Raw genomic sequence first — 56269 nt, forward strand, 5'->3', positions numbered from 1 at the left:
GCAGGCGCCAGGACCGGGTCCGGAGACAGGCCCCGGCGCCGTCCCGGGTGGCAGGCGCCAGGACCGGGTCCGGAGACAGGCCCCGGCGCCGTCCCGGGTGGCAGGCGCCAGGACCGGGTCCGGAGACAGGCCCCGGCGCCGTCCCCGGGTGTCAGGCGCCGCGCTTGGACCTCGCCTTGAAGGCCGCCTTGCGCGCGTCCTTCGCCATCTTCTTGTCGCGGTGGAGCCGGCCCATCGCCTCCAGAACGTCCGCCGTGGCCGGGTGGTCGACCCGCCACGCCGCGTCGAAGAATCCGCTGTGGCGCCCCACGAGGCCCTCGACCAGGTCCTGGAGCTCCTCCACATCACCGTCCGCGTCCAGCTGCGCCGCGATGGTGTCGATGGCGAGCCAGAAGATCATGGACTCGGGCGGCGCCGGCACATCCGCGCTGCCCCGCTCCGCGAGCCAGACACGGGCGAGCCCGCCCAGCTCCGGGTCGTCGAGGACCTCACGGACGGCCGGTTCGGCGTCCGCGCCGACCAGCGCGAGGGCCTGCTGACAGTGCAGCCGCCGCAGCGGCGCACCGGCGTCGTTTCCGCGCGCGGCGGTGAGGAGGTCGCGGGCCGCCCCGACAGGGGTGCGCAGGGCGAGCCACCGCACCGTCTCCGCCCGCGCCGACATCTCGGGGTAGTACGCGACCCCGTCGAGCAGCGCGTCCGCGTCCTTGTCCGCGAGGTCTCCCACGGTCGGCGCCGGCACGCCCGCCTCCAGCATCCGGGCCCTGACCCCGTACAGCCCGAGCGGGGTGAGCTTCACCATCCCGTAGCGGGTGACGTCCTCCTCTTCCGCGGCGGACACGGACGGGGCGGACTCCGCGCTCTCCTCGACCATCAGGGCCTCGTCGACCGGCCGGTACTCGACGAGTCCGATCGGCTCCAGCAGCCGGAACTGGTCGTCCAGCCGCATCATCGCGTCGGACACCTGCTCAAGGATGTCGTCGGTGGGCTCCCCCATGTCGTCGGGCACGATCATCGACGCGGCCAGGGCAGGCAGCGGCACCGCCCCTTCCCCCGCCCCGCCCTCCGCGACGGTGAGCAGGTAGAGGTTGCCGAGGACGCCGTCGAGGAACTCGCTCTCCGCCTCGGGGTCCCAGTCCAGCGCCACGAGGTCGATCTCGCCGTCCTCGCCGATGACATCGGTCAGATCGTCCAGCAACGGCGCGATCGCGTCGGCGAACACGGCGTCGAAGGCGTCCTGCCAGAGCGTGAGCACGTCCTGCGGGCTGCCCCCCGTGATCAGGGTGAGGTTGCCGCCCGTGGCGACCGTGCCGTGCTCGGCCCGCTCGTCCTCCGGGTCGACGACCTCGACGAGCCCCGTGTCCACGGCGATCCGCCATGCCTCGCTGGCGTCCGCCGCCCCGTCCTCGTCCGCCGTGAGCCCCAGTGCCGCGGCGGCCGCGGGCAGTTGCTCCTCGATGAGTTCGCCACCCGCCCCGACCCTGGTCTCAGGTCCGGCCCAGCGCGCGATCCGTACCGCCCTCGCCAGCAGCGGCGCGCCGAGCGCGTCCCGCGCAAGCTCCGCGTCCGAGTGCAGCCTCACCGGCGGCAGGGTGGGGCGTGCGGCGGGGCGGTCTCCTGGCATCTGGTGGCTCTCCTCGACTGTGCGCGTACTGGTCTGTGTGGCTCGGTTCGCCTTCGGGCGCTGTGGCCCTGTCGACGGTCGATCGTGCTCGGTCCCTCGCTCCTCGGGGCCTCCGGCCGCGCGGCGGTGGCCGCACATCGATCGCAGCCTCCCTTCCGGCAGCGGCGCGCTCCTTCGGCTCCTCGCGCTCGGGGCGGCCCCCAGCGTAGACGCATTTCGCCCGATGCCATCCGGTTCATGTACTCGTCAACCGCCGTACACCCGGCGCCTCTTGACAAGTGGCGTGCTCTGCCAAGAGATTGACGCGCGTAGATCTTATTGAGCCACCCCCAACCCTCACTCGGAGTTTCCGTCATGCCTTCCATACCGAGACCTGCCGCCGTCGCGGCCGTCGTGGCCACCGCTCTGGCCGCAGGTCTGCTCGCCGGCTCCTCCTCGGCCGCGGCCGACGCCGACGCTGTCGCCGACACCACGGCCGGCGTGCGCGTTCACGACATCCAGGGCACCACCCGTACCTCCCCCCTCGTGGGGCAGCAGGTCAAGGACGTCGAGGGCATCGTCATCGGCGTGCGTACGTACGGCTCCTCCCGCGGTTTCTGGATCCAGGACCCGCAGGCGGACAGCGACCCGGCCACCAGCGAGGGCGTCTTCGTCTTCACCGGCGCCGCGCCGACCGTCGCCGCCGGCGACGCCGTGAAGATCTCGGGCACCGTCGGCGAGTACGTCCCCGGTGGCCTGAACTCCGGCAACCAGTCACTCACCCAGATCTCCAAGCCCACCGTCACGGTGGTCTCGTCCGGCAACGCGCTGCCCGCGCCGGTCGTCATCTCCGCCCGGACGGTGCCCTCGGCGTACGCGCCCGAGGGTGACCCGGCCGCCGCGAACAGCATCAACGCACTGACGCTGAAGCCCGGTTCGTACGCGCTGGACTACTACGAGTCGCTGGAAGGCACCAACGTACAGATCGGCACCTCGCGTGTCGTCGGCGCCACCGACCCGTACCACGAGCTGTGGGTCACGGTGAAGCCGAAGGAGAACGCGACCCGGCGCGGCGGCACGCTCTACGGCTCGTACGCCTCCCAGAACACCGGCCGGCTGCAGATCCAGTCGCTGATCCCGCTCGCCCAGCAGCCCTTCCCGAAGGCGAACGTCGGCGATGTGCTGACCGGCACGACCGAAGGCCCGCTGGACTTCAACCAGTTCGGCGGCTACACGATCACGGCGCGTACCCTCGGTACGGTCACCGACGGCGAGCTGGAGCGCGAGAGCACCCGTGCGCAGCGCCGCGGCGAGCTGGCCGTCGCCACGTACAACGTGGAGAACCTGGACCCGTCCGACCCGCAGGAGAAGTTCGACGCGCTGGCGAAGGCCGTCGTCGACAACCTCGCCTCGCCCGACATCCTCGCCCTGGAGGAGATCCAGGACAACACCGGCGCCAAGAACGACGGTACGGTCGCCGCCGACCAGACGATCAAGAAGTTCACGGACGCGATCGCCGCCGCCGGCGGCCCGGCGTACGCGTTCCGGACGGTCGACCCGGAGAACAACAAGGACGGCGGCGAGCCCGGCGGCAACATCCGCCAGGTGTTCCTCTTCAACCCGGAGAGGGTCTCCTTCACCGACCGTGCGGGCGGCGACGCGACGACCGCGACCGGTGTCGTACGGGAGAAGGGCCACGCCGCCCTGACCCTGTCCCCGGGCCGGATCGACCCGGCGAACACCGCCTGGGAGAGCAGCCGCAAGCCGCTCGCGGGCGAGTTCGTCTTCCGCGGCCGTACGGTCTTCGTCATCGCCAACCACTTCGGTTCGAAGGGCGGCGACGAGGGCCTGACCTCGCACCACCAGCCGCCGGTCCGCTCCTCCGAGGCCAAGCGCCTCCAGCAGGCGCAGGCCGTGAACGCCTTCGTCAAGGGCATCCTGAAGGCGCAGCGGAGCGCCGATGTCGTCGTCCTCGGCGACATCAACGACTTCGAGTTCTCGGCGACGACGAAGGCTCTGACGGACGGCGGCGCGCTGTACCCGGCGGTCAAGTCGCTGCCGCGCAGTGAGCGTTACTCGTACGTCTACCAGGGCAACAGCCAGGTGCTGGACCAGATCCTGACCAGTCCGTCGATCGACGACTTCAGCTACGACAGCGTGCACATCAACGCGGAGTTCGCGGACCAGAACAGCGACCACGACCCGCAGGTGCTGCGTTTCCGCCCGTAGTCCCGTTCCGTTCCGGACCGCTACACGCCCGTGCTCAGGCTGAGCGCGGGCGTGTAGCGCGTCACCCTGCTGCCCACGAGGCCCGGGTAGCGCTGGACGCGCTCCCACAGCTCCGTGCTCGAACCGACGCCGTCGCCGGGGGCTTCGAGCGCCTCCCGGTGGGCCCGCTCGCTCTCCCACTCGGCGTAGTTGAGGACACGGGTGCCGTCCGTGCTGATGTGGAAGTGGGCGGAGATGCCGCCGGGGTGTAGGTGCGGGTCGCTGTCGAGTGCGGTGAACACCGCGTCGACCCAGTCCCGTTGCCGCGCCGGGTCGGGGCCGTCGAAGTCGGCCTCGACGATGACGACACAGCCCGGCGCCGTGCTGTCGCCGGCCGCGCGCCCGCCGCTGCGGTAGGGCACGTACGAGCGGAGTCCGAGCCGCTCGATGCCGGGTACGGCGGCGTCGATCTCGTCGTTCCGCTCGTCCCGGAAGGTGCGGAGGAAGTCCTGGTAGGCGTCCTCGCCGGTCCACTGCGAGTAGTGGAGGAGCGTGGTGCCGTCATTGGACGTGTACACGCTGTACGAGAGCAGGCCGGCGTCGGGCCAGTCGCGGCGTTGCCAGGCGCGTGCGATCGCCTCGACGGCGGCCTGCTGCCGCTCGGGCGTACCGACCTGCCAGGTGCTGACCTTGACGATGCCGACGCCGGGCCGGGTCAGGTCGGGGCGGACGGGCGGACGGCTGACGGACGGTTGCACGGCCATCGGGATCCTCCTGTGAGCGATCATTCGGTCCTTCGATGACCATGCTCGAACTTCAACCTTGGTTGAAGTCAACCGTCTGCGCGTGCCCGTTCAGCCGGACGCACCCACCTCGTTGTTGGGGGCGCCGTCGCCGACGGGCGGGAGGTCACCCCGCTCGACCGGCGGCGCATCGGGCGCCTCCTCGGGGAGGATCCGGTCCAGCTCACGGTCGTCCGCGCGATGAGCGGACCCGGCCGCGGCGCGCAGGGTCGCACGGCCCACAGAGCGGTCGGCGGCGACCCGGACGACATGACCGTCCTCGGCGCGGGCGTACTCGTGGCGGCCGCCGGCCGAGCGGTACCAGGTCGCGTCACCGTCCGCCTCACAGGTGACCGGAGCGTCGCCTGCCGAATCGACCAGCGTGGAGCGGCAGTTGGCCTCGGTGAGGCTGCCGCGGTCGACGACCAGACGGACCTGGCCGCCACCCGGGACCTGAACGTAGGTGCTCTGGAAACCGTCGTCGCCGGACGGGCCGAGGGACTGCTTCGCCAGCTCGAAGCCGGGTACGTCGGTGACGTAGATCAGCTCCATGGCGGACTCCAGACTCCGGGCCCGGGCCTCCAGCGCGGCGCGGTCGGGGGCGGGCCCGTCGCCGGGCCGGTCGGAGGCCCGCTCCGTGCCGCAGGCGGCGAGGACGAGAAGCAGCGGGAGCACGGCGAGACGCACGGTACGGATCATGCGCCCCATCCTGCCTCAACGACGAGCACCCGTACGGTCGTTCGCGTTTCGTGAGAGGTGGCCACTCCTCGCCACTCTTCAGCACTGCTTCCCTTTCATCATAAGGAGAACTAAGTGGACCTTCACCGTTGAGGCGGCAGACACTTCGGACATGACGACACCACCCTCACACCCACGCCCGCGCCCCTTCGGCCGCGCCCTCTGCGCGATGATCACACCCTTCACCGCCACGGGCGAACTGGACCTGGACGGCGCACGGAAGCTCGCCGCACATCTGGTGGCCGAGGGCTGCGACGGTCTCGTGCTGAACGGCACCACCGGCGAGTCCCCCACCACCACCGACGCCGAGAAGACCGCGCTCGTACGGGCCGTGCGCGAGGCCGTCGGTGACCGGGTGAGCATCGTCGCGGGCGTCGGCAGCGCGAGCACCCGGCACACGGTGGAGCTTGCCCGGTCCACCGAGACGGCGGGCGCCGACGGTCTGCTCGTCGTCACGCCGTACTACAGCCGCCCGCCACAGGCTGCCGTCGAGGCGCATTTCCGGCAGGTCGCCGAGGCGACCGGAGTCCCCCTGATGCTGTACGACATCCCCGGCCGTACCGGCACCCGCATCGAGCCGGAGACGATGCTGCGCCTCGCCGGCCACCCCCGGATCGTGGCCGTGAAGGACTGCGCGAACGACCTGCTCGGCAGTGCCAAGGTGATCGCCCGGACCTCGCTGGCCTATTACGCGGGCTCCGAGGAGCTGAATCTGCCGCTGTACGCGCTGGGCGGTGCGGGCTTTGTGAGCACGGTCGCGAATGCCGCCCCGCGCCCGCTGCGGGCGGTGCTCGACGCCTACGACGCGGGCAGGACGGCGGAGGCCGCCGGGCTCAACCAGCGCACGCTCCCGCTCGTCGAGCTGATGATGGCGTCGGGGCTGCCGGGCACCGTGACCGCGAAGGCGCTGCTCGACCGGCTCGGCCTGCCCGCCGGGCCGGTCCGGGAACCGCTGCAGCCCGCCGGCCGTGGGACGGCCGACGGGCTGCTGGCTGCGTACGAGGAGCTGGCCCGGTCCTTCCCCGCTCAGCCGGGCAGGTGAGACATGTCGAGGACCTTGGCATGCTCCAGGACGTCCTCGAGCGGATCGTCGATCTGACCGGTCGAGATCAGTGCCACGGTAGGCGCGTTGTGCGAGTCGGTGTGCGTCTCGTCGGCGTACGCGACGCCCGACGGCTGTGCCACCACCAGCAGCAGCGTCGACGTTCCGAGTGCGGCCCGCCTGATCTTCATGTCGGTTCCTCGCCTTGACTGTTCGTGTGGCTCTGCGTTCACCCGTTTATCCGTAGAACGGGATCAGAAGTTACGCAGAGTCACGCGAACGCGTCAGTTGTGGCTGTGGAGCACCTCGTTGAGACCACCCCAGACCGCGTTGTTCGGGCGGGCCTCGACGGTGCCGGTCACCGAGTTGCGGCGGAAGAGGATGTTCGACGCGCCGGAGAGCTCACGGGCCTTGACGATCTGGCCGTCGGGCATCGTGATGCGCGTACCGGCGGTGATGTAGAGACCGGCCTCGACGACGCACTCGTCGCCGAGCCCGATGCCGACGCCCGCCTCGGCGCCGATCAGGCAGCGCTCGCCGATGGAGATGATGACGTTGCCGCCGCCGGAGAGGGTGCCCATGGTGGAGGCGCCGCCGCCGATGTCGGAACCGTCGCCGACGACGACACCCGCGGAGATCCGGCCCTCGACCATGGAGGTCCCGAGGGTGCCGGCGTTGAAGTTGACGAAGCCCTCGTGCATGACTGTGGTGCCCTCGGCCAGGTGCGCGCCGAGCCGTACGCGGTCGGCGTCGGCGATCCGGACACCCTTGGGGGCGACGTAGTCCGTCATCCGCGGGAACTTGTCGATGGACGTCACCTGGAGGTGCAGACCCTCGGCGCGCGCGTTGAGCCGCACCTTCTCGACGTCGTCCACGGCGACCGGACCGAGCGAGGTCCAGGCGACGTTGGAGAGCAGCCCGAAGAGCCCTTCCAGGTTCTGTCCGTGCGGGCGGACGAGGCGGTGGGAGAGCAGGTGGAGCCGCAGGTAGGCGTCGTGCGCGTCGAGCGGCTTGTCGTCGAGGGAGGCGATGACCGTACGGACGGCGACGATCTCGACCCCACGGCGGGCGTCCACGCCGATGGCCTTGGCGGCCCCCTCGCCGAGGGCGTTCACCGCCTGGTCGGGCGTGAGCCGCTCGGTGCCGGCCGGACCGGGCTCGGCGGTGAGCTCGGGGGCGGGGAACCAGGTGTCGAGAACGCTGCCGTCGCCGGCGATGGTGGCAAGGCCGGCGGCGACGGCGCCGGTGGCGCGAGGTGCAGTGGTGCTGTCGGGCGAGTCAGTCATACGGAGAACCTAACCGGCCGGGGCGGGCCGGTGCGAACCGGTCTCAGGTGCCGGTCGCGAGGCCGTCCGCAGAGTCCCGCCGCCGGCACCGACGGCCCGTCCCCTGTGCGGGCCGTCGGCGCGGTGCGGTTCAGGGCCGCAGACTGTGGTTGTCGACGACGGCGGTCCTGACCAGGGCGCTGACTCGGACCAGGGTGTCCCGCGTGGTGATCCTGCCGTCGAGCTTGCCGCCGGCGAGGTACAGGGTGCGCTGACCCCGGTACTCGTACGTCTCGGGATCGAGCAGCAGTTCCTCCTGCAGGTTGTGGCGTTGTGCAAGGTTGGAGTCCGCCCAGTGGACGGCCGTGACAGGCCGGCCCAGGGCATCCTTGACGGGCTGCTCACGGATCTCCACATGGGGAATGGTGCCGAGCGCCCGGAACAGCGAGCCGCGAACCTTCGGCGGGATGTGGTCGACGTCCGAGAAGACGAGCATGATCCGCTGGTAGTTGGCCCTGTCGGTCCCTCCTTGCAGTCCGTCCTCGATGGGGATCACATTCCGCAGGGCGTGGAACAGCTTCTGCGGATCGTCGGGAAGTCGGGCAACCTTGGCCCGCAGGCTCTTCGGAGTCCCCCAGTTCGCCTTCCCCATCACGGGATCGATCTTCTTGTCGAACAGCGTCCGACGCTGCTTGCCGCTGCCGTACTGCGTCCAGGTCTCGGTTTCGTGCGTCCAGTCCCCGAGGGCCTGTCCGTCCCTCGATTTCTCGGTGGTCGGGTTGAGGTCGTTGACGAAGTTGAGCATTGCCTTCCGCTCCACGGTCTCGCGGTAGATCCACTGCCCGTCCCGCGGCTCGGCGGCCATGCCCTGCTCTCCCCGAGGCCGAAGCGAATCCGCCTCCTGCCCGAGCTGCGTCGACAGCACCGCCGCCGCCGTCACCGCCGCCGCCGCGCCCACCGCCGCGAGCCTCCAGCCGGGACGCCTCCGCCGCCGTCCGGCGATCTCGTCCAGCAGGCGCTGCCGCGCCGGGGTGAGCCGGGCGTGGTCGGGCACCGGGGCATCGGCGCGGAGGTCCCGCACCGCTGTCATCTCATCCATGGCCGGTCACCTCGTGAAGATCGTGTACGAGCGTGGGGTCCGCGCCGCCGAGCGCCTCCCGTACCTTGCGGCGGGCCCGGTTGAGCCGGGAGCGGACCGTGCCCGGCGGGATGGACAGCGCGTCGGCGACTTCCTGGTAGCTGAGGTCGGCCCAGGCGACCAGCAGCAGGACGTGCCGGTCACCGGAGGACAGCGCGGCGAGCGCGGCGGCCAGCGGGCCCGTCGTGGCCTGGGCCGACACCCGGGCGTCCGCGCGGTCGGACCAGGACTCGGCGACCGGGTCGTGGCCGGTCCGGGCCAGCGCCGTCAGGGCCCGGACCTCGGTGCGGCGCTGCTTGCCGATGAGGTTCGCGGCGATGCCGTAGAGCCAGGGCCGGGCGCTCGGCCGTGTGAGGTCGTAGCGCGCACGCGTACGAAAGGCGGCGAGGAAGGTGTCGGCGGTGATGTCGTCGGCCGCGCCGTCGCCGAGCCGCCGTGCGGCGTAGCGGTGGATGTCGGCGGCGTGCCGGTGATAGAGCTCGGCGAAGAGCTCGGGCCGTTCCAGGGACCGGGCGATCACCGATGCGTCCTCGCCGGGTCCGTCGGGTGGGCCGTTCACGCGGTCTCCGTATCTGCTGTCGGTCGGGTACACCCCCTGTTACCCGCAGCCCGCGATCCGGTTCACGGCACGCGCGGCCCCCTCTCCTGCACGAGGACGCGGGAGAGCATCTCGCGTGCGTACTCCTCGTCGTACGGCGTGTCCGTCAGCAGCACCTGGAGGCAGATCCCGTCCATCAGGGCCACCAGCGCCCGTGCCGTCACCGGATCCGTGCGGCGGGCGAGGACTTCGGTGACACCGTCGGTCCACTCGGCCGCGACGGGGCGCAGCGCGGGGCGGCGCAGGGCGGCGAGGTAGAGCTCGTACTCCAGCTCCACACCGGTCCGTTCGCCGCCGAGCCACTCCCCCACGAGCCGGGCGAGCTCCCCGGCGAGATCCCGCCCGGGGTCGGCCAGGGCGCCGGATTCCCGCAGGGTCGCGCCGAATCCCTCGTTCGCCTGCCGGAGCGCGGCGACCAACAGCTCGTCCAGCGAGGCGAAGTGATACGTCGTCGAGCCGAGCGGCACATCGGCCTCGGCCGCGACCGTACGGTGGCTCAGGCCCTCGATACCGGCGCGCGCGACGACGCGGATCGCGGCATCGATGATGCGCTGGCGCCGCTCGGGGTCGTACCGGCGTCCCATCAGTGCGCACCTCCGAGGTTGAGCACGACGACTCCCGCGACGACCAGCGCGATTCCGGCGAGCTTCACCAGGCTCGTGGACTCGTTCATGAAGACCATGCCGATCGCGGCGACGGCCGCGGTCCCGATCCCGGCCCAGATCGCGTACGCGGTGCCGACCGACATGGTCTTGAGCGTCTGCGCCAGCAGCGTGAAGGCGAGCAGATAGCCGGCGACGGTGAACAGCGAGGGCCAGAGCCGGGTGAAGCCTTCGCTGTACTTCATCGCCGTGGTGCCGGCGACCTCGGCCGCGATGGCGGCGGCCAGCAATCCGTATCCCATGTGTACGAGCGTACACAACGATGGGTACGCACGTACATAGCACTGGCATGCCCAGGCCAGCTACCGTGTCGGGGATCGGGTGGGGACGAGAAGCGTGGGAGCAAGGCACATGTCGGACAACATGGGGTGGGGAAGTCAGCCGGGCCAGGGCCCGTACGACGGCGCACCGGGCGGCCCGTACGGAGGGGCGCCCGGCGGACCGGGGCCGTACGGCGGTGGACCCGGCGGCCCCTACGGAGGGGCTCCGGGATGGGGCGGCTGGGCGCCGCCTCCGCCGCCGAAGCCCGGAGTGGTCCCGCTACGGCCGCTCGGCCTCGGCGACATCCTGGGCGGCGTCTTCGCGACGATCGGTGGCTACTGGAAGCAACTCGTCGGCATCGCGGTGACCGTGTACGCCGGCGCAGCGCTGATCGTCGGGCTCGCGCTCGCCCTCGCGTACAGCGCGGTCAGCGACGAGCTGAACCACTTCGTCAACCTTCCCGAAGGGCAGGAACCGACCTGGGAGGACGGCCGTCCGCTGCTCATCGCCTTCCTGTGCGTCTGGGCGCTCGGCGTGCTGGTACTGATCCTGGCGTCGGCGATGGCGCAGGCGACGGTCCCGGCGATTCTCCAGGAAGCCGTGCTGGGCCGCCCGACCACCTTCGGCGCGGTCTGGCGCCGTGCCTGGGCGCGGGTTCCGGCGGTGCTCGGGACGGTGTTCCTCACCGGTCTGATCATGCTGGTCCCGGCCGGTCTGTTCATGGCGGCCTTCGTCGGCCTGATGATCGGGCTGCTCCTCGCGGGCAACGGGCCGCTCATCGTCCCGATCCTCGCCTTCCTCGGCGCCCTGGCCGTCTCCCCGCTGGCCATCTGGCTCTGGGTGAAGTTCACCTTCGCTCCGGCCGTCGCGGTCTTCGAGGGGCAGGGCCCGGTCCGGGCGATGCGCCGCTCCTGGGCACTGGTGACCGGCGGCTGGTGGCGGATCTTCGGCATCTCACTGCTGGCCTATCTGATGGCCCTGGCCGCGGGCCTGGTGATCCAGCAGCTGGTGGAGATGGTGGCCACGGTGCCCGGCATCGTCAGCATGGGCGCCGGCGACGAGCCGACCGTACCGAGCGTCCTCGTCGGGATCGCCGGCTACCTCGCCTTCGCCCTGGTGGCCCAGCTGATCAGCCAGATCATCTCGTCGACGTTCCCGCAGCTGGCGAACGGCCTGCTCTACGTCGACCAGCGCATCCGCAAGGAGAACCTGGGCCCGGCCCTCGCGGAGGCCGCGGGCATGCCGGGACCGCAGCCACCGGCCCCGCCCGTCAGTCCGTGAGCGACCGGGCCCGCCGGGCCCCGAGCACGAGGAACGCGCGAGAAACGGCCATGCCCGCCAGTGTGCCTGGCGGGCATGGCCGTTTCGCGCGTGACGACGCAGGACTCAGACGTTGAAGCCGAGCGCCCTCAGCTGCTCGCGTCCGTCGTCCGTGATCTTGTCGGGGCCCCACGGCGGCATCCAGACCCAGTTGATCTTCAGCTCGCTGACGATGCCGTCGGTCGCGGCCTTCGCCTGGTCCTCGATCACATCGGTCAGCGGGCAGGCCGCGGACGTCAGCGTCATGTCCAGGGTCGCGATGTTCGAGTCGTCGATATGGATGCCGTAGATCAGGCCGAGGTTGACCACGTCGATGCCCAGCTCGGGGTCGACGACGTCGTACAGAGCCTCACGGACCTCCTCCTCGGAGGCCTTGGTGCTCGTCGGCGTCGCGGCCTTGGACGAGAAGGTCTCCTCGTCCGGCCAGTCCTTCTCCGCCGTGGTCTCCGGGTTCTCAGTCATGCGGTCTTCCCTTCGGACAGCGCCTGGGCCGTCGCGTCCTTCCATGCCATCCAGCTCAGGAGGGCGCACTTCACGCGCGCCGGGTACTTCGAGACACCGGCGAACGCCACCGCGTCCTCCAGCACCTCCTCCATCGCGTCGTCCGGCTCGATCTGTCCCTTGGACTGCATCAGCTCGAGGAACGTCGCCTGGATCTTCTGCGCCTCGGCGAGCTCCTTGCCGACGAGCAGCTCGTTCAGCACGGAGGCGGAGGCCTGGCTGATGGAGCAGCCCTGACCCTCGTACGAGACGTCCTCGATGAGCGTGCCGTCGTACTTCACGCGCAGAGTGATCTCGTCGCCGCAGGTGGGGTTGACGTGGTGCACCTCGGCGTCGCCGTCCCGCAAGCCCCGTCCGTGCGGGTGCTTGTAGTGGTCCAGGATGACGTCCTGGTACATCGAATCAAGCTTCACAGAGCGTCCCTCAGTCCCTCATCCGAAGAAGTTACGGACGTGCTCCAGGCCCTCGACCAGAGCGTCCACCTCGGCCGGCGTGGAGTACAGATAGAACGACGCACGCGTGGTCGCAGGAATTCCGTACCGCAGGCAGACCGGCCGCGCGCAGTGGTGCCCGACCCGGACGGCGATGCCCTGCTCGTCGAGGACCTGGCCCACGTCGTGCGGGTGGATGTCGCCGAGGACGAAGGAGATCGCCGCGCCGCGGTCCTCGGCCGTGACCGGGCCGATGATCCGCAGGTCGGGGATTTCCTGAAGGCGCCGGACCGCGTACTCGGTGATCGCGTGCTCATGCTGCGCGATCTTGTCCATGCCGATCGAGGTGAGGTAGTCCACCGCCGCACCGAGGCCGACGGCCTGGGCGATCGGGGGCGTACCGGCCTCGAACTTGTGCGGCGCCGGAGCGTACGTCGACGAGTGCATCGACACGGTCTCGATCATCTCGCCGCCGCCCAGGAACGGCGGGAGGTCCTCCAGCAGCTCCTGACGGCCCCAGAGCACGCCGATACCCGTCGGACCGCACATCTTGTGGCCGGTGAAGGCCACGAAGTCGGCGCCCAGGGCCTGCACGTCCAGCGGCATGTGCGGAGCGGCCTGCGAGGCGTCGACGAGGACGAGCGCGCCGACGTCCTGCGCCCTGCGGACGATCTTGTCGACCGGGTTGACCGTGCCCAGGATGTTGGAGACCAGCGTGAAGGAGACGATCTTCGTCTTCTCGGTGATGATCTCGTCGATGTTGGAGAGGTCGAGACGGCCGTCGTCGGTGAGGCCGAACCACTTCAGCTTCGCGCCGGTGCGCTGCGACAGCAGCTGCCACGGAACGATGTTGGAGTGGTGCTCCATCTCCGTGATGACGATCTCGGTCTCGCGGTCCACGCGGTAGGGCTCGTCGGCCCAGCCCAGCATGTTCGCCACGAGGTTCAGCGACTCCGACGCGTTCTTGGTGAAGATCACCTCGTCGCGGCTCGGTGCGTTGATGAAGCCGGCGACCTTGTCGCGGGCGCCTTCGTACTCCGCCGTGGCCTCCTCGGCGAGGACGTGCACGCCACGGTGGACGTTGGCGTTGTACCGCTCGTAGTAGGCGTTGAGCACGTCGAGCACCTGGCGCGGCTTCTGTGAAGTCGCCGCGTTGTCCAGGTACACGAGCTTCTTACCGTCGTGGACCAGGCGGTCCAGGATCGGGAAGTCCTTGCGGATCGCCTCGGTGTCGAGGAGGCCCGGCAGCTGTGTCACGCGGATACGCCACCCTTCGTGTATGCCTCGTAGCCCTCGGCCTCGAGCTTGTCGGCGAGCTCGGCGCCGCCGGACTCGGCAATGCGGCCGTTCGCGAACACGTGAACGAAGTCGGGCTTGATGTAGCGCAGGATGCGCGTGTAGTGCGTGATCAGCAGGGTGCCGACCTCGCCGGTCCCGCGGACGCGGTTGACGCCCTCGGAGACGGTGCGCAGGGCGTCGACGTCGAGGCCGGAGTCGGTCTCGTCGAGGATCGCGATCTTCGGCTTGAGGAGCTCCAGCTGAAGGATCTCGTGGCGCTTCTTCTCACCGCCGGAGAAGCCCTCGTTGACGTTGCGCTCGGCGAAGGCGGGGTCCATCTGGAGGTGCTCCATCGCCTCCTTGACCTCCTTCACCCAGGTGCGCAGCTTGGGGGCCTCGCCGCGGACGGCGGTGGCGGAGGTGCGCAGGAAGTTGGAGACCGAGACACCCGGGACCTCGACCGGGTACTGCATGGCGAGGAAGACACCGGCGCGGGCACGCTCGTCGACGGACATCTCCAGGACGTCCTCGCCGTCCAGGGTCACGGTGCCACTGGTGATCGTGTACTTGGGGTGGCCCGCGAGAGAGTAGGCGAGGGTCGACTTGCCGGAGCCGTTGGGGCCCATGATGGCGTGGGTCTCGCCCTGCTTCACGGTCAGGTCGACGCCCTTGAGGATCTCGCGGGGGCCGTTCTCGGCCTCGACGGAGACGTGCAGGTCGCGGATTTCAAGCGTTGCCATGGGTGACTCAGGACTCCTGGGTGACGGAGACGAGCACATCGTCCCCTTCGATCTTTACGGGGTACACGGGGACGGGGCGCGTCGCGGGAAGGCCGGACGGCTTGCCGGTTCGGAGGTCGAAGCTGGAGCCGTGCAGCCAGCACTCGATCTGACAGTCCTCCACCTCGCCCTCCGAGAGGGAGACGTTCGCGTGCGAGCAGATGTCGTGGATCGCGAACACCTCGCCCTCGGTCCGGACGACGGAGACCGGCGTGCCGTCGATTTCCACCCGCTTCGGGGTGTCCTCCTCCAGCTCGCTCAGCCCACAGGCTCGGACGAAGGCCATCAGACTGCTGCCTCCAGCTCGGCCTCGATCTTGGCGATGAGGCGATCCTCGACGTCGGGCAGACCGATCTGCTGGACCAGTTCGGCGAAGAAGCCACGGACGACGAGACGGCGCGCCTCGGCCTCCGGGATACCGCGGGCCATCAGGTAGAACAGCTGCTCGTCGTCGAAGCGACCGGTGGCGGACGCGTGGCCGGCACCGGCGATCTCGCCGGTCTCGATCTCCAGGTTCGGCACGGAGTCGACTCGCGCGCCGTCGGTCAGAACCAGGTTGCGGTTCATCTCGTACGTGTCGGTGCCCTCGGCGCTGGCCTCGATGAGGACGTCGCCGATCCAGACGGCGTGCGCGTCCTGGCCCTGCAGCGCGCCCTTGTAGGCAACGTTGGACTTGCAGTGCGGGCTGTTGTGGGTGACCAGGAGACGGTGCTCCTGGTGCTGGCCGGCGTCGGTGAAGTACAGACCGAGCAGCTCGGCCTCACCGCCGGTGCCCGCGTACGTGACGCGCGGGTGGAGGCGTACGAGGTCGCCGCCGAAGGTGACCACGATGGACTTGAACGAGGCGTCCCGCCCGATCAGCGCGTTGTGCTGAGCGACGTGGACCGCCTTGTCGTCCCAGTCCTGGACGGAGACGACGGTCAGCTTGGCGCCGTCACCGAGGACGTAGTCGACGTTGGCTGCGAGGGCCGCTTCACCGGTGTGGTCGATGACGACGACGGCCTCGGCGAAGGCGCCGAGCTCGATGTGCTGGTGACCGAAGGCGGTACCGCCCCCGCCGTGCACCGCGATCCGGATCGGCTCGGTGAGCACGTCCTCCTTGGGGACCGTGACGACCGAGGCCTTCTCGAAGGAGGAGTACGCCTGGGCGGCGATCCGGTCCACGGGGGTGCCGGCCCTGCCGAGCCGTGCGTCGTCGCGTCCGACCGTCTCCACCGTGACGCCCTCGGGGGCGCTGACCTCGACGGTCACGCCGCCGGCGGTGGCGACCGCGGTGCCGTCGTGCAGCCCGGCGAGGCGGTCCAGCGGAGTGAACCGCCACTCCTCCTCACGCCCGTGCGGGACCGGGAAGTCCGCCACGTCGTAGGACGGGGGCGCGCTCATGCGCGTGGCGACGGTGGACTCGGCGGCCACCGCGATCGAGCCGGCGGTGGTGGAGCCCGCCGGGATGTTCTGAGCGTCAGCCATGGCTGTCGTAGTGCTCGCTTTCTCGGATAAGACGGTGCGGATGGGAGGGGACGGTGGCGCTAGCCGACCGCGCCTTCCATCTGGAGCTCGATCAGCCGGTTGAGCTCGAGGGCGTACTCCATGGGCAGCTCCTTCGCGATCGGCTCGACGAAGCCGCGCACGATCATCGCCATCGCCTCGAACTCGGAGAGACCGCGGCTCATCAGGTAGAAGAGCTGGTCCTCGGAGACCTTGGAGACGGTGGCCTCGTGACCCATGGACACGTCGTCCTCGCGGACGTCCACGTACGGGTAGGTGTCGGAGCGGGAGACGGTGTCGACGAGCAGGGCGTCACAGAGCACGTTCGACTTCGATCCGGCCGCGCCCTCGCCGATCTCGACGAGACCGCGGTAGGAGGTACGGCCGCCGCCGCGCGCCACCGACTTGGAGACGATGTTGGACGAGGTGTTCGGCGCCATGTGGACCATCTTGGAGCCGGCGTCCTGGTGCTGCCCCTCGCCCGCGAAGGCGATGGAGAGGGTCTCGCCCTTGGCGTGCTCGCCCATCAGGTAGACGGCCGGGTACTTCATCGTGACCTTGGAGCCGATGTTGCCGTCGATCCACTCCATGGTCGCGCCCTCGTACGCCACGGCGCGCTTGGTGACCAGGTTGTAGACGTTGTTCGACCAGTTCTGGATGGTCGTGTAACGGCAGCGGGCGCCCTTCTTGACGATGATCTCGACCACGGCGCTGTGCAGGGAGTCCGAGGAGTAGATCGGGGCGGTGCAGCCCTCGACGTAGTGGACGTACGCGTCCTCGTCGACGATGATCAGCGTCCGCTCGAACTGGCCCATGTTCTCGGTGTTGATCCGGAAGTAGGCCTGGAGCGGGATCTCGACGTGCACGCCCTTCGGGACGTAGATGAAGGATCCGCCGGACCACACCGCGGTGTTCAGCGAGGCGAACTTGTTGTCGCCCACCGGGATGACGGTGCCGAAGTACTCCTTGAAGAGCTCCGGGTGCTCCTTCAGAGCGGTGTCGGTGTCCAGGAAGATGACGCCCTGCTCCTCCAGGTCCTCACGGATCTGGTGGTAGACGACCTCGGACTCGTACTGGGCCGCGACACCGGCGACGAGGCGCTGCTTCTCCGCCTCGGGGATGCCGAGCTTGTCGTACGTGTTCTTGATGTCCTCCGGGAGGTCCTCCCAGGACTCCGCCTGCTTCTCCGTGGACCGCACGAAGTACTTGATGTTGTCGAAGTCGATGCCGGAGAGGTCGGAGCCCCAGGTCGGCATGGGCTTCTTGTCGAAGAGACGCAGGCCCTTCAGACGCAGCTTCAGCATCCACTCCGGCTCGTTCTTCTTCGCCGAAATGTCACGGACGACGTCCTCGGAGAGACCGCGCTTGGCGGCCGCGCCTGCGGCGTCGGAGTCGGCCCAGCCGTATTCGTACTTGCCCAGGCCTTCGAGCTCAGGGTGGGCAGTCTCCGTGGGGAGAGTCATGCGGGGTTCCTCCCGGCCGTGCTTGCAGATGCTTGCGAACTGGTCTGTTCGGTCTTGTCGGTCTTGCTGGTCTCGCCGGCCCCGTCGTCGGGCCTGTGGCCGGCCTTCGGGATGAAGGTCGTGCACACTCCGTCGCCGTGGGCGATGGTGGCCAGACGCTGCACATGGGTGCCGAGCAGGCGGGAGAAGACCTCGGTCTCCGCCTCGCACAGCTGCGGATACCGCTCGGCGGCGTGGGCGACGGGGCAGTGGTGCTGGCACAGCTGCTCGCCCACCGGTGCGTTACGCGCCGTAGCAGCGTACCCGTCGGCAGTCAACGCCTTGGCGAGGGCCTCCGTGCGCTCCTGCGGGTCTGCGGCCTCCATGGCCGCGCGGTACGCCTCGGCCTGGCTCTCCATCCGGTCCCGGGCGAACGCGGCGACGGCGGCCTCTCCGGCAGCACCGCCACCGGCGGCCCGCTCGATCCAGTGCAGGGCGTCGACGGCGAGCTTGTCGTACGACTGCTCGAAAGCGTCCCGGCCGCAGTCGGTGAGAGCGAACACCTTGGCGGGTCGGCCGCGGGTGCGCGCTCCGTAGACCCGCTGCTCGCGGGCGGCGACGACATCGTCGGAGACGAGTGCGTCGAGGTGGCGGCGAACAGCGGCCTGGGTGAGCCCGAGGCGCCCTGCGAGGTCGGCGACGGTGGACGGCCCGTGGTCCAGGATGGACCGCGCGACCCGGTTGCGCGTGGACCGCTCACCGGTCGCGAGTTCCTCCTGAGGAGCCTCACCGACGTTTTTCACAACGCCATTGTTGCGTAATTCCCGAGAGAGTGACAAGCCGCGTCCCGACCGGTGGACGGTGCCGTGCATCACTTAGGAAAACCTAACCTGACCTGCGAGAATGATCATTCGTTGGATCAGTTCCGGAGTCATCGGGCTGGGTGCCACGTGAAGCCTCCCGCGCTGGTGAGAGGCCTGTGTGCCGCCGGGACGCCCCCACCGCGGACTCTCGCCGGGCCGGGTGGGCACCCCTAGAGCAGACCCTGCGGCACCTCGCCCTGGGGGGTGAGCTTGTCGACCACCTGCGGAAGGGATGCGGCGATCTTGTCGGCGGCCTGCTCGGGCGAGACGCCCGCCTGTTGGGCCACGCGGTCGAGGACCTGGTACGGCACGGCCTGGGCGAGCTCGGCCCCGCTGACGGGCTGGTTCTCACCCTGAGCGATCCAGGACCGCACCTTCGCGGCCAGACCGCCCTCGTTGAGTTCGTTCACCAGCCCCTGCAGCTGGTTGCCTCCGCCCTGACCGCTGTCACCGACCTCGCTGAAGAGCGAGGCGAGCAGCTTGCCCGCCCCGGCCGATTCGTCGCCGAGCAGTCCGCCGAGCAGACGTTCCAGGTTGTTGGCCGCCATGCCTGTCGCCTTTCCGGAGAGCGTTTCCTGAAACGCCTACCCCCGGCGCCCCGGTCCGGGCCGCCGGGGGGCACCGGTTCACTCGCACGTGACTCAGGTCCCGCCGCCCGGTGTACGGGTCACCGTGCGTCCTCGCGACGTCACCGCACGCGCGAGGGCTACCGCGTCGTGGACGGCCGCCCCGCCGAGGTCGTTGTTGAAGTACGCGAAGACGTCCGCCCGGTCGGGCCATGCGTCGGCGATCCGCCCGGCCCAGCTCGCGAGCGCCTGGCGCCCGTACCGCGGAAATGGCTCGGCCAGGCCCTCATGGAACCGTACGTAGCCCCAGTCGGCCGTCCGCCACAGCGGTGTCACCGGCCGGGAGCCCCTGTCCGCCCAGCACAGCGCGGCGGAGCGGTTCTCCAGGACGTCCCGCACCTCGTCGGTCCACCACGAGTCGTGCCGGGGTTCGACGGCCACGCGGACCCGGCGGGGGAAGCACGCGAGCGCGGCGTCCAGCGCCCCCGGGTCGACGCGGAGGGTGGGCGGCAACTGGAGCAGCACCGGTCCCAGCCGCTCCCCCAGCCCTTCGGCATGGTCCATGAGCCGGTGCACCGGCTCCTCGGGGTCGCGCAGCCGTTTGATGTGGGTGAGGTAACGGCTGGCCTTCACCGCCATGACGAACCCCCGAGGGGTCCGCTCGTGCCAGTCGGCGAAGGTCCTGCGCTCGGGCAGCCGGTAGAAGGCGTTGTTGTTCTCGACGGTCGCGAAGTGCCGCGCGTACTCCTCCAGCCAGAGCCGCTGGGGCCGCTCCTCGGGGTAGAGAACGCCGCGCCAGTCCTTGTACTGCCAACCGGAGGTGCCGATGAGCACGGGCATGCGGTGATCATTCCCCGCGGCCGCCCGACTTCTCCGGAAAGGGCGACCCGGCCCCCGGCCGGAGCAGCCCCGGCGGCTCCTTAGACTTCCCCCTATGCAGAACGAGTCCGTCGTCCAGGTGCGCAGCCTGGTCAAGCGGTACGGAGCCAAGACCGCCGTGGACGGGCTCGACCTCGACGTCCGCGTCGGCACGGTGACGGCCGTCCTCGGCCCCAACGGGGCCGGCAAGACCACCACGGTCGAGACGTGCGAGGGCTATCGCCGCGCCGACTCCGGCAGCGTCCGCGTCCTGGGCCTCGACCCGGTCGCCGACGCCGCGCGGCTGCGGCCCCGGATCGGCGTGATGCTCCAGTCCGGCGGGGTCTACTCCGGTGCCCGCGCCGACGAGATGCTCCGCCACATGGCGAAGCTGCACGCCCACCCGCTCGACGTGGACACCCTGATCGAGCGCCTCGGTCTCGGCTCCTGCGGGCGTACGACGTACCGGCGGCTCTCCGGCGGACAGCAGCAGCGGCTCGCGCTCGCCATGGCCGTGGTCGGCCGGCCCGAGCTGGTCTTCCTGGACGAGCCGACCGCGGGGCTCGACCCGCAGGCCCGCCGCTCCACGTGGGACCTGGTGCGCGAGCTGCGTACGGACGGTGTGACCGTCGTGCTCACCACCCACTTCATGGACGAGGCGGAGGAGCTCTCCGACGAGATCGCGATCATCGACGCGGGCCGGGTCGTCACCCAGGGCAGTCCCGAGCAGCTCTGCCGCGGCGGTGCCGAGAACACTCTGCGCTTCACGGGCCGCCCCGGACTCGACCTCGGCTCCCTGCTGAAGGCGCTGCCGGACGGCACGGCCGCGGCGGAACTGACGCCGGGCGCGTACCGGATCAGCGGCACGGTCGGTCCGCAGCTGCTCGCCACCGTCACCTCCTGGTGCGCGCAGCACGGCGTGATGCCGGACGGCATCTCGGTGGAGCGGCACACGCTGGAGGACGTGTTCTTGGAGCTGACGGGGAAGGAGCTGCGGTCGTGACCGCTGAGGCCACCACCGACGTGACGTCGGGAACGTACGCGCCCAGGCCGGGGGCCGCCCCCGTCGGTCGGATGATCGCGGCGCAGGCGGCGCTCGAGACGAAGATGCTGCTCCGCAACGGTGAGCAGCTGCTGCTGACCGTGATCATCCCCTCGCTGCTGCTCGTCCTCTTCTCGACGGTCGACATCGTGACTGTGCCGGTTTCAACTACGGGGGGCGCGGGGCGTGCCGTGGACTTCGTGACGCCCGGCATCCTCGCGCTGGCCGTGATGTCCACCGCGTTCACCGGGCAGGCGATCGCCACCGGCTTCGAGCGCCGGTACGGAGTGCTGAAGCGGCTCGCCGCCTCGCCACTCCCCCGCTGGGCGCTGATGACGGCCAAGACGCTCTCCGTCCTGGTCACCGAGGTGCTGCAGATCGTCCTGCTGACGCTGATCGCCTTCGCGCTGGGCTGGTCGCCGCAGGGCGACCCCGTCTCCGTGCTCCTGCTGCTGGTCGCGGGCACGGCCGCCTTCTCCGGGCTCGGGCTGCTGATGGCCGGCACGCTGAGGGCGGAGGCGACGCTCGCCGCCGCGAATCTGGTGTTCCTGCTGCTGCTGGTGGGCGGCGGGGTGATCGTCCCGTTGGACAAGTTCCCGGACGCGGCGCAGTCGGTCCTCGGCCTGCTGCCGATCTCTGCGCTCTCGGACGGGCTGCGGGACGTGCTCCAGCACGGGGCGGGGATGCCCTGGGGGAATCTCGGGATCCTCGCGGTGTGGGCGGCTGCCGGGCTGGGTGCGGCCGCGAAGTTCTTCCGCTGGGAGTGAGCCGCGGGCTGCGGTGAACCGGCGGCAGGCCGGCACACCGCCACGTGCGTGTCGGGCGCACCGTGCACCGTCCGCGTGCGGCCCACCGCACCGTGCACCGTCCGCGTGCGGCCCACCGCACCGTGCACCGTCCGCGTGCGGCCCACCGCACCGTGCACCGACCGCGCGTGCCGGGGTGAGATGCGGCACGTCGCCGGGGTCGTGCTCGACCGAGCGACGGGATCTTCCGCCGCCGTGCCGCCGCCGGCCTCGGGGCGGCGCAGCGGCTATGGGGCCGCCCCGAACAGGGAGAACGCCGCACGGGTCCGCCGACCGGCGCAGCAGGGGCTCCGACGTCCGTAGCCGTGGCGGTCTGTCCGGACATGCCCACCCACGTGAATCCGTGCACAAGCGGGCCCCCTACGATGGTCGCCGTGCAGACCCCCCTCGCCTACATCGCCCAGCGCTGGACCCCGTCCCCCCGGACCGTCCGGCGCGCCGCGCTCGTCGCCGTCGTGATGAGCGTGGTCATCATCGTCACCGGCGGCGCGGTCCGGCTGACCGGCTCCGGTCTCGGCTGCGACACCTGGCCCAAGTGCACGGACGACAGCCTCTTCGCGACGCCCGCGCAGGGTTTCCACGGTGCGATCGAGTTCGGCAACCGCATGCTGACGTACGTCCTGTGCGCGGCGGTCGGCTGGGCGATCATCGCGGCGCGTTCCACCAAGCCGTGGCGGCGCGGGCTCACCCGGCTCGGCTGGGCGCAGTTCTGGATCGTGATGAGCAACGCCGTCCTCGGCGGGATCACCGTGTGGGCGGGCCTCAACCCGTGGACGGTGGCCGGTCACTTCCTCGCCGCCAACGCGCTGCTGACGGTGGCCACGATCACCTGGATCCGCGCCGGCGAGGGCGACAGCGAGGTGCGGCCGCGGGTCCCCCGCCCGGTGCGGAAGCTCTCGTGGGTGCTGCTGGCAGCCTCCGCGCTGCTGATCGCCGTGGGTACGGCCGTGACGGGCTCCGGCAAGCACGCGGGCGACAGCAGCGATGTGCCGCGGATGCCGTTCGACTGGGTGGACGCCGCGCACGTGCACGCCGCACTGGCCTGGCTGGTGTGCGCGCTCGCCGTGGCGATGTGGCTGGTGCTGCGTGTGGTGGACGCTCCCGACGACACCCGCGCCCGTGCGCGTGACCTGCTGATCGTGGTGCTCGCGCAGGGCGGGATCGGCTACGTGCAGTTCTTCACCGACGTGCCCGAGGTGCTGGTCGGGGCCCATATGCTCGGCTCGTCGCTGATGTGGATCGCGGTGCTGAAGCTGGCCCTGTGCCTGCGGGAGCGGCCGCTCGCCGCACCGGGCCGCCCCAGGCAGGCCGACCAGGAGCTCTCGACGGCCTCGGCGGCCTGATCCACCGGACAGGCGCAGGGCCCGGGCGGGACCGCTCTCGCCTCACCCGTCGAGTGCCTGCACGCCTCACCCGGCGAGTCCGTAGACCCGGCGTGCGTTGCCCGCCGCGATCATCTCGGCGACCCGCTGGGCGTCCGTTCGGCACCAGGCGCCTTCGGCCACCCAGCCGCTGAGCACCCTCCCCAGCGCCTCCCGGAAGATCCGGGCGCCGACCACGTGCAGCTCGGGCAGTCCGCGCGCCCCGCTGGAGAACAGCAGCTTCCCGAACGGTGCGAGCTCGAGGATCTCCGCGAGGACGGACGCGGCCCCGGCCCCGGTGTGGGCGAGGGCGGGTCCGACGTCGGCGTACACATGAGGGAACACGCTCGCCAGATGCGCGGCGTGCCGGTGGTACGGGTAGCCGTGCAGCAGGACGAGATCGGTGCCGAGGCCCGCGGTGGCCGCCGCGAAGCCGTCGAGCAGCAGCGGGTCGTCGGCCCCGACGTGCAGTTGCAGCGGCCGTCCCGATGCCACGGCGATCCAGAGCAGATGGCGCACGAGTACGGGGTCGGTGAGCCGGCCGCCGACCTGGCGTGCTGCCAGCCAGCGCCCCGTCGCGCCCCGCACCTCGCCCGGGCCCGGTGGCTCGGGGGCGAGGGCGAGCCCGCGCCGCACACCGGCGACGGACGTGAAGGCGACGGCCGATCCGGCGGCGCCGTGCACGGCCTCGGCGAGGTTGGCGAGAAAGCCGTCGACGGTGCCCGAGGTGTCGGCGACCTGCTCGGCGAGCAGCTCCAGCCGGACGATCTCATGGGCGTCGGCCGCGCCCGCGGCGGCGATCTCGGGGACTCCGGTGAGGTCTCCGGGCAGCCCGGTCTCCACCAGATAGGCGGAGATTCCGGTGGCCCGCAGCAGCCGCCTCCCGGATTCCAGGACGCCCAGCTCCCGGCGGCGGGCGAGATAGCGCGCGGGCGGGCAGTGCGGTTCGAGACCGAGCAGCGGTGGGCACCAGCGGCGTACGGCGAAGCCGGTCTGGGTGTCGAAGAAGGTGGTGCCGGGCGCGGGCGGCCCGGCGGTCCTGCCCAGGTGGGCCTCGAAGGTGCCGAGGCCCAGCTCCGTGCGGAGGACGCCGTGGCAGTACTGATCCACCAAGGACGGCGTATCGATCATCCGGGGGCTCCCAGCGATGGACGTGCTTCCACACGTCCTAACGGGTGGGCCCCGCGCGAGGTGTTGCCCGATCGGGCGGGCCGGTCGCCTCAGCCGTTCGAGGGACCGCCGACCTGGATGCCCGCCATGCGGGTCCACTCGTACGGGCCGGTGCGGACCTTCAGTGCGAACTCGCCGTCGAACGACTCGTGCAGCGTGATCCCGGACTTCTCGGCGGCGCTGACCGCGATGGCGTGGGTGGGCGCGACGAGGTCGCCCCAGCCGCCGTCCTCACCGACGAGCACGATGCGGGTGCCCATCTGACCGATGTAGGCGAGCTGGCCCTCGGCGCCGCCGTGCGCCTTGGCGAACGCGCCGATCTGCTTGGCGAGCTTCGCCGCCTTGCGCTCGGCGCGGGCGTCGTGCTGGGGCTTGGTCTCGTCGACCTGCTGGGTGTCTGCCATGAACAGGATGCTACTCGCGGGTAGATCGACTGGCGACAGCCGGGCCGCGTGGCCTGGGCCACGCGGTGCCGGACCGCGGGTCCGACAGGATCCGCCGGACAGGCCCCGGGGCCCGATCCACCGGACGGGCTTCAGCGCAGGAACGGGTCCACGGCCACCGCGACGAAGAGCAGTGAGACGTACGTGATGGACCAGTGGAAGAGCCGCATCTCCTTGAGCTTGCCGCCCGTCACGCCCGCCTTCGCGCGGCTCTGCAGCGCGTGCGCCTCCCAGAGCCACCAGCCGCCCGTCACCAGTGCCACCGCGGTGTAGAACCAGCCGGTGTAACCGAGCGGGGTCAGCAGCAGCGAGACGACGACCATCACCCAGCTGTAGACGACGATCTGGCGGGCGACGACCCGGTTCGAGGCGATCACCGGGAGCATGGGCACGCCGACGCGCGCGTAGTCCTCCTTCACCTTCATCGACAGCGGCCAGTAGTGCGGCGGCGTCCAGAAGAAGATGACGAGGAACAGGATGACGGCGGCCCAGGACATCGAGTTGGTGACGGCGGACCAGCCGATGAGCACCGGCATGCAGCCGGCGATCCCGCCCCACACGATGTTCTGCGCGGTGCGCCGCTTCAGCAGCATCGTGTAGACGATGACGTAGAAGAGGAGCGCGCCGAGCGCGAGGGCGGCGGAGAGCCAGTTGACGAGCAGTCCGAACCAGAGCGTGGAGACCACGGCCAGGGTGAGGCCGAAGACCAGGCCCTCACGCGGCGAGACCATGCCGGTGACCAGCGGACGCTGTGAGGTGCGGTCCATCAGGGCGTCGATGTCGCGGTCGATGTACATGTTGAGCGCGTTGGCGCCGCCCGCGGACAGGTAACCGCCGATGCACGTGGCGACGACCAGCCAGAGGTCCGGCACGCCCTGTGCCGCCAGGAACATCACGGGTACCGTGGTGATCAGCAGCAGTTCAATGATCCGCGGCTTCGTCAGCGCCACGAATGCCTTGACGCGGGCCCCGAACGGACGATGGCCCCCCGGGCTGGGAGTCAAGACGACCCCTGAGGGTCGGGACTCGACGGCCGTCACGCACACCCCTGACAGAGAATTCCCAGCAAGCCCCTGGGGGTGCCTCCCATGCCCGAAGGGCTATGGGGGAGTGAATCCCGGTGAAGACTTGCGCGTACCACGCCACTCTAGACGTTGCCCCCACGCCGATCTTCGCGGGGGTGGGGTCGTGTTGAGCAGTGCCGGAGCGCCGTGCGTAATCACCGTCGGGATCGCAGACAAGAGGCGAAGTCGAGCCCGTGCCCGCAGGCTGGTTGATGTGTCCGACTGAAGAGACGTGCACTCGAAAGGACGCGCGTTGCTGCGAGGGTAGGCTCGACAGCGCCCGGTACACCCCTCGTCACCGGGACCATGAACATGTGGAGAGGAGCCCTGACCCAGGGTGAGCACCAAGCCGACCACCACAGACCTCCAGTGGACCGCATTGGACCAGCGGGCCGTGGACACCGTCCGCGTCCTTGCCGCTGACGCCGTACAGAAGGTCGGCAACGGCCATCCGGGAACGGCCATGAGCCTGGCCCCCGCGGCGTACGTCCTCTTCCAGAAGCTGATGCGCCACGACCCCTCCGACGCGGACTGGACCGGCCGTGACCGGTTCGTGCTCTCCGCGGGTCACTCCAGCCTGACCCTCTACATCCAGCTCTACCTCGCCGGGTACGGCCTGGGTCTGGATGACCTCAAGGCCTTCCGCACCTGGGGATCCAAGACCCCGGGCCACCCGGAGTACGGCCACACGGTCGGCGTCGAGACGACGACCGGACCGCTCGGCCAGGGTGTGGCCAACGCCGTGGGCATGGCCATGGCCGCCCGCTACGAGCGCGGTCTGTTCGACCCGGACGCCGCGCCCGGCACCTCCCCGTTCGACCACACCATCTGGGCGATCGCCGGTGACGGCTGCCTCCAGGAGGGCATCTCCCACGAGGCGTCCGCGCTGGCCGGCCACCAGAAGCTCGGCAACCTGGTGCTGCTGTGGGACGACAACCACATCTCGATCGAGGGCGACACCGAGACCGCCGTCTCCGAGGACACGCTCAAGCGGTACGAGGCCTACGGCTGGCACGTCCAGCGCGTGCAGCAGCTGCCGAACGGCGACCTGGACCCGGCCGGTCTGTACGCGGCGCTGAAGGCCGCCCAGGAGGAGACCGAGCGCCCCTCCTTCATCGCCGCCCGCTCGATCATCGCCTGGCCCGCCCCCAACGCGCAGAACACCGAGGCCTCGCACGGCTCGGCGCTCGGCGACGAGGAGGTCGCGGCCACCAAGCGCGTCCTGGGCTTCGACCCGGAGAAGACCTTCGAGGTCACCGACGAGGTCCTCGCGCACACCCGCCAGGCCCTCGACCGCGGCCGTGACGCCCGGAGCGAGTGGGACAAGAGCTTCGCCGAGTGGCGTGCGGCCAACCCGGAGCGCGCCGCCGAGTTCGACCGGATCCGCTCGACCGAGCTTCCGACCGGCTGGGAGGAGAAGCTCCCGGTGTTCGAGGCGGGCCATGGTGTCGCCACCCGCGCCGCCTCCGGCAAGGTGCTTCAGGCGCTGGGCGCGATCATCCCCGAGCTGTGGGGCGGCTCCGCCGACCTCGCCGGTTCGAACAACACGACGATCGACAAGGCGTCGTCGTTCCTGCCCAAGGGCAACCCGCTGCCGGAGGCCGACCCGTACGGCCGGACGATCCACTTCGGTATCCGTGAGCACGCGATGGCCGCGGTGATGAACGGCATCGCGCTGCACGGCAACACCCGTATCTACGGAGGCACGTTCCTCGTGTTCTCCGACTACATGCGCAACGCGGTGCGGCTGTCCGCGCTCATGCACCTGCCGGTGACGTACGTGTGGACGCACGACTCGATCGGTCTCGGCGAGGACGGCCCGACCCACCAGCCGGTGGAGCACCTGGCCTCGCTGCGTGCGATCCCGGGCCTGAACATCGTGCGCCCGGCCGACGCCAACGAGACCGCGATCGCGTGGGCGGAGATCCTCAAGCGCTACACGAAGAAGTTCGGTGTGGGCGCCCCGCACGGTCTGGCGCTGACCCGCCAGGGCGTGCCGACGTACGAGCCCAACGAGGACGCGGCCAAGGGCGGTTACGTCCTGTTCGAGGCCGAAGGGCCCGAGGGGCAGAGCGCCGCGCCCCAGGCCGTGCTGATCGGCACGGGCTCCGAGGTGCACCTGGCCGTGGAGGCGCGCGAGCAGTTGCAGGCCGCGGGCATCCCGACGCGCGTCGTCTCGATGCCGTCCGTCGAGTGGTTCGAGGAACAGGACCAGGCGTACAAGGACAGCGTCCTGCCGCCGTCGGTCAAGGCGCGTGTCGCGGTCGAGGCCGGTGTCGGTCTGACCTGGTACCGCTACGTCGGTGACGCCGGCCGGATCGTGTCGCTGGAGCACTTCGGCGCGTCCGCCGACGGCAAGGAGCTCTTCCGCGAGTTCGGCTTCACCGCAGAGGCCGTGGCTGCCGCCGCCCGGGCTGTGCTGGATTCACTGAATGAGATCGACGCCGCCGCGCGCTGACGCCGGTATACGACTAGTAGGAGATGCAACTCTCATGACAGACGCACTCAAGCGCCTCTCCGACGAAGGCGTGGCGATCTGGCTCGACGACCTGTCGCGCAAGCGGATCACGTCCGGCAACCTCGCCGAGCTGATCGACCAGCAGCACGTCGTGGGCGTCACCACCAACCCGTCGATCTTCCAGAAGGCCATCTCGTCCGGCGACGGTTACGAGCAGCAGCTCGCCGATCTCGCCGCCCGCAAGGTGACCGTCGAGGAAGCCCTCCGCATGATCACGACGGCGGATGTGCGGGACGCCGCGGACGTGCTGCGTCCGGTCTTCGACACCACCGGCGGCCAGGACGGCCGGGTCTCGATCGAGGTCGATCCCCGTCTCGCGCACAACACGGCGGCGACGATCGCCGAGGCCAAGCAGCTGGCGTGGCTGGTGGACCGGCCGAACACGTTCATCAAGATCCCGGCGACCAAGGCGGGCCTGCCGGCGATCACCGAGGTCATCGGCCTCGGTATCAGCGTCAATGTCACGCTGATCTTCTCGTTGGAGCGCTACCGCGAGGTCATGGACGCCTACCTGGCCGGCCTGGAGAAGGCGAAGGCCGCCGGCCTGGACCTGTCGAAGATCCGTTCGGTGGCGTCGTTCTTCGTGTCGCGGGTCGACACCGAGATCGACAAGCGGCTGGACGCGCTGGGCACGGACGAGGCGAAGGAGCTGCGTGGCAAGGCGGCGCTCGCCAACGCCCGCCTCGCCTACCAGGCGTTCGAGGAGGTGTTCGGCTCTGCCGACAAATCGACACCGCCCTCGGACCGCTGGGCCGCGCTGGACAAGGCACAGGCCAACAAGCAGCGTCCGCTGTGGGCCTCGACCGGCGTCAAGGACCCGGCGTTCAAGGACACGCTGTACGTGGACGAGCTGGTCGCCCCGGGCACGGTGAACACCATGCCGGAGGCCACGCTCGATGCCACCGCCGACCACGGCCGGATCACGGGTGACACGGTGCGCGGTACGTACGAGCAGGCGCGCGCCGAACTCGACGCGGTCGAGAAGCTCGGGATCTCCTACGACGACGTGGTGCAGCTGCTGGAAGACGAGGGCGTCGAGAAGTTCGAGGCGTCCTGGAACGACCTGCTCAAGTCGACGGAGGCGGAGCTCGAGCGCCTCGCTCCTTCGGAAGGCTGAAACACCTTGACTCCCGCACACGGAGCTAACCCGCTTCGTGACGCCGCGGACCGACGGCTCCCGCGTATCGCGGGGCCGTCGGGCCTGGTGATCTTTGGCGTCACCGGCGATTTGTCCCGCAAGAAGCTGATGCCTGCCGTTTACGACCTCGCCAACCGCGGGCTGCTGCCGCCGGGCTTCTCGCTCGTCGGCTTCGCCCGCCGCGAGTGGCAGGACGAGGACTTCGCACACGAAGTCCATGAAGCCGTCAAGCAGCACGCCCGTACCCCCTTCCGCGAGGAGGTCTGGCAGCAGCTCATCCAGGGGATGCGCTTCGTCCAGGGCGACTTCGACGACGACAACGCGTTCGAGACCCTCAAGAAGACCATGGAGGAGCTCGACCGGGCGCAGGGCACCGGCGGCAACTTCGCCTTCTATCTGTCCGTGCCGCCGAAGTTCTTCCCCGTCGTCGTGCAGCAGTTGAAGAAGCACGGACTGGCGGAGCAGAAGAACGGCTCCTGGCGGCGCGCGGTCATCGAGAAACCGTTCGGTCATGACCTGGCCTCCGCCGAGGAACTCAACCGGATAGTTCACGAGGTCTTCGCGTCCGACCAGGTCTTCCGGATCGACCACTATCTGGGCAAGGAGACCGTCCAGAACATTCTGGCGCTGCGCTTCGCCAACACCCTCTTCGAACCGATCTGGAACCGGTCGTACGTCGACCATGTCCAGATCACCATGGCCGAGGACATCGGCATCGGTGGCCGGGCCGGCTACTACGACGGCATCGGCGCCGCCCGTGACGTCATCCAGAACCACCTGCTCCAGCTCCTCGCCCTGACCGCGATGGAGGAGCCCGCGTCCTTCGACGCGGACGCCCTCGCAGCGGAGAAGACCAAGGTGCTGGGCGCGGTCAAGCTGCCCAAGGACCTGGCGTCGAGCACGGTTCGCGCGCAGTACGCCGAGGGCTGGCAGGGCGGCGAGAGGGCCGTCGGCTATCTCCAGGAAGACGGCATCGACCCCAAGTCGAAGACCGACACGTACGCGGCCATCAAGGTGGAGATCGACAACCGCCGCTGGGCGGGGGTGCCGTTCTATCTGCGTACCGGCAAGCGGCTGGGCCGCCGCGTCACCGAGATCGCGGTCGTGTTCCAGCGCGCCCCGCACTCGCCCTTCGACCACACGGCCACCGAGGAGCTGGGGCAGAACGCTCTGGTGATCCGGGTCCAGCCGGACGAGGGTGTCACGCTGCGGTTCGGCTCGAAGGTGCCGGGCACCTCGATGGAGGTCCGGGACGTCTCGATGGACTTCGCGTACGGCGAGTCCTTCACGGAGTCCAGCCCCGAGGCGTACGAGCGGCTGCTCCTTGACGTACTGCTCGGTGACGCGAACCTCTTCCCGAGGGTCGAGGAGGTCGAGCTGTCCTGGAAGATCCTCGATCCGATCGAGCAGTTCTGGGACAAGCACGGCAAGCCCGCGCAGTACCCGGCCGGGACCTGGGGTCCGGTCGAGGCGGACGAAATGCTCGCACGAGACGGACGGAGCTGGCGTCGGCCATGAAGATCGACCTTACGGACACCACCTCCAGCAAGATCAACAAGGCGCTGGTGCAGGGCCGCCGGGCGGTCGGCACGCCGGCTGTCGGCATGGTCCTCACGCTCGTCATCGTCACGGACGAGGAGGGCGCGTACGACGCGCTGAAGGCGTCGAACGAGGCCTCCCGCGAGCACCCTTCGCGCAAGCTCGTCGTCATCAAGCGGGTCTCACGCTCGCCGCGCGACCGAGCGAAGGCTCGGATCGACGCCGAGGTGCGGGTCGGTGCGGACGCCGGTACCGGCGAGACGGTCGTGCTGCGGCTGTACGGCGAGGTCATCGACCACGCCCAGTCCGTGGTCCTGCCGCTGCTGCTGCCGGACGCTCCGGTCGTGGTGTGGTGGCCGGTGGCCGCGCCGATCGACCCGGCGTCCGACCCGCTGGGCGCGCTGGCGCAGCGCCGGGTGACCGACACGTACGCCTGCGAGCAGCCGATCCACGAGCTGACGGCCCGCGCCGATACCTACACCCCGGGTGACACGGATCTGGCCTGGACCAGGATCACGCCGTGGCGCTCGATGCTGGCGGCGGCCCTGGACCAGGTGACGTGCGAGGTCACGGCGGCCGAGGTGGAGGGCGAGGAGTTCAACCCGAGCTGCGAACTGCTCGGGATGTGGCTCGCGGACCGGCTGAAGGTGCCGGTCAAGCGCTTGGTGTCGCCGGGGCCGGGACTCACGGCCGTACGGCTGGCGACGAGCTGCGGCCCGATCGTGCTGGACCGGGCGGACGGGTCGCTGGCGACGCTGTCCATCGAGGGCCAGCCGGACCGCGCGGTGGCGCTGAAGCGGCGTGACACGGCGGAGCTGATCGCGGAGGAGCTGCGCCGGCTGGACCCGGACGACACGTACGCGTCGGCGCTGCGGTTCGGGGTCGACCGGCTGAACGACGAGTCGGCGGAGAGGGCGACCGACGTCGCCGGTGCGGCCGAGCCGGCCGAACCGAAAAGGACCGCTGCGAAGACCTCGACCAAGGCTCCGGCGAAGAAGGCGGCCGCGAAGTGAGTGCCCCTCAACTCGTCGTTCACCGTGACAAGGAGCTGATGGCCCAGGCCGCGGCGGCCCGGCTGATCACGAAGATCGTGGACGCCCAGGCCGCGCGCGGCTCCGCGTCGGTGGTCCTCACCGGCGGGCGCAACGGCAACGGTCTGCTGGCCGCGCTCGCCGCCGCGCCCGCGCGGGACGCGATCGACTGGCCGCGGCTCGATCTGTGGTGGGGTGACGAGCGGTTCCTGCCCGAGGGCGACCCGGAGCGCAATGTCACCCAGGCCCGGGCGGCTCTGCTGGACTCGGTGCCGCTGAACCCGTCCCGGGTGCACGCGATGCCCGCGTCCGACGGGCCGCACGGCAAGGACGCGGACGCGGCCGCGGCTGCGTACGCGGAGGAACTGGCCGCCGCGGCCGGTCCCGAGGACCATGGCGACGTGCCCACGTTCGACGTGCTGATGCTGGGCGTGGGCCCGGACACGCATGTCGCGTCCCTGTTCCCGGAGCTTCCGGGGGTCCGCGAGACCGAGCGCACGGTCGTCGGTGTGCATGGTGCGCCGAAGCCGCCGCCGACGCGCATCTCCCTCACACTCCCCGCGATCCGCGCGGCGCGTGAGGTGTGGCTGCTGGCGGCGGGCGAGGACAAGGCGAACGCGGCGGCGATCGCCCTGTCGGGCGCCGGGGAGATCCAGGCCCCGGCCGCGGGCGCGTACGGCAGGTCGCGGACGCTGTGGCTGCTCGACTCGGCGGCGGCGTCGCAGCTTCCGCGGAGCCTCTATCCGCCCGCGTCGCCCTGACTGGGCCCTGTCCGTGCGATCTTGTCGGGCCCGCGGCGCCGGCTACGGCACCTCGCTGCGTTGTCGGAGTCGCCCAAGTACGTCCAGTACGAGGGCGATCTCCCCCAGCTACCGCTGGGAGGTGCCGCCACCGCCTTGCGATGCGTCCCCTCAGCCCTCCGGGCCTGGGGAGACCCCATGCATCCGACGCCGCGGCCTGGTCCTCGAAGATCGCCCGGACAGGCCCTAGTCGTCGGCTCCGTCGTACGAAGGCCCGGTTCGCCTCCTTGGCGAACCGGGCCTTCGGTGTCGGGGGATCGTCAGCGGATCAGAGGATGACCTGGTCCGGGCGGGCCTCCAGGCGTGCGATGGCCTTGCGGGCGGCGGCGACGAAGGCGTCGAAGACGGCATTGGTGTGGGTCGGCCGTCCGAGCCGGGTGAAGTAGCCCGTGTCGAACATGCTCTGGCGCAGCTCGGTGGTCATCTCCAGCTGGGCACCCTTGCCGAGCAGGGTCTTGTTGCAGATGTTGGCCGGGTCCTCGCCCGCGAGAGCGGGAACCGTCGAGCCGTCGATGGTCTGGAACCCGGCGGCCTGGAACTCCTCGTGCAGATACGTCTTGAAGTGGGTGTTGAGGCCGCCGACGACGACCGCCTCGGGCACTCCCGCGGACGCACCGGCCTGGGCCGCCGTACAGCCGTGCAGGCTCAGCACATTGAGGCTGCCCGCGGCCAAGGACAGGGCGGACCGGTCGTCGTTGTTCGTCGAGGTGACGTGCAGCTCGCTGTTGTTGGACGCGCGCACACCCTCGAACATCCAGTAGTCGTGGACCGGGCCGCCCGCCGGCTGCACGGCGAGCGTGGCCGGGTGGTAGCCCGCTATCGCCAGGCACAGCTCGGACGTACCCCCCTCGATGCCACCGCCGTGGAGGGCCATGATCGTGGTCCGGTTGAACGGGTATCTCAGGCTGTCGCTGTTGTCGAACAGCTCATGGCGCTTGTAGCGCCGGGCGAAGTCCGTGCCCTCCTTGCCGGCGAGCTTCGTGTAGAGGTCGGTGTTCGACGCGTAGAGGTCGGCGGCGTACGCGGGGGCGGCGGCAAAGGTGTTGAGTACGGAGGCGCTGAGTGCGGCGCCGGCGAGGCCGGCCAGTACGGTGCGGCGGTTGGCATAAGGCATGCATGTCATGATCGCGGTGAGTCGAGGCACCGATTTCCGCTCCGGGAGTGGGATGCCTCACACCGTGCGTTCCGGTCGCTCCAGGAACGGCTCCAGCAGGCCCGGGACTGCGCGGGAGGCGAAGTCGAGGACCTCGTGCTCGTCGGCGTCGTACGCCGAGTACGCCCCGTCGCCCGCCGCCGTGGTCGCGGTCAGGGTGAGGACTCCGGCACGGCGCTGGAACCAGGACTGTTTGAGCGTCCAGCCGATGACCGCGCCGCGTTGCAGCGCGACCGTCCCACGCCGGACGGTCCCGGAGCGGGCGAGCAGATAGTCGCCGTCGACGGCGTGGCCCAGACTGCGGTACGCGTCCAGTGCGAGGAGCACCGCGAGCGGCAGGAACACCACCGCGCACGCGGCCGCGACGTACCACAGCACGTCCGTGAGCAGCAGGCCCAGGAGCGTGAGCACGAGGAGCGGGACGAGTGCTGCGGTGAGCGCCCAGCGCAGCCTGCGGGCACGTGCCGCGCGCGGATGAGCGGTGAGCGCGACGCTCGTCGGCGGGCCGGACTCGCGCAGCACCAGCGCCGTCACATCGTCGGCGACGGAGCGTGGCGCGGGCGGCAGAAGCGTCTTGTGGTCGGCGTGCTGGTCGTCCTGCTCCTGGACGAGCCCCGTCGCGACCGCGTCCACCCGTGCCGCGCCGAGCATCCTTACACCGAGGGGCTCGACGAGCTCCACTCCGCGCAGCCGTCGCTCCTCGATGGAGAGCGAGCGGGCGGTGAACAGTCCGCGGCGGACCCGCAGGGTGCCGCCCGGCTCCCGTTCCAGCCGGTAGTTGAACCACATCTCGATCCAGAGCCCGAGCGCGCCGACGACTCCTGCGACCAGGGCCCCGAGGGCCAGCACGACGACGGTCCAGACGACCGGGGTGCCCCGGAACTGCTCGCCGATCCAGTCGATGACCTCACTCTGCACGCCGAACCATTCGCTGACCTGCATCACCGCACCGGCGGCCGCTCCGCCGAGCAGCGGGGCGACGAACGACACCGGTGCGTACCGGATCCAGCGGGGATCGAGGGTGGCCAGCTCGCCCTCCCGGTGGGTGCCAGGGGCGGCGACGGCGGCGCGGGCCAGCAGCTCACGGCGCAGCCGTTCGCCCTCCGGCCTGGTGACCGGATCGAGTTCCAGGGTGGACTCCCCACCGCCGGTGTGCTCGCCGGTGCCGATCCGTACCTTGACGAGACCGAGCAGTCGCTGCAGCGGATTGGCCGTCAGATCGACGCTGCGGATGCGCTCGCGGGCCAGCGAGCGGCGCTTTATCAGCAGCAGACCGGTGTGGAGTTCGGCGCGCTCGGGCCCGATGCGGTACCGCGTGCGCCGCCACCGTACATAGTCCGCGGCCGAGCCGCCCGCGACGAGGACGGCGGCGCCTGCCAGCACCCAGCCGAGGGCCTGCCACCACGGTATGCCGCGCGCGAGGCCGAACAGGACCGGCAGCCCGGCGCCACCCGCGACTCCGGTCAGGACCACGGCCGTGACGAGGACGGTACGCCGGTCGAGCCGCAGCCAGCCGTCGCTCATGTGGCGTCCCCGGGCGTGGCCTGGGTGATCCGGGTCAGCTGCTCGGCCCGCTCCGCCGCCAGCTCGTGGTCCAGCCCCTCGATCCTGATCGCGCCCTTGGAGGAGGCGGTGGTGACGGTGACGGTGGCGAGCCGGAAGGCCTGCTCCAAGGGGCCTCGCACGGTGTCCACGGTCTGGATCCGGGACATGGGGGCGATCCGCCACTCCTGCCAGAGGGCGCCGGTCCGGACGTACACCGCTTCGTCCGTGACCTCCCAGCGGTGCACCCGGTACCACCAGGAGGGGAAGAAGACCGTGCCTGCCAGCCCGAGGACCGCCGCGACACCGGCTGCCACCAGCAGCCAGGTCCTGGCGGGCGCGATGAACGCCCCCAGCAGGCCGAGTACCGTCACCGGTACGACGGTCGTCAGCAGGCACTGCACCCGCCACCAGCCGACGGCCCGTTCGTTCAGTGCGTTGTCCGGCGGCCGCAGCCGCACGGTCTCCTCCCCCGTCATCGGATCAGCGGCCGCGCAGTGAGCGGTACGTGGCCACCAGCGCGGCGGTCGAACTGTCGAGGTCCTCGCCGCCGCGTCCCTCGGTGAGGACGGGCTCGATCCGCTTGGCCAGCACCTTGCCGAGCTCGACGCCCCACTGGTCGAAGGAGTCGATGTTCCAGACGGCTCCCTGGACGAACACCTTGTGTTCGTAGAGTGCGATGAGCTGGCCGAGGACGGACGGGGTCAGCTCGTTCGCCAGGATCGTGGTCGTCGGGTGGTTGCCGGCGAACGTCTTGTGCGGCACCAGCTCCTCCGCGACGCCCTCCGCCCGTACCTCGTCGGGGGTCTTGCCGAAGGCCAGCGCCTGCGTCTGGGCGAAGAAGTTGGCCATCAGCAGGTCGTGCTGGGCGACCAGTCCCGGCAGCAGGTCCGGGACGGGCTGAGCGAAGCCGATGAAGTCGGCCGGGATGAGCTTCGTCCCCTGGTGGATCAACTGGTAGTACGCGTGCTGCCCGTTGGTGCCGGGCGTGCCCCAGACGACGGGTCCGGTCTGCCAGTCGACGCGGTTGCCGTCACGGTCGACGGACTTGCCGTTGGACTCCATGTCCAGCTGCTGCAGGTACGCGGTGAACTTGCTCAGGTAGTGCGAGTACGGCAGCACCGCGTGCGACTGGGCGTCGAAGAACCCGCCGTACCAGACGCCCAGCAGGCCGAGCAGCAGTGGCGCGTTCTCCTCCGGCGGTGCGGTGCGGAAGTGCTCGTCGACGAGGTGGAATCCGCCGAGCATCTCGCGGAAGCGGTCCGGGCCGATGGCGATCATCAGCGAGAGCCCGATGGCCGAGTCGTACGAGTAGCGCCCGCCCACCCAGTCCCAGAACTCGAACATGTTCGCCGTGTCGATGCCGAACTCGTCGACCTTCTCGGCGTTCGTCGACAGGGCCACGAAGTGCTTGGCGACGGCGTCCTGGCCGGCCTTCAGCTCGGTGAGCAGCCAGTCGCGGGCGGACGTCGCGTTGGTGATGGTCTCGATCGTGGTGAACGTCTTGGACGCGATGATGAACAGCGTCTCGGCGGCGTCGAGGTCGCGCACCGCCTCGTGCAGATCGGCCCCGTCCACGTTCGAGACGAAGCGGAACGTCAGATCCCGTGCGGTGTAGGAGCGCAGCACCTCGTACGCCATCGCCGGGCCGAGGTCGGAGCCGCCGATGCCGATGTTGACGACGTTCTTGATGGGCTTTCCGGTGTGGCCGGTCCAGCTGCCCGAGCGGATCCGCTCGGAGAACGCGCTCATCTTGTCGAGCACGGCGTGCACCCCGGGCACCACGTCCTCACCGTCGACCTCGATGACGGCGTCACGGGGCGCGCGCAGCGCCGTGTGCAGCACGGCGCGCTGCTCGGTGATGTTGATCTTCTCGCCGCGGAACATGGCGTCCCGCAGCCCCGTGACATCGGTGGCCGCGGCCAGCTCGCGCAACAGCGCCAGCGTCTCGTCGGTCACCAGGTGCTTGGAGTAGTCGAGGTGGAGGTCGCCGACCTGGAGGGTGTACCGGCTGCCCCGGTCGGCGTCGGCGGCGAACAGCTCCCGCAGATGTGTGTCGGCCAGCTGCTCACGGTGCTTGCCGAGAGCGGCCCACTCGGGCATCCGGTTGAGCCGGGTACGTCCCACCCGTCGCCCACCACCGCCCTTGTTCGAAGCGCTTCGCGCGTACCCCTCATTCGCGTTCATTCTGGACATCAGCCCACTTCTTCTCGTACCTGCCTGCGTGCCCCGCTGCAGCACCAACCTAATTGATCTGAGGGGACGGCGACGCGACGGCGAGGCTGAACAGGCCGGCAGACAACGCATCGGGCCCGGCCCACGCGGGAATCGGTCGATTCCTGCGTGGGCCGGGCCCGATGCGTTGTCTGCTGCTGAGCGTCAGCCGCTCAGATCTCGCCCCGGAGCTTGGCCAGCGCCTCGGCGAGGATCGCCTCCCCGTCCGCGTCGCTGCGCCGCTCGCGTACGTACGCCAGATGCGTCTTGTACGGCTCGGTGCGCGGCGGGTCCGGCGGATTCTCCCGGTCCTGACCGGCCGGGAACCCGCACCGCGGGCAGTCCCAGTGCTCCGGAACCTGTGCGTCACTGGCGAAGCTCGGCTGCGTCTCGTGCCCGTTCGAGCACCAGAAGGAGATGCGGAGACGCGGTGCGGACTCGCCCCGCTCGGCCTCCCCCATCGGCCCCGCTCCGACCCGGCTTCCCCGGATCGCGTTGCCACTTGCCACGGTCGTAACTCCCTGCGTGATGGTGCTCGAAGATGCCCCAGTCTACGTAAGGCCCAACGCGCGTCCAGTGATTGGAGTTACACCCCCACCCCTGGGACGCCTTCGGTGGGTCAGCTTCCCAGCTTCATCAGCAGACCAAGTACGACAATGCACGCGAACCACAGCAGACCGATCACGACGGTGATGCGGTCGAGGTTGCGCTCGGCGACCGAGGAGCCGCCGACGGACGACTGCATGCCGCCACCGAACATGTCGGAGAGGCCGCCGCCCTTCCCCTTGTGCATCAGCACCAGCAGCATCAGCAGCAGGCTGAAGACGATCAGGGCGATCGAGAACCCCATAATCACGGCTGGACCAACTTCCTCGGACGGGATGAGACTGAACAACTGATCAAACTGAACAACTGCTCAAGGAGACGGGGGCCGGGCCCGAAAGCCTCGGCCCCCGCAAGGGTACGACGGATCGCCTCTACGGCCTACTCACTGGTCGCGGAACCGGACGATCCTGACGAACTCGTCCGAGTCCAGCGCGGCCCCGCCGACCAGTGCACCATCCACATCGGGCTGCGCCATGATCGCCGCGACGTTCCCGGCCTTCACCGAGCCGCCGTACTGGATCCGCACCTTGTCGGCCAGTTCCTGCGAGTACAGCTCGGCGAGCCGGCCGCGGATCGCCCCGCAGACCTCCTGGGCGTCCTCGGGGGTGGCGACCTCGCCCGTGCCGATGGCCCAGACCGGCTCGTACGCGATCACGATGGACTCGGCCTGCTCGGCCGGGATGTCCTTCAGACCGCCGTCGATCTGGTTCAGCGTGTACTGGACCTGCTGGCCGGCCTTGCGGATGTCCAGGCCCTCGCCGACGCAGAGGATCGGGGTCAGGCCGTGCTTGTAGGCGGCCTTCACCTTGGCGTTGCACAGCTCGTCGGACTCGCCGTGGTACTGGCGTCGCTCGGAATGACCGACCGCGACGTAGGTGCACTTCAGCTTGGCGAGCATGAGGCCCGAGATCTCACCGGTGTACGCACCGGAGTCGTGCGCCGAGATGTCCTGGGCACCGTACTTGATCTTGAGCTTGTCCCCGTCCACCAGGGTCTGCACCGAGCGCAGGTCGGTGAACGGGGGCAGGACGGCGACCTCGACGGCGTCGTAGTCCTTGTCCGCCAGGGCGAACGCGAGCTTCTGGACGTGGGCGATGGCCTCGAGGTGGTTGAGGTTCATCTTCCAGTTGCCCGCCATGAGCGGGGTACGCGTACTCATGAAAAGTCAGTCCTCCAGTGCGGCGAGGCCGGGGAGCGTCTTGCCCTCGAGGTATTCGAGGCTCGCGCCACCGCCGGTCGAAATGTGGCCGAATGCGTTCTCGTCGAAACCGAGCGTGCGGACGGCGGCGGCCGAGTCGCCACCGCCGACGACGGTGAAGGCCGAGCTGTCGACGAGCGCCTGGGAGATCGCGCGGGTGCCGCCCGCGTAGTCGGGGTGCTCGAAGACGCCCAGCGGGCCGTTCCAGAAGACGGTCTCGGCGTCGGCGATCTTGGACGCGTACAGCTCGCGGGTCTTCGGGCCGATGTCCAGGCCCTCCTTGTCGGAGGGGATCTTGTCGGCGTCGACCACGGTGAACTCGGCCGGGGCCTTCGTCTTCAGGTCGGGGAACTCGGCCGAGGCCAGGATGTCGACCGGCAGCACGAGCTCGACGCCGTGCTTCTCGGCGCGCTCCATGTACTCGGTCACCGTCGGGATCTGGTCCTCCTGGAGGAGGGAGATGCCGACCTCGTGGCCCTTGGCCTTGAGGAAGGTGTACGCCATGCCGCCGCCGATCAGGAGGCGGTCGGCCTTGCCGAGCAGCTCGTCGATGACGGCGAGCTTGTCGGAGACCTTGGCGCCGCCGAGGACGACGACGTACGGCCGCTTGACGTCCTCGGTGAGCTTCTTCAGTACGCCGACCTCGGTGGCGATGAGGTAGCCGGCGGCGTGCGGCAGCCGGGCCGGGAGGTCGTACACCGAGGCGTGCTTGCGGTGGACGGCTCCGAAGCCGTCGCCGACGTACAGATCGGCGAGGGCGGCGAGCTGGTCGGCGAAGGCGCCGCGCTCGGCGTCGTCCTTGGACGTCTCACCGGCGTTGAAACGGAGGTTCTCGATCACGGCGACCCGGCCGTCGGCGAGACCGTCGACGGTGGCGCGGGCCGACTCACCGACCGTGTCGGTCGCGAACGCGACATCGGCACCGAGCAGTTCGCCGAGGCGCGCGGCGGCCGGCGCGAGCGTGAAGGCCGGGTCCGGGGCGCCCTTCGGGCGGCCCAGGTGGGAGGCGACGACGACCCGGGCGCCCGCGTCGGCGAGCGCCTTCACGGTCGGCAGTACGGCCCGGATACGACCGTCGTCGGTGATGGTGGTGCCCTCCAGCGGCACGTTGAGGTCGGCGCGGACGAAGACCCGCTTGCCGGTGACGCCTTCGGCGAGAAGTTCGTCGATCGTCTTCATGTGTGATGGCTCCTAGGGGAGATCGAGGACAAGCGACAGGGCTCGTACAGCGCTTCCTTGCGCTGCCCGAGCCCTGTGGCTCACATCGAGGTGTTGCTACCGGCCGCTGATCAGAGCTGGTTGCCGACGAAGACGGTCAGGTCCACCAGACGGTTGGAGTAGCCCCACTCGTTGTCGTACCAGCCGACGACCTTGACCTGCTTGCCCTGGACCATGGTCAGGGAGGAGTCGAAGGTGCAGGAGGCCGGCCAGTTCACGATGTCCGAGGAGACGATCGGGTCCTCGGTGTACTCCAGGATGCCCTGGAGCTGGCCCTCGGCGGCCTTCTGGAAGGCGGTGTTGATCTCGTCCTTGGTGACCTCGCGGTCGAGCTCCAGGACCAGGTCGGTGACGGAGCCGGTCGGGACCGGGACGCGCATGGCGATGCCGTCCAGCTTGCCCTTGAGCTGCGGGAGGACCAGCGCGGTGGCCTTGGCGGCACCGGTCGAGGTCGGGATGATGTTCTCCGCGGCGGCGCGGGCGCGGCGCAGGTCGGAGTGCGGGAAGTCCAGGATGCGCTGGTCGTTGGTGTACGCGTGGACCGTGGTCATCATGCCCTTGACGATCCCGAAGTTCTCGTCCAGGACCTTGGCCATCGGCGCCACACAGTTGGTGGTGCAGGAGGCGTTGGAGATGACGTGGTGGTTGGCCGGGTCGTACTTGTCCTGGTTGACACCCATCACGATGGTGATGTCCTCGTCCTTGGCCGGAGCCGAGATGAGGACCTTCTTGGCGCCGCCGGCGATGTGCTTCTCGGCGTCGGCCTTCTTCGTGAAGATGCCGGTCGACTCGATGACGATGTCGACGCCCAGCTCGCCCCACGGGATGTCGGCGGGGTTGCGCTCGGAGAGCACCTTGATGGTGTGGCCGTCGACCGTGATGGTGTCGGCGGTGTGGCTGACGTCCGCCTTGAGGCGGCCCAGGATGGTGTCGTACTTCAGCAGGTGAGCAGTGGTCGCGGTGTCACCCAGGTCGTTGACAGCCACGATCTCGATGTCAGCACCCTGCTCCAGCAGCGCGCGGAAGTAGTTACGACCGATGCGGCCAAAGCCGTTGATGCCTACGCGGATCGTCACGAAACCGATCTCCTCGTTGGTACGCCGGGTTTCGACGCCGGCGAGCTGTATGGGATGTCCCCGACCGCTTACGACCCTACCTCCCCGGGGCAGCGGGAGTGACATCGAGCACGCCCGCACATTCCGGTGCGCGCCGATGGCCCGTACCTACCGACAAGTACGGGCCATCGGGGCTCGATGCGACTACACAGGGTCAACGCCGCAGCGCGCTGAGCGCCTTTCCGATGATCTGCTTGCGCTCGGCCGCGCTCGCCACATGCTCCAGGCCGAAGCCGAGGAGCACGGTGTCATGGGTGGCGACGGCCGCGTAGGAGTGGAAGAGCGCCGGTGAGCGCGCCCAGTCCGAGCCGTTGCCCGGGCTGCCTGCCGGCGGTCCGGTCACGGTCCACGGGCCGAGGGCGGTCTCGAAGCCTTCCGCGCCCTGCGGGGTACCGCCGATGACGAGGCTCGTGTCGTCGGCGAAGACACCGAGGCCGCCGGTGCCCGGGTCGGAGATGTAGGAGATGGACAGCTCGACCTGCTTGCCCGCGTAGGCACTCAGGTCGACGGAGACCGGCTGCCAGCCGTTGGAGCTGCCGGTGAACCGGTTCCAGCCGCCGGTCGTGCCGGTCGGCGCGCAGCTGTCGGCTCCCACGGTGAGGTAGTGGGCCAGGAAGGGATGGCCGCCGACGTAGAAGCCCGCGTCGCACTCCGCGGGGGTCTCGGTGGTCGTGCCGCCGTTGGCGTCGGGCAGGGTCGTCCAGTCGTCCTGGCCGACGGTGTGGGCTTCGACGACCACGTTGTCGTAGTCCTGCTCGGTGTCGTAGCTGAGCTGGAAACGGAGGCCGGGCGCGGCCGACGCCGCCGTGCCGGTCAGGTCGACCGTCCGGCTGAGCCGCATCCAGGAGTCGTCGGAGTGCCGGGCCGCGGCGAAGGAGCTGCCCTCGTACGGCTCGAAGGGGGTGCGCACACCGGGGTAGTCGCCCGCGGCCGAGCTGCGGAACTGCGGGAACTGATCGGGCTTCAGGGTGTCGGAGGTGACGGTGTACGCGCCCGCCGCGTTCAGCGGGTTGGCCGTGGCGTCGCCGAGGACCGCCTTCGTCCCGGCGAAGGATCCCGTTCCGGCGAATCCGGGCGGGGACTTCAGTCCGGCGCGGCGGTACGCGCCGAGGTAGTACTGGGCGAAGTCGTCCGATTCGGCGCGGCCGATGTTGATGTTCCCGCCGTTCTCCTCACCGGCGTTGATGAGCTTGCCGCCCTCGTTGACGAAGTCGCGGACGGCGAACATCACCGGGCCGGACGGTTTGCCGGCACCCGTGTACCAGACGACGGTCCGGAAGTGGGACAGGACGCCGAGGGCGTGCGGCGTGCCCTGGGTGGCGACGTCCCAGACGGCGGCCTTGCGGCCGTTGTCGGCGAGCGCCTTGGTGTAGGCGGCGGTGTGCTGGGCGGGGGTGCCGGGTGCGCCTTCCTCGGCGAGCACGAGGGTGTCGGCGCGGGGCCGTTCGGCGACGGTGTACGTGAACGGGGTGCTGGAGACCCGCTTGCCGTCCCGGGTGCGGCCGGTGAACCAGACCTCGACCTTGTCACCGGCCCCGGCGCCTTCCACCTCGGCACGGTACTGGTCGAAGCGGATGTTGTCCTCGCCGCCGTAGACGTCGCCGCCCTTCCAGGCCGTGAGGTCCTCGTCGTGCGTACGGCCGCCGTTGATGCGGTAGTTGAGCTCCTTGTCACGCAGCGACCTGCGGGCGGTGACGGAGACTTGCTGGTCGCCACGCGCGTACGAGACCGAGAACGGGTCCGGGGTGAAGTCCGGGGCCTCGATGCCGACCGGGGAGGACGGCCGGTCGGGGTGGGCGGCGGTCTCGGCGACGGCGAGAGCGAACGGGATGTTCTTGGCGAACTCCTGCTGGATCAGCTTCTCGTCGTCGGGGAAGGTGAAGACGGACGCGCAGTCGCCCGGCTCCCAGGGGTCGTTCGGGTCCACCCGGGACGCGGTCGCGCACGTCGACATCTCGGGGGTGAACATCATCATGCCGTTGACGTTGGCCGCGTGGCCGTCGGCCTCGCCGTTGGTGGTGTACAGCTCGGAGGAGAGCTGGGGGCGGTAGCCGGGTACGGCGGACTTCTGGGGCGTACCCGCAAGGGACTTGTAGAGGACGTCGTCCGGGGTCGGGGAGGCGACCTGCCAGCCGACGCCGTAGAGCAGCAGCTGGGCGGCGGAGTGGTAGTTGATGCCGTACTCGAAGCCGATGCGATCCTGGAAGGCGTCGAGGGCCCTGGTCTCGGGTTCGGAGCCGGGGGCCGTGCCGCGGAAGGTCTCGTCGGCGGGGTCGGGGGACGAACCCTCGTTGTCGTAGCCCCACTTGTAGGAGAAGTTGCGGTTGAGGTCGACGCCGTCGCCGGGGGTGATCCTGCCGTCACGATTGTTGTCGCGGAGGTTCTTGCGCCACTGGCGGTTGTCGGGCGACGCGTGTGTGTAGTCGTAGCCGTCGGGGTTGGCGGAGAGCACGAACCACAGCTCGGTGGTGTCCACGATCCTGGTGATGCGCGGGTCCTTGCCGTAGTTCGCGAGGTAGTGGTGGAGCAGCCGCCGGGTCATCTCGGGGGTGATCCACTCACGGGCGTGCTGGTTGGAGAGGTAGAGAGTGGCCGGCTTGGCGCCGTCGCGGTACTTCTTGGCGCCCTTGGTGACCTTGAGGGCGAGGATGTCCTGGCCGTCCAGGCTCTTGCCGATGCTGACGGCCTTGGTGATCGAGGGATTGGCGCCGGCGGTGGCGAGGATCTCCTCCTTGAGCCCGCCCTTGCCGCCGTAGGGGCGGAAGACGCCGTCGCCCGCGGCCGCGAGGCGCTTCCCGGCCGCGGCGGGGACGGTGTGCTCGGTGATGCCGACGCCCTTCCCGCGCAGCTCGCGGGCCTGTTCGTCGGTGAGGTACATCTCGATGGTGGCGGTGCCCGTGTCCGGCACCTGTTCCGTCAGTTCATGACCGTCGGCACCGGCCGCGAGGAGCAGCGGAACCTGTGCCCTGGTGACCTTCGCATGCCATACGGACAGTCCGTCGTCCTCTCCGCCCTGGTCGGCCCGAGCGAGTGGCGCGGCCGCCAGTCCGGCGATCAGGAGTGAGGTCGCGGCAAGGATCGATCTTGCTCTTCGTCTCATTGGCCCCCCTTGCTTTCGTCTGTCGCGAAAGAAACAGATGCCAGGCTCATGACAGTTCATGATCATGTCAAGATGGCGTGAGGGGCGAGTGTCGTCAGGTGCGGGCCGGGGATACGGAAACGCCGCTGCCGGCGCCCATCCGGGCGCCGGCAGCGGCGAGTTGGGGGCTCTCAGCCCACCAGGCCGTCGGCCATTTCATCCGTGAGGTTGGACTCCGTGCCCGGGATGCCGAGGTCCTGCGCACGCTTGTCGGCCATGGCCAGGAGGCGGCGGATGCGGCCCGCGACCGCGTCCTTCGTCAGCGGCGGGTCGGCGAGGGCGCCCAGCTCCTCCAGGGAGGCCTGCTTGTGCTCCATGCGCAGCCGGCCCGCTGCGGCGAGGTGCTCGGGCACCTCCTCGCCGAGGATCTCCAGCGCGCGCTGCACCCGCGCACCGGCGGCCACCGCGGCGCGCGCGGAGCGGCGCAGATTGGCGTCGTCGAAGTTGGCCAGGCGGTTGGCGGTGGCACGGACCTCGCGGCGCATCCGCCGCTCCTCCCAGGCCAGGACCGACTCGTGCGCCCCCAGCCGGGTCAGCAGCGCGCCGATCGCGTCGCCGTCGCGCACCACGACCCGGTCCACCCCGCGCACCTCGCGAGCCTTCGCGGCGATGGAGAGCCGGCGCGCGGCGCCGACCAGCGCCAGCGCGGCCTCCGGGCCCGGGCAGGTCACCTCCAGCGAGGAGGAGCGGCCCGGCTCGGTGAGCGAACCGTGCGCCAGGAAGGCCCCGCGCCAGGCCGCCTCGGCGTCGCACGTGGCTCCGGAGACGACCTGCGGCGGCAGTCCGCGAATGGGCCGGCCCCGGCCGTCGACCAGACCGGTCTGGCGGGCGAGTTGGTCACCGCCCGCAACGACCCGTACGACGTAGCGCGACCCGCGACGCAGCCCGCCCGGGGCCATCACGACGAGGTCCGAGGCATGCCCGAAGATCTCCAGGATGTCCTTGCGCAGCCTGCGCGCCGCGATGCCCGTGTCCAGCTCCGCCTCGATCACGATGCGGCCGCTGACCAGGTGCAGCCCGCCCGCGAACCGCAGGATCGCCGAGACCTCCGCCTTTCTGCAGCAGGTCCGGGTGACGGGGAGCCGGGAGATTTCGTCCTTCACCGCTGCCGTCATCGCCATGGGCCGATCCTTCCATGCATCCGAAAAATACGGTCGTACGCGGCGGCCAACAGCTCCGGATCGTGCTTCGGAGCCCCGTCGGGCCTGGCCACCGGCGCCAGCTCGACCGCGGCACCGAACCGCTCGGCGGCGTCGGCGAGGGACTCGCGGTCGGGCACGGCGGCCTCGTCGGCCAGCACCACGTCCAGGGCGAGTTTAGGGGCGTGTCGCCCCAAAACCTCCAAATGACGCTGCGGAGAGAACCCCTCCGTTTCTCCCGGCTGCGGCGCAAGGTTGAGGGAGAGAACACGGCGGGCCTTCGTCTCGACCAGCGCGTCCAGCAGCTCCGGCACCAGCAGATGCGGGATCACCGAGGAGAACCAGGAGCCCGGCCCCAGCACCACCCAGTCGGCGTCGAGGACCGCCGCCACGGCCTCGGGGACGGCCGGCGGATCGTTCGGCACGAGGTGCACGGACTGCACCTCGCCCCGGGTCAGCGCCACCGTCGCCTGCCCCCGGACCGTGCGGATCTCGTCGGGACGGTCGGGGTCGTGCCCCTTGACCAGCGCCTGCAGCTCCAGCGGTACGGCGGACATGGGCAGCACCCGGCCGTGCGCGCCGAGCAGCTTGCCGACCAGGTCCAGCGCCTGCACATGGTCGCCGAGCTGTTCCCAGAGGGCGACGATCAGCAGATTGCCGACCGCGTGCTCGTGCAGCTCGCCCTGGGACTGGAAGCGGTGCTGGATGACCCTGGCCCAGGTCTGGCCCCAGTCGTCGTCACCGCACAGCGCCGCCAGCGCCTTGCGGAGATCGCCGGGCGGCAGCACGCCGAGCTCCTCCCGGAGCCGGCCGCTGGAGCCGCCGTCGTCGGCGACGGTGACGACCGCGGTGAGGTCGCCGGTGATCCGGCGCAGGGCCGCCAGCGACGCCGAGAGACCCATTCCGCCGCCGAGCGCGACGACCTTGGGCTGGGCGCCGCGCCTGCGGCCGGTGCGGGGCGTGTCGCTGCCCCGCAGCCGGCGCAGACGAAGAGTACGACCGGTCACTCGCGCCCCATGTCACGGTGGACGACGACGGTCTCGATCCCCTCGGAGCCGAGCCGGGCGGCGAGCTTCTCGGACATGGCGACGGAGCGGTGCTTGCCGCCGGTGCAACCGACGGCGATCGTCACGTACCGCTTGCCCTCGCGCCGGTAGCCCGCCGCGATCAGCTGCAGCAGCTCGGTGTACTGGTTGAGGAACTCCTTGGCGCCCGGCTGGTTGAAGACGTAGCCCGACACCTCCTCGTTGAGGCCGGTGAAGGGGCGCAGCTCCGGGACCCAGTGCGGGTTCGGCAGGAAGCGGCAGTCCACCACGAGGTCGGCGTCGACCGGGAGGCCGTACTTGTAGCCGAACGACATGACGGTGGCCCGCAGCTCCGGCTCCTCGTCGCCCGCGAACTGGGCGTCCATCTTGGCGCGCAGCTCGTGGACGTTGAGGCTGGAGGTGTCGATCACCAGGTCGGCGTCGCCGCGCAGCTCCCGCAGGAGGTCCCGCTCGGCGGCGATGCCGTCGACGATGCGGCCGTCGCCCTGCAGCGGGTGCGGGCGGCGCACGGACTCGAAACGGCGCACCAGGGCCTCGTCGGACGACTCAAGGAAGACGATCCGCCGGGTGACCTGCTTGGCGTCGAGGTCCGCGAGCGACTCGCGGAGATTGTCGAAGAACCGCCGGCCGCGGACGTCCACGACGACGGCGATACGGGCCACATTGCCCTGGGAACGGGCGCCGAGCTCCACCATGGTGGGGATCAGCGCGGGCGGCAGGTTGTCGACGACGAACCAGCCGAGGTCCTCCAGGCACTTCGCCGCGGTGCTGCGGCCCGCGCCCGACATTCCGGAGATGATCACGAGCTCGGGGATGGCCCCGTCGGCGGCCGGCCCGGCCTCGCTCGTCGTACCCGTACTCACGTCTCCTGCTCCGTGTTCTTCTCGGTCGGTGCTGTCGTGCTGCGGGCGGCCGGGCTCGCTGCCCGCCGGCCCGGTGCCGCCGGGTGCGGCGGCGTCCGGTGCGGCCGTGCCTCCCGGTGCGGTGCCGCCCTCGCCGGTGCCCGCCTGCCCGGCCCCGGCCTGCTCAGGTCTGGTGTGCTCGGTCATTCCGTGCTGCCCCCGTCCTCGGTCGTTCCTGCTGCCCCGTCGTCCTCTTCAATGATCTCTCCTGTCGCCGTATTCACGGCGGGCGCGGCCGGGGCCGCCTGGGCGAGGGCCACGACGACGGATTCGGCCGTCTTCCGGCCCATGCCGGGGACCTCACAGATCTGCTCGATTGTCGCCTGCCGCAGCCGCTTCACCGAGCCGAAATGCTTGATCAAAGCCTGCTTGCGCGTTTCGCCCAGGCCGGGCACCGCGTCGAGCGGGCTGGTCCGCAGCCGCTTGGAGCGCTTGGAGCGCTGGTAGCGGATCGCGAAGTCGTGAGCCGTGTCACGGACGCGCTGGATGAGGTAGAGCCCCTCGCTGGAGCGCGGCAGCACGACCGGGTCGTCCTCGCCCGGCAGCCATATCTCCTCCATCCGCTTCGCGATGCCGCACACGGCGACGTCGTCGATGCCCAGCTCGTCCAGGGCCCGCTGGGCGGCCGCGACCTGCGGCTGACCGCCGTCGACGAGCACGAGCTGGGGAGGGTACGCGAACCGCTTCGGCTTCCCGTTGCCCTCGTCCGCCGGAACCTCACCGTCCTCGGCCGACCGTGCCCCGCCTTCGGCGGGGAGATCCCATTCCCCCGTCTTCTCCTTCTCGGCCAGATAGCGCCTGAAGCGCCTGCTGATCACCTCGTGCATCGAGCGGACGTCGTCCTGGCCCTGGCCGTGCCAGACCTGCGTGTCTCCGACACGGCCCTTGATCTGGAAGCGCCGGTACTCGCCCTTGCGGGGCAGACCGTCCTCGAAGACGACCATGGACGCCACCACGTCCTCGCCCTGCAGATGCGAGATGTCGAAGCACTCGATCCGCAGCGGCGCCGACTCCAGGCCCAGCGCTTCGGCGATCTCCTCCAGGGCCCGGGAGCGGGTCGTCAGATCGCTGGCGCGCTTGGTCTTGTGCAGCACGAGGGCCTGCTGCGCGTTGCGCCCGACCGTCGACATGAGGTCCTTCTTGTCACCGCGCTGCGGAATGCGCAGCGACACGGTCGCCCCGCGCCGCCCGCTCAGCCACTGGGTGACCGCGTCGACGTCCTCGGGGAGGGCCGGGACGAGGACCTCCTTGGGGACGGCGTCGCCGCTCTCCTCCCCGTACAGCTGCTGCAGCGCGTGCTCGACCAGGCCCGCCGTGTCGACCGCCTCGACCTTGTCGGTGACCCAGCCGCGCTGGCCGCGCACCCGGCCGCCGCGGACGTGGAAGATCTGGACGGCGGCCTCCAGCTCGTCCTCGGCGACCGCGATCAGATCGGCGTCGGTGGCATCGGCCAGCACCACCGCGTTCTTCTCCATGGCCCGCTTGAGGGCCTCGATGTCGTCGCGCAGCCGGCCCGCCCGCTCGTACTCCATCTCCTCGGCGGCCGCCATCATGTCCTTCTCCAGGCGGCGGATGTACGTGCCGGTGCGGCCGGCCATGAAGTCGCAGAAGTCCTCGGCCAGTTCGCGGTGTTCCTGCGGGGTGACCCGCTCCACACACGGCGCCGAGCATTTGCCGATGTAGCCGAGGAGGCAGGGGCGGCCGGTCCGTGCGGCGTTCTTGAAGACCCCGGCGGAGCAGGTCCGCACGGGAAAGACCCGGAGCATCAGATCGACGGTCTCGCGGATCGCCCACGCGTGCCCGTACGGACCGAAGTAGCGCACGCCCTTCTTCTTGGCGCCGCGCATGACCTGGACCCGGGGGAACTCCTCGTTCATCGTCACTGCGAGATACGGATAGCTCTTGTCGTCCCGGTACTTGACGTTGAACCGGGGGTCGAACTCCTTGATCCAGGAGTACTCCAGCTGCAGCGCCTCCACCTCGGTGGAGACGACCGTCCACTCCACGGAGGCCGCGGTCGTGACCATCGTGCGCGTGCGCGGGTGCAGACTCGCCAGGTCCTGGAAGTAGTTGGCGAGCCGCTGCCGCAGGCTCTTCGCCTTGCCGACGTAGATCACCCGGCGGTGCTCGTCACGGAACCTGTAGACCCCTGGCGAGTCGGGGATCTGACCCGGCTTGGGTCGGTAGCTGGAGGGGTCTGCCATGCCGCCCACCCTACTGGCGGCCGCCGACAACCGGGGCCCGCCGGCCGGACGCCGACGGGCCGCCGGGGCTCCCCCGTGCCCGTGCCGCGAACGGGCGCAGACGCAGGGTGCCGGGGAGCTCGAGGGTCGGAGGATCGCGTCCGGACGCGTGCCGTGAGCATCTGCCGTTGTCCGGACCGGATCAACACGCTTCAATGCCGGGAGATATGCGGCTGCGAACGGCGCGTACGGGGTGTGAACAGCCGCTTTCGGTCCACCTGCACGCCCGCGGCCGGCGGCGAGACGACCCGCCGAGCCGCCGTGAACGTTCACTGAGGAGTCCCCATGGGGCACGCCACGCACCCCGCGCACACCGAGGCCGAGCTGGCCCAGGTGCTGCACACCGGCCCCTTCCATCTGGCGCTGCGCGCGGCGCTCGCGGTGCGCGGACTGCCGCTCCAGCGGGTCCAGCACCATCTCGCACACCGCGGGATCAAGGTCGGGGTGACCAGTCTGAGCTACTGGCAGCAGGGCGCGCGCCGCCCCCAGCGCCCCGAGTCGCTACGAGCCGTACGAGCCCTGGAGGAGGTGCTCCAGCTGCCGGGGAACTCCCTGCTGCGGCTGCTCCCCGAGGGCGGCGGGCGGGCCGGCACGGACCGCCCCGCCGCACGGTCGTACCGTTCGCTGGTCGAGGTGTCCGGCGTGGTGGAGCGGCTGCTGGCCGGGCTGGAGCAGCCGGCGGACGGCGGACTGCACACCGTGGGGCACCACGAGCGGGTACGGATCGGGGCGGGGCGCGAGCTGCTGGGGCGCGACTCGCAGCATGTCGTGCGGGCCCACCGCGACGGGATGGACCGTTATCTGGCGATACACCGGGGCGATCCCGGCTGCGACCCCGCACGGGTGGTGGTGCGGGCGACGGAGAACTGCCGCACGGGGCGTGTGCGGAGCGACCGGGAGACCGGGGTGCTGGTGGCGGAGCTGCTCTTCGACGCGCGGCTGCGGGCGGGCGAGACGTACCTCTTCGGCTACGGCTTCGAGGACGGGACCGCGGGGCCGAGCGGTGAGTACATGCGGGGTTTCAGCTTCGCGGGCGGGCAGTACGTGCTGCAGGTGCGGTTCGACGAGGCGGCACTGCCGGTGCGGTGCCGGCGCTTCGCGCAGGCCTCCGCGGGGGCGCCACGGACGGGCCGTACGGACCTGACGCTGAGCGGCCGGCACCGAACGGTCCATCTGGTCGAGCACGGGGTGCGGCCCGGGATCCTGGGGATCGCCTGGGACTGGGACTGAGTCGAGGCCTGAGACTGAGTCGAGGCCTTGGACTGAGTCGAAGCCTTGGTCAGGCCAGGGTCGTGGCCTGGGGCTGAGTCCCTGGCCGCAGGGCCCTACGCGGACGGCCCGGCGACGAGCTTCCCGTCGCGCACCGTGACGGGGACCTCCGGGAGCGGCACGGTCGCCGGGCCCTGGACGGCCTCGCCGGTGGTGCAGTCGAAGCGGCTGCCGTGGCAGGGGCAGTTCCCCTCCGTGCCCTCCACCTTGTCCAGGACACAGCCGGCGTGCGTGCACTGCGCGCTGAACGCCTTGTACTGGCCCTTCGCCGGGCAGTGCACGACGAGTCGCTGCTCGCGGAAGAGCTTGGCGCCCCCGACCGGAACCGCGTCCGCGGCGCCGAGCTCGACCGGCGCGGTCGGGGTCGGGACCTGGGCGTGGCCCACCTTGGAGTCGGTGGAGCAGGCGGCGACCCCCAGCCCGGCAGCCCCGGCGAGGGCGGCGCCTTTCAGCACGGTACGGCGGGCGGCGAGGTGGCCGGACATGAAGTCTCCACTGGTCAGAGGTGGGGGGGGGTTGGCGACAGACCCGACGATACCGGCGCAGATCGCGGGGCCTGCGGGCGGGTCGTGCCCGGAGACGCACTGTCGCGCCCCGGAACGATGGGTTACGTTTTCAGCCGTGATCGTCGTCGCCGGTGAGTCCCTGATCGACCTGGTCCCGCAGCAGGCGGAGGTCGACGGCGGACGGTTGCCGGCGCTGCTTCCACGACTCGGCGGCGGCCCGTACAACACTGCCGTGGCGCTGGGCCGACTGGGCGCGACCGTCACCTTCTGCTCACGCGTCTCGACGGACGGCTTCGGCGAGGCACTGCTGGACGGGCTGCGCGCGGCGGGCGTCGGCACGTCCCTGGTGCAGCGCGGACCGGAGCCCACGACGCTCGCGGTCGCCGCGATCGGGGCGGACGGCTCCGCGGGATACGGCTTCTACGCGTCCGGCAGCGCGGACCGGCTCTTCGAGCTGCCGCCCGAACTGCCCAGTGAGGTCCGGGCGTTGGCGTTCGGGACGTGCTCGATGGTGCTGGAGCCGGGAGCGAGCGCGTACGAGGCGCTGCTGCGGCGGGAGGCGGGGCGCGGGCGCTTCACCCTGCTCGACCCGAACATCCGGCCGGGGCTGATCCCGGACCCTGACGCGTACCGGGCGCGGTTCGCGGGCTGGCTGCCGTCGGTGTCGATGCTGAAGCTCTCCGAGGACGACGCGAAATGGCTCGGTGACTCCCCGCAGCGGTGGCTCGGAGAGGGCCCCTCGGCGGTGGTGCTGACGCGCGCGGAGCGGGGGCTCACGGTGTACACCCGGGACGGCCTGGAGGTTTCCGTCCCGGCGGAGGCGGTGACCGTCGCGGACACGATCGGCGCGGGCGACACGGTGAACGCGGCGCTGCTGCACGTCCTGGCACGGCTCGACGTGCTCTCCCCGGAGGCCCTGCTCGCCCTGACCGGGCCCGGCTGGCGCGAGGTCCTCACCTTCGCGGCCCGTTCGGCGGCGCTGACCTGCTCCCGCACGGGCGCGGAGCCGCCGTACGCGTCGGAGTTGGGGTAGCGCCCATCGACGGGCCCGCCGCCCCCGGGCGGCGGCGGGCCCGTCGCGGTCCGCAGGTCAGGCCTTGCGCGCCCGGCTGCGAGCCGGGGCCGCCTTCTTCACCGGCGTCGCGTTGGCCGTGACCGTCTTCTTCTTGACCGCGGTGGCGTTGGCCGTGACCGTGTTCTTCTTCACCGCGGTGGCGTTGGCCGAGACCGTCTTCTTGGCCGCGGCCTTCTTCGCCGCCGTCTTGCGGGACTGCGGCGGCACCGCGTCGCTGATGCGCTCCGGGCTCAGGATGTCCCGCAGGAACTTGCCGGTGTGGCTGGCGGGGACGCCCGCGACCTGCTCCGGGGTGCCCTCGGCGATGACGAGGCCGCCGCCGTTGCCGCCCTCGGGGCCCATGTCGAGGACCCAGTCCGCGGTCTTGATGACGTCCAGGTTGTGCTCGATGACGATCACCGTGTTGCCCTTGTCGACCAGCCCGGACAGCACATTGATCAGCTTCGAGATGTCCTCGAAGTGCAGACCGGTGGTCGGCTCGTCCAGGACGTAGACCGTGCGGCCCGTGGAGCGCTTCTGCAGCTCCGAGGCCAGCTTCACGCGCTGCGCCTCACCACCCGACAGCGTCGGCGCCGACTGCCCGAGGCGGACATAGCCGAGGCCCACCTCGTTGAGCGTCTTCAGATGGCGGGCGATCGTCGGCACGGCCTCGAAGAAGTGCAGCGCCTCCTCGATCGGCATGTCCAGCACCTCGGCGATGGACTTGCCCTTGTAGTGGACCTCCAGGGTCTCCCGGTTGTAGCGCGCACCGTGGCAGACCTCGCACGGGACGTACACATCCGGCAGGAAGTTCATCTCGATCTTGATCGTGCCGTCGCCCGAGCAGTTCTCGCAGCGGCCGCCCTTGACGTTGAAGGAGAAGCGGCCGGGCAGATAGCCGCGGACCTTCGCCTCCATCGTCTCCGCGAAGAGCTTGCGGACGTGGTCGAAAACGCCGGTGTACGTGGCCGGGTTGGAGCGGGGCGTCCGGCCGATGGGCGACTGGTCCACGTGCACGACCTTGTCGACGAGATCGTCGCCGTCCACGCGCGTGTGCCGGCCCGGGACCGACTTGGCGCCGTTGAGCTCGCGCGCCAGGTGCGTGTACAGAATGTCGTTGACCAGCGTCGACTTGCCGGAGCCGGAGACTCCGGTGACCGCCGTGAGGACGCCGAGCGGGAACGACACGTCGATGTCCCGCAGGTTGTTCTCCCGGGCGCCGTGCACCGTCAGCTGCCTGGCCGGGTCCATGGGGCGCCGGATGTCCGGCGTCGGGATGGACTTCTTCCCGGAGAGATACTGCCCGGTCATCGAGTCCTTGTTGTCCAGCAGCTGCTTCAGCGGGCCGGAGTGGACGACCTTGCCGCCGTGCTCGCCGGCACCCGGGCCGATGTCGACGACCCAGTCGGCCACCTTGATGGTGTCCTCGTCGTGCTCCACGACGATCAGGGTGTTGCCCATGTCCCTGAGGCGGACCAGGGTCTCGATGAGCCGGTGGTTGTCGCGCTGGTGCAGGCCGATGGACGGCTCGTCCAGGACGTACAGCACGCCGACGAGTCCGGAGCCGATCTGCGTGGCGAGCCGGATGCGCTGCGCCTCGCCGCCGGAGAGCGTGCCGGCCGCGCGGTTGAGCGAGAGGTAGTCGAGACCGACGTCGACCAGGAACCTCAGCCGTTCGTTGACCTCCTTGAGGACCCGCTCCGCGATCTTCTTGTCGCGGGCGTTGAGCCTCAGCTCCCCCAGGAACTCGGCGCACTCGCTGATCGACATCGCGGAGACCTCGGCGATGGACTTCTCCATGACCGTGACCGCAAGGACGATCGGCTTGAGGCGGCTGCCCTCACAGGTCGGGCAGGGCACCTCGCGCATGTAGCCCTCGAAGCGCTCCCGGCTGGAGTCGCTCTCGGCCTCGCTGTGGCGCCGTTTGACGAAGGAGACCGCACCCTCGAAGGCGGGCGTGATGTACGCCCGCTCCCTCCCGTACCGGTTCCGGTAGCGGACCTCGACCTGGGTCTTGTGGCCGTACAGCAGGGCCTTCTTGGCCCGCTGCGGCAGCCCCGCCCACGGCATGTCGGTGGAGAAGCCGAGCGCCTGGGCGAGCCCGCCGATGAGCCGCCCGAAGTACTCCTTGGTGTGGCCGTGGGACCAGGGGTGGATCGCACCCTCGTCGAGCGACCGCTCCTCGTCGGGAACGATCAGCTCGGGGTCGACCTCCATGCGCGTGCCGATGCCGGTGCAGTCGGGACAGGCGCCGAACGGCGAGTTGAAGGAGAAGGAGCGGGGCTCCAGCTCCTCGAAGGACAGGTCGTCGTACGGGCAGTACAGATGCTCCGAGTACATCCGCTCGCGCTCGGGGTCGTCCTCGGGGAGGTCGACGAAGTCGAGCACGACCATGCCGCCGGAAAGGCCGAGCGCGGTCTCGACGGAGTCGGTGAGCCGGCGCTTGGCACTGTCCTTGACGGTGAGACGGTCGACGACCACCTCGATCGTGTGCTTCTCCTGCTTCTTCAGCTTGGGCGGCTCGGTGAGCTGAATGGTCTGTCCGTCGACCCTCGCCCGCGCATACCCCTTGGTCTGGAGGTCGGCGAAGAGGTCGACGAACTCGCCCTTGCGCTCGCGGACGAGCGGCGACAGCACCTGGAAGCGGCTGCCCTCGGGGAGCTCGAGCACCTTGTCGACGATGGCCTGGGGCGACTGGCGCGAGATGGGGCGTCCGCACTCGGGGCAGTGCGGCTTGCCGATCCGGGCGAAGAGCAACCGGAGGTAGTCGTACACCTCGGTGATCGTGCCGACCGTGGAACGCGGATTGCGCGACGTGGACTTCTGGTCGATCGAGACGGCCGGGGAGAGACCCTCGATGAAGTCGACGTCCGGCTTGTCCATCTGGCCGAGGAACTGCCGGGCGTAGGAGGAGAGCGACTCCACGTACCGGCGCTGCCCCTCGGCGAAGATCGTGTCGAACGCGAGGGACGACTTACCCGACCCCGAGAGCCCGGTGAAGACGATGAGTGAGTCACGCGGGAGGTCGAGCGAGACGTTCTTGAGATTGTGCTCGCGAGCGCCACGGACGATGAGACGGTCGGCCACGCCGGGTCCGCACCTTTCTTGAGAGAGGTCGTGAGAAGAATCGGGGGCAGAGCCCCCGTCGCGGACTGCTCCAGGCTAGGGGGACCACGAGACCGATGACTGCCGGACG

General features: G+C 70.3%; 51 protein-coding genes. 13 read left to right on the forward strand and 38 right to left on the reverse strand.

The features are described 5' to 3' along the window. Window positions 1–151: 151 nt before the first annotated feature. Complete coding sequence (locus tag ACZ6ZQ_RS22095; protein WP_469770205.1) at window positions 152–1621, reverse strand: hypothetical protein; 1470 nt, start codon at window positions 1619–1621, stop codon at window positions 152–154. Between the two features lie 354 nt (window positions 1622–1975). On the opposite strand from ACZ6ZQ_RS22095, the gene ACZ6ZQ_RS22100 reads away from it, so the two are divergent. Further along, window positions 1976–3829 carry an endonuclease/exonuclease/phosphatase family protein gene (locus tag ACZ6ZQ_RS22100; RefSeq protein ID WP_469770206.1) on the forward strand — a complete coding sequence of 618 codons (1854 nt, stop codon included), beginning with the start codon at window positions 1976–1978 and terminating at the stop codon, window positions 3827–3829. Between the two features lie 20 nt (window positions 3830–3849). Here the strand turns inward: ACZ6ZQ_RS22100 and ACZ6ZQ_RS22105 are convergent, their stop codons facing one another. After that, window positions 3850–4572: an antibiotic biosynthesis monooxygenase gene (locus ACZ6ZQ_RS22105; protein ID WP_469770207.1), complete on the reverse strand. Its 723-nt coding sequence runs from the start codon at window positions 4570–4572 to the stop codon at window positions 3850–3852. 90 nt (window positions 4573–4662) lie between these two features. Next, the gene (locus tag ACZ6ZQ_RS22110; protein WP_469770208.1) at window positions 4663–5289 is read right to left on the reverse strand and encodes a hypothetical protein; all 627 of its coding nucleotides are present in this window, start codon (window positions 5287–5289) and stop codon (window positions 4663–4665) included. Between the two features lie 151 nt (window positions 5290–5440). Between ACZ6ZQ_RS22110 and dapA the strand changes: the two genes are divergently transcribed. Further along, a complete protein-coding gene (dapA, locus tag ACZ6ZQ_RS22115) occupies window positions 5441–6370 on the forward strand; it encodes a 4-hydroxy-tetrahydrodipicolinate synthase (RefSeq protein WP_469770209.1) in 930 nt (309 codons plus the stop codon). Here the strand turns inward: dapA and ACZ6ZQ_RS22120 are convergent. From ACZ6ZQ_RS22120 to ACZ6ZQ_RS22145, 6 genes are all read right to left on the reverse strand, one after another. Beyond that, complete coding sequence (locus tag ACZ6ZQ_RS22120; protein ID WP_469770210.1) at window positions 6355–6561, reverse strand: hypothetical protein; 207 nt, start codon at window positions 6559–6561, stop codon at window positions 6355–6357. The genes dapA and ACZ6ZQ_RS22120 overlap by 16 nt on opposite strands. Before the next feature lie 93 nt (window positions 6562–6654). After that, window positions 6655–7656, reverse strand: coding sequence for a 2,3,4,5-tetrahydropyridine-2,6-dicarboxylate N-succinyltransferase (gene dapD, locus ACZ6ZQ_RS22125; protein WP_469770211.1), 1002 nt, complete (start codon window positions 7654–7656; stop codon window positions 6655–6657). 130 nt (window positions 7657–7786) lie between these two features. Continuing rightward, window positions 7787–8734, reverse strand: a complete 948-nt coding sequence (locus ACZ6ZQ_RS22130) for a hypothetical protein (protein ID WP_469770212.1) — start codon at window positions 8732–8734, stop codon at window positions 7787–7789. Next, window positions 8727–9332, reverse strand: coding sequence for an RNA polymerase sigma factor (locus tag ACZ6ZQ_RS22135; protein WP_469770213.1), 606 nt, complete (start codon window positions 9330–9332; stop codon window positions 8727–8729). The genes ACZ6ZQ_RS22130 and ACZ6ZQ_RS22135 overlap by 8 nt, the downstream gene beginning before the upstream one ends. Before the next feature lie 62 nt (window positions 9333–9394). Next, window positions 9395–9955 carry a TetR/AcrR family transcriptional regulator gene (locus ACZ6ZQ_RS22140; RefSeq protein WP_469770214.1) on the reverse strand — a complete coding sequence of 187 codons (561 nt, stop codon included), beginning with the start codon at window positions 9953–9955 and terminating at the stop codon, window positions 9395–9397. Then, the gene (locus ACZ6ZQ_RS22145) at window positions 9955–10275 is read right to left on the reverse strand and encodes a DMT family transporter (RefSeq protein ID WP_453668588.1); all 321 of its coding nucleotides are present in this window, start codon (window positions 10273–10275) and stop codon (window positions 9955–9957) included. Before ACZ6ZQ_RS22145 ends, ACZ6ZQ_RS22140 begins: the two co-directional genes overlap by 1 nt. Window positions 10276–10384: 109 nt before the next feature. Here ACZ6ZQ_RS22145 and ACZ6ZQ_RS22150 point away from each other — a divergent pair, with 109 nt between their 5' ends. Next, window positions 10385–11575, forward strand: a complete 1191-nt coding sequence (locus tag ACZ6ZQ_RS22150) for a DUF7847 domain-containing protein (RefSeq protein WP_469770215.1) — start codon at window positions 10385–10387, stop codon at window positions 11573–11575. Between the two features lie 105 nt (window positions 11576–11680). On the opposite strand, the gene ACZ6ZQ_RS22155 is transcribed toward ACZ6ZQ_RS22150, so the two are convergent. The 10 genes from ACZ6ZQ_RS22155 to ACZ6ZQ_RS22200 all read right to left on the reverse strand — a co-directional run bounded on the left by ACZ6ZQ_RS22155 (window position 11681) and on the right by ACZ6ZQ_RS22200 (window position 19799). Further along, the gene (locus ACZ6ZQ_RS22155; protein WP_453661699.1) at window positions 11681–12076 is read right to left on the reverse strand and encodes a metal-sulfur cluster assembly factor; all 396 of its coding nucleotides are present in this window, start codon (window positions 12074–12076) and stop codon (window positions 11681–11683) included. Further along, window positions 12073–12528, reverse strand: coding sequence for a Fe-S cluster assembly sulfur transfer protein SufU (gene sufU / locus ACZ6ZQ_RS22160; RefSeq protein WP_469770216.1), 456 nt, complete (start codon window positions 12526–12528; stop codon window positions 12073–12075). The genes ACZ6ZQ_RS22155 and sufU overlap by 4 nt, the downstream gene beginning before the upstream one ends. Before the next feature lie 18 nt (window positions 12529–12546). Then, a complete protein-coding gene (locus tag ACZ6ZQ_RS22165) occupies window positions 12547–13803 on the reverse strand; it encodes a cysteine desulfurase (protein ID WP_469770217.1) in 1257 nt (418 codons plus the stop codon). Then, complete coding sequence (gene sufC, locus ACZ6ZQ_RS22170) at window positions 13800–14564, reverse strand: Fe-S cluster assembly ATPase SufC (RefSeq protein ID WP_469770218.1); 765 nt, start codon at window positions 14562–14564, stop codon at window positions 13800–13802. Before sufC ends, ACZ6ZQ_RS22165 begins: the two co-directional genes overlap by 4 nt. A 7-nt stretch (window positions 14565–14571) precedes the next feature. Next, complete coding sequence (locus ACZ6ZQ_RS22175; RefSeq protein ID WP_469770219.1) at window positions 14572–14889, reverse strand: non-heme iron oxygenase ferredoxin subunit; 318 nt, start codon at window positions 14887–14889, stop codon at window positions 14572–14574. Further along, window positions 14889–16070: a Fe-S cluster assembly protein SufD gene (gene sufD, locus ACZ6ZQ_RS22180; RefSeq protein ID WP_469770220.1), complete on the reverse strand. Its 1182-nt coding sequence runs from the start codon at window positions 16068–16070 to the stop codon at window positions 14889–14891. The genes ACZ6ZQ_RS22175 and sufD overlap by 1 nt, the downstream gene beginning before the upstream one ends. A gap of 59 nt (window positions 16071–16129) precedes the next feature. After that, window positions 16130–17551 (reverse strand): Fe-S cluster assembly protein SufB, encoded by a 1422-nt coding sequence (gene sufB / locus ACZ6ZQ_RS22185; RefSeq protein ID WP_469770221.1) that lies wholly within the window; start codon window positions 17549–17551, stop codon window positions 16130–16132. After that, entirely contained in the window at window positions 17548–18333 is a 786-nt protein-coding gene (locus ACZ6ZQ_RS22190; protein WP_469770222.1) for a helix-turn-helix transcriptional regulator, read from the reverse strand. Before ACZ6ZQ_RS22190 ends, sufB begins: the two co-directional genes overlap by 4 nt. A 230-nt stretch (window positions 18334–18563) precedes the next feature. After that, a complete protein-coding gene (locus ACZ6ZQ_RS22195; RefSeq protein WP_469770223.1) occupies window positions 18564–18941 on the reverse strand; it encodes a YidB family protein in 378 nt (125 codons plus the stop codon). A 93-nt stretch (window positions 18942–19034) separates the two neighbouring features. Beyond that, window positions 19035–19799 (reverse strand): DUF72 domain-containing protein, encoded by a 765-nt coding sequence (locus tag ACZ6ZQ_RS22200; RefSeq protein WP_469770224.1) that lies wholly within the window; start codon window positions 19797–19799, stop codon window positions 19035–19037. A 94-nt stretch (window positions 19800–19893) separates the two neighbouring features. Here ACZ6ZQ_RS22200 and ACZ6ZQ_RS22205 point away from each other — a divergent pair, with 94 nt between their 5' ends. The 3 genes from ACZ6ZQ_RS22205 (at window position 19894) to ACZ6ZQ_RS22215 (ending at window position 23008) form a co-directional block, all read left to right on the forward strand. Beyond that, window positions 19894–20820 carry an ABC transporter ATP-binding protein gene (locus ACZ6ZQ_RS22205; protein ID WP_469770225.1) on the forward strand — a complete coding sequence of 309 codons (927 nt, stop codon included), beginning with the start codon at window positions 19894–19896 and terminating at the stop codon, window positions 20818–20820. 71 nt (window positions 20821–20891) lie between these two features. Further along, a complete protein-coding gene (locus tag ACZ6ZQ_RS22210; protein WP_469770276.1) occupies window positions 20892–21626 on the forward strand; it encodes an ABC transporter permease in 735 nt (244 codons plus the stop codon). A gap of 404 nt (window positions 21627–22030) precedes the next feature. Continuing rightward, window positions 22031–23008 (forward strand): COX15/CtaA family protein, encoded by a 978-nt coding sequence (locus ACZ6ZQ_RS22215; protein WP_469770226.1) that lies wholly within the window; start codon window positions 22031–22033, stop codon window positions 23006–23008. 66 nt (window positions 23009–23074) lie between these two features. Here ACZ6ZQ_RS22215 and ACZ6ZQ_RS22220 read toward each other — a convergent pair whose 3' ends face one another. The 3 genes from ACZ6ZQ_RS22220 to ACZ6ZQ_RS22230 form a co-directional block, all read right to left on the reverse strand. After that, window positions 23075–24157, reverse strand: a complete 1083-nt coding sequence (locus tag ACZ6ZQ_RS22220) for an amidohydrolase family protein (RefSeq protein WP_469770227.1) — start codon at window positions 24155–24157, stop codon at window positions 23075–23077. A gap of 89 nt (window positions 24158–24246) precedes the next feature. Further along, window positions 24247–24600, reverse strand: a complete 354-nt coding sequence (locus ACZ6ZQ_RS22225; RefSeq protein WP_469770228.1) for a hypothetical protein — start codon at window positions 24598–24600, stop codon at window positions 24247–24249. Between the two features lie 131 nt (window positions 24601–24731). Next, the gene (locus ACZ6ZQ_RS22230) at window positions 24732–25679 is read right to left on the reverse strand and encodes a heme o synthase (RefSeq protein ID WP_469770229.1); all 948 of its coding nucleotides are present in this window, start codon (window positions 25677–25679) and stop codon (window positions 24732–24734) included. Between the two features lie 361 nt (window positions 25680–26040). On the opposite strand from ACZ6ZQ_RS22230, the gene tkt reads away from it, so the two are divergent. Genes tkt through pgl form a run of 5 tightly spaced genes read left to right on the forward strand, consistent with a single transcriptional unit; the run spans window position 26041 to window position 32690 of the window. After that, on the forward strand, window positions 26041–28161 hold the full coding sequence (gene tkt, locus ACZ6ZQ_RS22235) for a transketolase (RefSeq protein WP_469770230.1): 2121 nt from the start codon (window positions 26041–26043) through the stop codon (window positions 28159–28161). A gap of 34 nt (window positions 28162–28195) precedes the next feature. Further along, window positions 28196–29338 carry a transaldolase gene (gene tal / locus ACZ6ZQ_RS22240; RefSeq protein WP_469770231.1) on the forward strand — a complete coding sequence of 381 codons (1143 nt, stop codon included), beginning with the start codon at window positions 28196–28198 and terminating at the stop codon, window positions 29336–29338. Between the two features lie 6 nt (window positions 29339–29344). Further along, a complete protein-coding gene (gene zwf / locus ACZ6ZQ_RS22245; RefSeq protein ID WP_469770232.1) occupies window positions 29345–30877 on the forward strand; it encodes a glucose-6-phosphate dehydrogenase in 1533 nt (510 codons plus the stop codon). Continuing rightward, the gene (gene opcA / locus ACZ6ZQ_RS22250) at window positions 30874–31911 is read left to right on the forward strand and encodes a glucose-6-phosphate dehydrogenase assembly protein OpcA (RefSeq protein ID WP_469770233.1); all 1038 of its coding nucleotides are present in this window, start codon (window positions 30874–30876) and stop codon (window positions 31909–31911) included. Before zwf ends, opcA begins: the two co-directional genes overlap by 4 nt. After that, window positions 31908–32690: a 6-phosphogluconolactonase gene (gene pgl, locus ACZ6ZQ_RS22255; RefSeq protein ID WP_469770234.1), complete on the forward strand. Its 783-nt coding sequence runs from the start codon at window positions 31908–31910 to the stop codon at window positions 32688–32690. Before opcA ends, pgl begins: the two co-directional genes overlap by 4 nt. 307 nt (window positions 32691–32997) lie before the next feature. Here the strand turns inward: pgl and ACZ6ZQ_RS22260 are convergent, their stop codons facing one another. The 14 genes from ACZ6ZQ_RS22260 to uvrC all read right to left on the reverse strand — a co-directional run bounded on the left by ACZ6ZQ_RS22260 (window position 32998) and on the right by uvrC (window position 50205). Continuing rightward, complete coding sequence (locus ACZ6ZQ_RS22260; RefSeq protein ID WP_469770235.1) at window positions 32998–33843, reverse strand: poly-gamma-glutamate hydrolase family protein; 846 nt, start codon at window positions 33841–33843, stop codon at window positions 32998–33000. 57 nt (window positions 33844–33900) lie between these two features. Next, entirely contained in the window at window positions 33901–35406 is a 1506-nt protein-coding gene (locus tag ACZ6ZQ_RS22265; protein WP_469770236.1) for a PH domain-containing protein, read from the reverse strand. Next, window positions 35403–35903, reverse strand: a complete 501-nt coding sequence (locus ACZ6ZQ_RS22270) for a PH domain-containing protein (protein ID WP_469770237.1) — start codon at window positions 35901–35903, stop codon at window positions 35403–35405. Before ACZ6ZQ_RS22270 ends, ACZ6ZQ_RS22265 begins: the two co-directional genes overlap by 4 nt. Before the next feature lie 4 nt (window positions 35904–35907). Further along, complete coding sequence (gene pgi / locus ACZ6ZQ_RS22275) at window positions 35908–37527, reverse strand: glucose-6-phosphate isomerase (protein ID WP_469770277.1); 1620 nt, start codon at window positions 37525–37527, stop codon at window positions 35908–35910. 284 nt (window positions 37528–37811) lie between these two features. Further along, complete coding sequence (locus ACZ6ZQ_RS22280) at window positions 37812–38147, reverse strand: RNA polymerase-binding protein RbpA (RefSeq protein WP_453669133.1); 336 nt, start codon at window positions 38145–38147, stop codon at window positions 37812–37814. 110 nt (window positions 38148–38257) lie between these two features. After that, a complete protein-coding gene (gene secG, locus ACZ6ZQ_RS22285; RefSeq protein WP_469770238.1) occupies window positions 38258–38494 on the reverse strand; it encodes a preprotein translocase subunit SecG in 237 nt (78 codons plus the stop codon). Window positions 38495–38626: 132 nt separating this feature from the next. After that, a complete protein-coding gene (gene tpiA, locus ACZ6ZQ_RS22290) occupies window positions 38627–39403 on the reverse strand; it encodes a triose-phosphate isomerase (RefSeq protein WP_469770239.1) in 777 nt (258 codons plus the stop codon). 6 nt (window positions 39404–39409) lie between these two features. Then, window positions 39410–40621 carry a phosphoglycerate kinase gene (locus ACZ6ZQ_RS22295; RefSeq protein WP_469770240.1) on the reverse strand — a complete coding sequence of 404 codons (1212 nt, stop codon included), beginning with the start codon at window positions 40619–40621 and terminating at the stop codon, window positions 39410–39412. A 110-nt stretch (window positions 40622–40731) separates the two neighbouring features. After that, window positions 40732–41736, reverse strand: coding sequence for a type I glyceraldehyde-3-phosphate dehydrogenase (gene gap, locus ACZ6ZQ_RS22300; protein WP_469770241.1), 1005 nt, complete (start codon window positions 41734–41736; stop codon window positions 40732–40734). A gap of 193 nt (window positions 41737–41929) precedes the next feature. Then, window positions 41930–44875 carry a M14 family metallopeptidase gene (locus ACZ6ZQ_RS22305; protein WP_469770242.1) on the reverse strand — a complete coding sequence of 982 codons (2946 nt, stop codon included), beginning with the start codon at window positions 44873–44875 and terminating at the stop codon, window positions 41930–41932. A 170-nt stretch (window positions 44876–45045) separates the two neighbouring features. Beyond that, window positions 45046–46035, reverse strand: coding sequence for a DNA-binding protein WhiA (gene whiA / locus ACZ6ZQ_RS22310; RefSeq protein ID WP_469770243.1), 990 nt, complete (start codon window positions 46033–46035; stop codon window positions 45046–45048). Continuing rightward, complete coding sequence (locus tag ACZ6ZQ_RS22315; protein ID WP_469770244.1) at window positions 46026–47060, reverse strand: gluconeogenesis factor YvcK family protein; 1035 nt, start codon at window positions 47058–47060, stop codon at window positions 46026–46028. The genes whiA and ACZ6ZQ_RS22315 overlap by 10 nt, the downstream gene beginning before the upstream one ends. Further along, complete coding sequence (gene rapZ, locus ACZ6ZQ_RS22320; RefSeq protein WP_469770245.1) at window positions 47057–48148, reverse strand: RNase adapter RapZ; 1092 nt, start codon at window positions 48146–48148, stop codon at window positions 47057–47059. The genes ACZ6ZQ_RS22315 and rapZ overlap by 4 nt, the downstream gene beginning before the upstream one ends. After that, complete coding sequence (gene uvrC, locus ACZ6ZQ_RS22325) at window positions 48145–50205, reverse strand: excinuclease ABC subunit UvrC (RefSeq protein WP_469770246.1); 2061 nt, start codon at window positions 50203–50205, stop codon at window positions 48145–48147. The genes rapZ and uvrC overlap by 4 nt, the downstream gene beginning before the upstream one ends. Window positions 50206–50529: 324 nt before the next feature. On the opposite strand from uvrC, the gene ACZ6ZQ_RS22330 reads away from it, so the two are divergent. Continuing rightward, window positions 50530–51474, forward strand: coding sequence for a hypothetical protein (locus ACZ6ZQ_RS22330; protein WP_469770247.1), 945 nt, complete (start codon window positions 50530–50532; stop codon window positions 51472–51474). 95 nt (window positions 51475–51569) lie between these two features. On the opposite strand, the gene ACZ6ZQ_RS22335 is transcribed toward ACZ6ZQ_RS22330, so the two are convergent. Continuing rightward, entirely contained in the window at window positions 51570–51998 is a 429-nt protein-coding gene (locus tag ACZ6ZQ_RS22335; protein ID WP_469770248.1) for a Rieske (2Fe-2S) protein, read from the reverse strand. A gap of 136 nt (window positions 51999–52134) precedes the next feature. On the opposite strand from ACZ6ZQ_RS22335, the gene ACZ6ZQ_RS22340 reads away from it, so the two are divergent. Further along, window positions 52135–53052, forward strand: coding sequence for a carbohydrate kinase family protein (locus tag ACZ6ZQ_RS22340; RefSeq protein WP_469770249.1), 918 nt, complete (start codon window positions 52135–52137; stop codon window positions 53050–53052). Window positions 53053–53109: 57 nt separating this feature from the next. Here the strand turns inward: ACZ6ZQ_RS22340 and uvrA are convergent, their stop codons facing one another. After that, window positions 53110–56160: an excinuclease ABC subunit UvrA gene (gene uvrA, locus ACZ6ZQ_RS22345; protein ID WP_469770250.1), complete on the reverse strand. Its 3051-nt coding sequence runs from the start codon at window positions 56158–56160 to the stop codon at window positions 53110–53112. Window positions 56161–56269 lie beyond the last annotated feature (109 nt).

The organism is Streptomyces sp. NPDC053673 (assembly GCF_055585225.1).

Coding starts and splice junctions, on each gene's coding strand:
- sufB (WP_469770221.1), bottom strand. CDS start 17,551: ATGACTCTCCCCACGGAGACTGCCCACCCTGAGCTCGAAGGCCTGGGC.
- dapA (WP_469770209.1), top strand. CDS start 5,441: ATGACGACACCACCCTCACACCCACGCCCGCGCCCCTTCGGCCGCGCC.
- ACZ6ZQ_RS22265 (WP_469770236.1), bottom strand. CDS start 35,406: ATGAGCGACGGCTGGCTGCGGCTCGACCGGCGTACCGTCCTCGTCACG.
- ACZ6ZQ_RS22215 (WP_469770226.1), top strand. CDS start 22,031: ATGGTCGCCGTGCAGACCCCCCTCGCCTACATCGCCCAGCGCTGGACC.
- ACZ6ZQ_RS22225 (WP_469770228.1), bottom strand. CDS start 24,600: ATGGCAGACACCCAGCAGGTCGACGAGACCAAGCCCCAGCACGACGCC.
- sufC (WP_469770218.1), bottom strand. CDS start 14,564: ATGGCAACGCTTGAAATCCGCGACCTGCACGTCTCCGTCGAGGCCGAG.
- ACZ6ZQ_RS22270 (WP_469770237.1), bottom strand. CDS start 35,903: ATGACGGGGGAGGAGACCGTGCGGCTGCGGCCGCCGGACAACGCACTG.
- tal (WP_469770231.1), top strand. CDS start 28,196: ATGACAGACGCACTCAAGCGCCTCTCCGACGAAGGCGTGGCGATCTGG.
- ACZ6ZQ_RS22105 (WP_469770207.1), bottom strand. CDS start 4,572: ATGGCCGTGCAACCGTCCGTCAGCCGTCCGCCCGTCCGCCCCGACCTG.
- rapZ (WP_469770245.1), bottom strand. CDS start 48,148: ATGACCGAGCACACCAGACCTGAGCAGGCCGGGGCCGGGCAGGCGGGC.
- ACZ6ZQ_RS22210 (WP_469770276.1), top strand. CDS start 20,892: ATGATCGCGGCGCAGGCGGCGCTCGAGACGAAGATGCTGCTCCGCAAC.
- ACZ6ZQ_RS22195 (WP_469770223.1), bottom strand. CDS start 18,941: ATGGCGGCCAACAACCTGGAACGTCTGCTCGGCGGACTGCTCGGCGAC.
- ACZ6ZQ_RS22110 (WP_469770208.1), bottom strand. CDS start 5,289: ATGATCCGTACCGTGCGTCTCGCCGTGCTCCCGCTGCTTCTCGTCCTC.
- ACZ6ZQ_RS22155 (WP_453661699.1), bottom strand. CDS start 12,076: ATGACTGAGAACCCGGAGACCACGGCGGAGAAGGACTGGCCGGACGAG.
- ACZ6ZQ_RS22095 (WP_469770205.1), bottom strand. CDS start 1,621: ATGCCAGGAGACCGCCCCGCCGCACGCCCCACCCTGCCGCCGGTGAGG.
- opcA (WP_469770233.1), top strand. CDS start 30,874: ATGAAGATCGACCTTACGGACACCACCTCCAGCAAGATCAACAAGGCG.
- ACZ6ZQ_RS22220 (WP_469770227.1), bottom strand. CDS start 24,157: ATGATCGATACGCCGTCCTTGGTGGATCAGTACTGCCACGGCGTCCTC.
- sufD (WP_469770220.1), bottom strand. CDS start 16,070: ATGGCTGACGCTCAGAACATCCCGGCGGGCTCCACCACCGCCGGCTCG.
- ACZ6ZQ_RS22335 (WP_469770248.1), bottom strand. CDS start 51,998: ATGTCCGGCCACCTCGCCGCCCGCCGTACCGTGCTGAAAGGCGCCGCC.
- ACZ6ZQ_RS22260 (WP_469770235.1), bottom strand. CDS start 33,843: ATGCCTTATGCCAACCGCCGCACCGTACTGGCCGGCCTCGCCGGCGCC.
- ACZ6ZQ_RS22205 (WP_469770225.1), top strand. CDS start 19,894: ATGCAGAACGAGTCCGTCGTCCAGGTGCGCAGCCTGGTCAAGCGGTAC.
- tpiA (WP_469770239.1), bottom strand. CDS start 39,403: ATGAGTACGCGTACCCCGCTCATGGCGGGCAACTGGAAGATGAACCTC.
- ACZ6ZQ_RS22140 (WP_469770214.1), bottom strand. CDS start 9,955: ATGGGACGCCGGTACGACCCCGAGCGGCGCCAGCGCATCATCGATGCC.
- pgi (WP_469770277.1), bottom strand. CDS start 37,527: ATGCCCGAGTGGGCCGCTCTCGGCAAGCACCGTGAGCAGCTGGCCGAC.
- ACZ6ZQ_RS22120 (WP_469770210.1), bottom strand. CDS start 6,561: ATGAAGATCAGGCGGGCCGCACTCGGAACGTCGACGCTGCTGCTGGTG.
- ACZ6ZQ_RS22100 (WP_469770206.1), top strand. CDS start 1,976: ATGCCTTCCATACCGAGACCTGCCGCCGTCGCGGCCGTCGTGGCCACC.
- ACZ6ZQ_RS22305 (WP_469770242.1), bottom strand. CDS start 44,875: ATGAGACGAAGAGCAAGATCGATCCTTGCCGCGACCTCACTCCTGATC.
- ACZ6ZQ_RS22145 (WP_453668588.1), bottom strand. CDS start 10,275: ATGGGATACGGATTGCTGGCCGCCGCCATCGCGGCCGAGGTCGCCGGC.
- dapD (WP_469770211.1), bottom strand. CDS start 7,656: ATGACTGACTCGCCCGACAGCACCACTGCACCTCGCGCCACCGGCGCC.
- ACZ6ZQ_RS22175 (WP_469770219.1), bottom strand. CDS start 14,889: ATGGCCTTCGTCCGAGCCTGTGGGCTGAGCGAGCTGGAGGAGGACACC.
- ACZ6ZQ_RS22150 (WP_469770215.1), top strand. CDS start 10,385: ATGTCGGACAACATGGGGTGGGGAAGTCAGCCGGGCCAGGGCCCGTAC.
- ACZ6ZQ_RS22295 (WP_469770240.1), bottom strand. CDS start 40,621: ATGAAGACGATCGACGAACTTCTCGCCGAAGGCGTCACCGGCAAGCGG.
- ACZ6ZQ_RS22200 (WP_469770224.1), bottom strand. CDS start 19,799: ATGCCCGTGCTCATCGGCACCTCCGGTTGGCAGTACAAGGACTGGCGC.
- ACZ6ZQ_RS22330 (WP_469770247.1), top strand. CDS start 50,530: ATGGGGCACGCCACGCACCCCGCGCACACCGAGGCCGAGCTGGCCCAG.
- ACZ6ZQ_RS22130 (WP_469770212.1), bottom strand. CDS start 8,734: ATGGATGAGATGACAGCGGTGCGGGACCTCCGCGCCGATGCCCCGGTG.
- whiA (WP_469770243.1), bottom strand. CDS start 46,035: ATGGCGATGACGGCAGCGGTGAAGGACGAAATCTCCCGGCTCCCCGTC.
- uvrC (WP_469770246.1), bottom strand. CDS start 50,205: ATGGCAGACCCCTCCAGCTACCGACCCAAGCCGGGTCAGATCCCCGAC.